General features: G+C 48.5%; 44 protein-coding genes. 15 read left to right on the forward strand and 29 right to left on the reverse strand.

Going from position 1 to position 57,671, the window contains the following annotated elements; genetic code table 11:
• Positions 1-119: 119 nt before the first annotated feature.
• Positions 120-2,477, forward strand: coding sequence for an Ig-like domain repeat protein (locus AC3WQ3_RS06335; RefSeq protein ID WP_492471758.1), 2,358 nt, complete (start codon positions 120-122; stop codon positions 2,475-2,477).
• A 90-nt stretch (positions 2,478-2,567) separates the two neighbouring features.
• Here AC3WQ3_RS06335 and AC3WQ3_RS06340 read toward each other — a convergent pair whose 3' ends face one another.
• The 3 genes from AC3WQ3_RS06340 to AC3WQ3_RS06350 form a co-directional block, all read right to left on the reverse strand.
• The gene (locus AC3WQ3_RS06340) at positions 2,568-3,476 is read right to left on the reverse strand and encodes an RCC1 domain-containing protein (RefSeq protein ID WP_492471759.1); all 909 of its coding nucleotides are present in this window, start codon (positions 3,474-3,476) and stop codon (positions 2,568-2,570) included.
• Positions 3,477-3,912: 436 nt separating this feature from the next.
• Complete coding sequence (locus tag AC3WQ3_RS06345) at positions 3,913-5,148, reverse strand: MFS transporter (protein ID WP_492471760.1); 1,236 nt, start codon at positions 5,146-5,148, stop codon at positions 3,913-3,915.
• Positions 5,149-5,209: 61 nt separating this feature from the next.
• The gene (locus AC3WQ3_RS06350) at positions 5,210-6,139 is read right to left on the reverse strand and encodes an ADP-ribosylglycohydrolase family protein (protein ID WP_492471761.1); all 930 of its coding nucleotides are present in this window, start codon (positions 6,137-6,139) and stop codon (positions 5,210-5,212) included.
• Between the two features lie 526 nt (positions 6,140-6,665).
• Here AC3WQ3_RS06350 and AC3WQ3_RS06355 point away from each other — a divergent pair.
• On the forward strand, positions 6,666-7,334 hold the full coding sequence (locus AC3WQ3_RS06355) for an HAD family hydrolase (RefSeq protein WP_095289745.1): 669 nt from the start codon (positions 6,666-6,668) through the stop codon (positions 7,332-7,334).
• 39 nt (positions 7,335-7,373) lie between these two features.
• Complete coding sequence (locus tag AC3WQ3_RS06360) at positions 7,374-8,546, forward strand: mannitol-1-phosphate 5-dehydrogenase (protein WP_336780491.1); 1,173 nt, start codon at positions 7,374-7,376, stop codon at positions 8,544-8,546.
• 100 nt (positions 8,547-8,646) lie between these two features.
• Here AC3WQ3_RS06360 and AC3WQ3_RS06365 read toward each other — a convergent pair whose 3' ends face one another.
• From AC3WQ3_RS06365 to AC3WQ3_RS06375, 3 genes are all read right to left on the reverse strand, one after another.
• Positions 8,647-9,552: a DUF8580 domain-containing lipoprotein gene (locus AC3WQ3_RS06365; RefSeq protein WP_492471762.1), complete on the reverse strand. Its 906-nt coding sequence runs from the start codon at positions 9,550-9,552 to the stop codon at positions 8,647-8,649.
• 131 nt (positions 9,553-9,683) lie between these two features.
• Positions 9,684-10,337 (reverse strand): YkyA family protein, encoded by a 654-nt coding sequence (locus AC3WQ3_RS06370; protein ID WP_492471763.1) that lies wholly within the window; start codon positions 10,335-10,337, stop codon positions 9,684-9,686.
• A gap of 40 nt (positions 10,338-10,377) precedes the next feature.
• Positions 10,378-11,280, reverse strand: a complete 903-nt coding sequence (locus AC3WQ3_RS06375) for a polysaccharide deacetylase family protein (protein WP_492471764.1) — start codon at positions 11,278-11,280, stop codon at positions 10,378-10,380.
• A gap of 222 nt (positions 11,281-11,502) precedes the next feature.
• Between AC3WQ3_RS06375 and AC3WQ3_RS06380 the strand changes: the two genes are divergently transcribed.
• The gene (locus AC3WQ3_RS06380) at positions 11,503-12,447 is read left to right on the forward strand and encodes a DMT family transporter (RefSeq protein WP_492471765.1); all 945 of its coding nucleotides are present in this window, start codon (positions 11,503-11,505) and stop codon (positions 12,445-12,447) included.
• A 97-nt stretch (positions 12,448-12,544) separates the two neighbouring features.
• The gene (locus tag AC3WQ3_RS06385) at positions 12,545-13,381 is read left to right on the forward strand and encodes a sulfurtransferase (RefSeq protein ID WP_492471766.1); all 837 of its coding nucleotides are present in this window, start codon (positions 12,545-12,547) and stop codon (positions 13,379-13,381) included.
• 230 nt (positions 13,382-13,611) lie between these two features.
• Here AC3WQ3_RS06385 and AC3WQ3_RS06390 read toward each other — a convergent pair whose 3' ends face one another.
• Entirely contained in the window at positions 13,612-14,514 is a 903-nt protein-coding gene (locus AC3WQ3_RS06390) for a CPBP family intramembrane glutamic endopeptidase (protein WP_492471767.1), read from the reverse strand.
• Positions 14,515-14,654: 140 nt separating this feature from the next.
• On the opposite strand from AC3WQ3_RS06390, the gene AC3WQ3_RS06395 reads away from it, so the two are divergent.
• A complete protein-coding gene (locus AC3WQ3_RS06395) occupies positions 14,655-15,233 on the forward strand; it encodes a TetR/AcrR family transcriptional regulator (protein ID WP_492471768.1) in 579 nt (192 codons plus the stop codon).
• A gap of 350 nt (positions 15,234-15,583) precedes the next feature.
• Here the strand turns inward: AC3WQ3_RS06395 and AC3WQ3_RS06400 are convergent, their stop codons facing one another.
• The 5 genes from AC3WQ3_RS06400 to AC3WQ3_RS06420 form a co-directional block, all read right to left on the reverse strand.
• The gene (locus AC3WQ3_RS06400) at positions 15,584-17,140 is read right to left on the reverse strand and encodes a glycoside hydrolase family 32 protein (protein ID WP_492471769.1); all 1,557 of its coding nucleotides are present in this window, start codon (positions 17,138-17,140) and stop codon (positions 15,584-15,586) included.
• Between the two features lie 79 nt (positions 17,141-17,219).
• Positions 17,220-18,671 (reverse strand): glycoside hydrolase family 68 protein, encoded by a 1,452-nt coding sequence (locus AC3WQ3_RS06405; protein ID WP_492471770.1) that lies wholly within the window; start codon positions 18,669-18,671, stop codon positions 17,220-17,222.
• A 243-nt stretch (positions 18,672-18,914) separates the two neighbouring features.
• Entirely contained in the window at positions 18,915-19,760 is an 846-nt protein-coding gene (locus tag AC3WQ3_RS06410; RefSeq protein WP_336780478.1) for a PRD domain-containing protein, read from the reverse strand.
• A gap of 9 nt (positions 19,761-19,769) precedes the next feature.
• Entirely contained in the window at positions 19,770-21,317 is a 1,548-nt protein-coding gene (locus AC3WQ3_RS06415) for a PTS transporter subunit EIIC (protein ID WP_336780477.1), read from the reverse strand.
• 353 nt (positions 21,318-21,670) lie between these two features.
• The gene (locus AC3WQ3_RS06420; RefSeq protein WP_492471771.1) at positions 21,671-22,240 is read right to left on the reverse strand and encodes an NAD(P)H-dependent oxidoreductase; all 570 of its coding nucleotides are present in this window, start codon (positions 22,238-22,240) and stop codon (positions 21,671-21,673) included.
• Between the two features lie 198 nt (positions 22,241-22,438).
• On the opposite strand from AC3WQ3_RS06420, the gene AC3WQ3_RS06425 reads away from it, so the two are divergent.
• Both AC3WQ3_RS06425 and AC3WQ3_RS06430 read left to right on the forward strand, forming a co-directional pair.
• The gene (locus AC3WQ3_RS06425; protein ID WP_492471772.1) at positions 22,439-22,801 is read left to right on the forward strand and encodes a winged helix-turn-helix transcriptional regulator; all 363 of its coding nucleotides are present in this window, start codon (positions 22,439-22,441) and stop codon (positions 22,799-22,801) included.
• A 46-nt stretch (positions 22,802-22,847) separates the two neighbouring features.
• On the forward strand, positions 22,848-23,567 hold the full coding sequence (locus tag AC3WQ3_RS06430; RefSeq protein ID WP_492471773.1) for an SDR family NAD(P)-dependent oxidoreductase: 720 nt from the start codon (positions 22,848-22,850) through the stop codon (positions 23,565-23,567).
• A gap of 148 nt (positions 23,568-23,715) precedes the next feature.
• Here AC3WQ3_RS06430 and nagZ read toward each other — a convergent pair whose 3' ends face one another.
• The 7 genes from nagZ to AC3WQ3_RS06465 all read right to left on the reverse strand — a co-directional run bounded on the left by nagZ (position 23,716) and on the right by AC3WQ3_RS06465 (position 34,876).
• Positions 23,716-27,162: a beta-N-acetylhexosaminidase gene (nagZ, locus tag AC3WQ3_RS06435; protein WP_492471774.1), complete on the reverse strand. Its 3,447-nt coding sequence runs from the start codon at positions 27,160-27,162 to the stop codon at positions 23,716-23,718.
• A gap of 10 nt (positions 27,163-27,172) precedes the next feature.
• Entirely contained in the window at positions 27,173-28,336 is a 1,164-nt protein-coding gene (locus AC3WQ3_RS06440; RefSeq protein WP_336780472.1) for an N-acetylglucosamine-6-phosphate deacetylase, read from the reverse strand.
• Positions 28,333-29,115 carry a glucosamine-6-phosphate deaminase gene (locus tag AC3WQ3_RS06445; protein ID WP_492471775.1) on the reverse strand — a complete coding sequence of 261 codons (783 nt, stop codon included), beginning with the start codon at positions 29,113-29,115 and terminating at the stop codon, positions 28,333-28,335. Before AC3WQ3_RS06445 ends, AC3WQ3_RS06440 begins: the two co-directional genes overlap by 4 nt.
• Before the next feature lie 5 nt (positions 29,116-29,120).
• Positions 29,121-31,430, reverse strand: coding sequence for an Ig-like domain-containing protein (locus AC3WQ3_RS06450; protein ID WP_492471776.1), 2,310 nt, complete (start codon positions 31,428-31,430; stop codon positions 29,121-29,123).
• A gap of 62 nt (positions 31,431-31,492) precedes the next feature.
• Positions 31,493-33,049, reverse strand: coding sequence for an extracellular solute-binding protein (locus AC3WQ3_RS06455; protein ID WP_492471777.1), 1,557 nt, complete (start codon positions 33,047-33,049; stop codon positions 31,493-31,495).
• Positions 33,050-33,094: 45 nt separating this feature from the next.
• Complete coding sequence (locus AC3WQ3_RS06460; RefSeq protein ID WP_492471778.1) at positions 33,095-33,931, reverse strand: carbohydrate ABC transporter permease; 837 nt, start codon at positions 33,929-33,931, stop codon at positions 33,095-33,097.
• A 48-nt stretch (positions 33,932-33,979) separates the two neighbouring features.
• Complete coding sequence (locus AC3WQ3_RS06465) at positions 33,980-34,876, reverse strand: ABC transporter permease (protein ID WP_246058467.1); 897 nt, start codon at positions 34,874-34,876, stop codon at positions 33,980-33,982.
• A 342-nt stretch (positions 34,877-35,218) separates the two neighbouring features.
• Here AC3WQ3_RS06465 and AC3WQ3_RS06470 point away from each other — a divergent pair, with 342 nt between their 5' ends.
• Positions 35,219-37,504 carry a helix-turn-helix transcriptional regulator gene (locus AC3WQ3_RS06470; protein WP_492471779.1) on the forward strand — a complete coding sequence of 762 codons (2,286 nt, stop codon included), beginning with the start codon at positions 35,219-35,221 and terminating at the stop codon, positions 37,502-37,504.
• Between the two features lie 76 nt (positions 37,505-37,580).
• Here AC3WQ3_RS06470 and AC3WQ3_RS06475 read toward each other — a convergent pair whose 3' ends face one another.
• Positions 37,581-38,606 carry a leucine-rich repeat domain-containing protein gene (locus tag AC3WQ3_RS06475; protein ID WP_492471780.1) on the reverse strand — a complete coding sequence of 342 codons (1,026 nt, stop codon included), beginning with the start codon at positions 38,604-38,606 and terminating at the stop codon, positions 37,581-37,583.
• Positions 38,607-38,772: 166 nt separating this feature from the next.
• Between AC3WQ3_RS06475 and AC3WQ3_RS06480 the strand changes: the two genes are divergently transcribed.
• On the forward strand, positions 38,773-39,945 hold the full coding sequence (locus AC3WQ3_RS06480) for an aminotransferase class I/II-fold pyridoxal phosphate-dependent enzyme (protein WP_154896243.1): 1,173 nt from the start codon (positions 38,773-38,775) through the stop codon (positions 39,943-39,945).
• 278 nt (positions 39,946-40,223) lie between these two features.
• On the forward strand, positions 40,224-42,296 hold the full coding sequence (locus AC3WQ3_RS06485) for a methyl-accepting chemotaxis protein (protein WP_492471781.1): 2,073 nt from the start codon (positions 40,224-40,226) through the stop codon (positions 42,294-42,296).
• Between the two features lie 100 nt (positions 42,297-42,396).
• Here the strand turns inward: AC3WQ3_RS06485 and AC3WQ3_RS06490 are convergent, their stop codons facing one another.
• From AC3WQ3_RS06490 to AC3WQ3_RS06500, 3 genes are all read right to left on the reverse strand, one after another.
• Complete coding sequence (locus AC3WQ3_RS06490) at positions 42,397-44,448, reverse strand: iron ABC transporter permease (protein WP_492471782.1); 2,052 nt, start codon at positions 44,446-44,448, stop codon at positions 42,397-42,399.
• Positions 44,445-45,461: an ABC transporter substrate-binding protein gene (locus AC3WQ3_RS06495; RefSeq protein ID WP_095359600.1), complete on the reverse strand. Its 1,017-nt coding sequence runs from the start codon at positions 45,459-45,461 to the stop codon at positions 44,445-44,447. The genes AC3WQ3_RS06490 and AC3WQ3_RS06495 overlap by 4 nt, the downstream gene beginning before the upstream one ends.
• A gap of 289 nt (positions 45,462-45,750) precedes the next feature.
• Positions 45,751-46,293, reverse strand: coding sequence for a CueP family metal-binding protein (locus tag AC3WQ3_RS06500; protein WP_154896240.1), 543 nt, complete (start codon positions 46,291-46,293; stop codon positions 45,751-45,753).
• A gap of 165 nt (positions 46,294-46,458) precedes the next feature.
• On the opposite strand from AC3WQ3_RS06500, the gene AC3WQ3_RS06505 reads away from it, so the two are divergent.
• A complete protein-coding gene (locus AC3WQ3_RS06505; RefSeq protein ID WP_492471783.1) occupies positions 46,459-47,103 on the forward strand; it encodes a TetR/AcrR family transcriptional regulator in 645 nt (214 codons plus the stop codon).
• A 68-nt stretch (positions 47,104-47,171) separates the two neighbouring features.
• Here the strand turns inward: AC3WQ3_RS06505 and AC3WQ3_RS06510 are convergent, their stop codons facing one another.
• Entirely contained in the window at positions 47,172-47,942 is a 771-nt protein-coding gene (locus tag AC3WQ3_RS06510) for a glucose 1-dehydrogenase (RefSeq protein ID WP_154896238.1), read from the reverse strand.
• Positions 47,943-48,149: 207 nt separating this feature from the next.
• Positions 48,150-48,791 (reverse strand): hypothetical protein, encoded by a 642-nt coding sequence (locus AC3WQ3_RS06515; RefSeq protein ID WP_492471784.1) that lies wholly within the window; start codon positions 48,789-48,791, stop codon positions 48,150-48,152.
• 155 nt (positions 48,792-48,946) lie between these two features.
• Here AC3WQ3_RS06515 and uppS point away from each other — a divergent pair, with 155 nt between their 5' ends.
• The gene (uppS, locus tag AC3WQ3_RS06520) at positions 48,947-49,693 is read left to right on the forward strand and encodes an undecaprenyl pyrophosphate synthase (RefSeq protein ID WP_492471785.1); all 747 of its coding nucleotides are present in this window, start codon (positions 48,947-48,949) and stop codon (positions 49,691-49,693) included.
• 61 nt (positions 49,694-49,754) lie between these two features.
• Here uppS and AC3WQ3_RS06525 read toward each other — a convergent pair whose 3' ends face one another.
• The 4 genes from AC3WQ3_RS06525 to hcp all read right to left on the reverse strand — a co-directional run bounded on the left by AC3WQ3_RS06525 (position 49,755) and on the right by hcp (position 53,992).
• Complete coding sequence (locus tag AC3WQ3_RS06525; protein ID WP_186812111.1) at positions 49,755-49,892, reverse strand: hypothetical protein; 138 nt, start codon at positions 49,890-49,892, stop codon at positions 49,755-49,757.
• Positions 49,893-50,163: 271 nt separating this feature from the next.
• Positions 50,164-50,847, reverse strand: coding sequence for a collagen-like domain-containing protein (locus AC3WQ3_RS06530; RefSeq protein WP_336780455.1), 684 nt, complete (start codon positions 50,845-50,847; stop codon positions 50,164-50,166).
• A gap of 295 nt (positions 50,848-51,142) precedes the next feature.
• Positions 51,143-52,471: a PTS transporter subunit EIIC gene (locus AC3WQ3_RS06535; protein ID WP_492471787.1), complete on the reverse strand. Its 1,329-nt coding sequence runs from the start codon at positions 52,469-52,471 to the stop codon at positions 51,143-51,145.
• Positions 52,472-52,699: 228 nt separating this feature from the next.
• Positions 52,700-53,992 carry a hydroxylamine reductase gene (gene hcp / locus AC3WQ3_RS06540; RefSeq protein ID WP_492471788.1) on the reverse strand — a complete coding sequence of 431 codons (1,293 nt, stop codon included), beginning with the start codon at positions 53,990-53,992 and terminating at the stop codon, positions 52,700-52,702.
• A 246-nt stretch (positions 53,993-54,238) separates the two neighbouring features.
• On the opposite strand from hcp, the gene AC3WQ3_RS06545 reads away from it, so the two are divergent.
• Positions 54,239-54,610, forward strand: a complete 372-nt coding sequence (locus AC3WQ3_RS06545) for a hypothetical protein (RefSeq protein WP_095359607.1) — start codon at positions 54,239-54,241, stop codon at positions 54,608-54,610.
• Positions 54,611-54,814: 204 nt separating this feature from the next.
• Entirely contained in the window at positions 54,815-57,466 is a 2,652-nt protein-coding gene (locus AC3WQ3_RS06550) for a cation-translocating P-type ATPase (protein ID WP_492471789.1), read from the forward strand.
• Positions 57,467-57,671: the final 205 nt, after the last annotated feature.

Raw genomic sequence — 57,671 nt, forward strand, 5'->3', positions numbered from 1 at the left:
ACAAATTAAGACGATAATATCTATGTTTCTTACTTGATCATGTTTTTATTTCATACATGTAGAAACGATAAATTACTTCGAAGGGGAAGTCATGTAAAATGTTCTCAACGCTCAAAAAAATGGTAAGTACTCTGCTTGTAACCGTACTGACGGTTACTTCTGCCTCTGCTGTTTACGCAGAAGCAGGCACAAATTCTCCAGGGGACAGTGCATCGCTTGTAAGCACCTCGATTACGATTCAAAGCACACGCAATCCATCCTCAGAAACCGACCCAGTAACGTTCGTAGCCTCGGTCTTTAGGGATCGCTCTTCTACTGTTCAGGAGGACCCAACAGGTACGGTAACAATTAAGGACGGGGACACCGTAATTGGCACTGCAAGTGTAGTGAATGATTCCATACCTAGCAGAGCACTGATTTCGGTAAGAAGTCTTGATGCTGGAGAACATGAGATCACAGCTGAGTATAGTGGCAACAGCACATTCAGCGGCAGTACTTCCAGTCCAATTATACAAACGGTATCCACTACGGTGACACCTCCTTCGGAACATCCGACGGTCACGGAGGTTACTTACCTCAATTCCCCTCGGTCAGGGGAACCGTTTACGCTTGATATAAGTACAAAAACAGACCCGCAATTCTCCCGAGATATCGCTGGAACAGTCATCCTTATGGACGGTGACAAGGAATTAGCTGCGCTTCCGATGTTTCCTAAAGGGGTTTTCAATGGTCATGCCAGAACGTCATATACGATAAGCAACCTAAGTGTTGGAGAACACCACATTACAGCTAAATATTATGGTGATACCAGATACGGTATTGCTGATAGTGTCTCAGATATAGTGCTCCAAGTGGCAGAAGGAAATGGTATCAATACGCCAACCCCTACACCACCAAATGGAGGAGGCACAACTCCTCCGGAGGGAAGTGAAAACCTGTTTAATACAACCGTTTCGATTGAAAGCACACGCAACCCGGCTTCAGAAGGAGAGCCGATTGCGTTTATGGCTAGAGTCAGCAGAAACTATAAGGATACGTACGACATGCCGACAGGCACGGTTACCTTCAAGGATGGAGATATCGTGCTTGGTACTGCTGAGATCGGAACAGACGTAACCAAACCGGATCTGGCATTTTATTCGGTAAGAAGCTTAAGTGCTGGAGAGCATCAAATTACCGCGGAGTACAATGGAAACCGCATCTTCAATGGCAGCACTTCAGCTCCGCTAACCCAAACGATAACAACTGAAGCAGCTTCTGCAACAGAACACCCGACGGTGACGAAGGTTACCAGTTATCTGAACCCGTCCAAGTATGGAAACGCGGTAACCTTTTACGTAAGAACAGAGACAAAACCACAAATATCCCGTGATATTGCAGGATCTGTAATCCTCATGGATGGCGACACGGAATTAGCTACCCTTGCCATGTGGCCGGACGGTGTTGCGAATGGTGTGGCCAAAGCCTATTTCACAACAAGTGATCTAAGTGTCGGAGATCACCCGATCACGGCTAAATATTACGGCGATGCCAGACACAGTGTAGCTGACAGCACCTCTGAGGTGATGGTGCAAGTTGTCCAAGGAAGCGGTGGTAGTACAACACCGTCCAATCCACCTACGGTACCAGGTGGCGACACAACTCCATCCAGTCCAACGACAGGTTCGAGTTCAGGTTCAGGTTCGACCCCAACCTCTCCTGTTAATTCTAAACCGGAAGAACCAGCTGTACCTGGAACAACAACAGAGCAGCCAAGCACGCCGGAAAAATCCGAGGATTACCAGGATCCCAACGATATTTTCAGAAGCCGGGTGGTGAACGCAGATAGCAACGTAATTGCCGGTGTTCAATCCAGAATCGCTGAGATCCTCAGCAAAGGGGATGAATTCGTAACCTTACAGTTTGGTGATGTTCAACACCATTGGGCGATACCGTCTATCGAAAAATTGACCAAGCTGCGCGTAATCAAGGGTTACCCTACTGGCGGGTTCGAGCCAGATGAACAGATTACCCGTGCAGAATTTGCAGCCATGATCAATCGTGCGTTTGTGGATATGGCATCACGTGAAGTGAGCCTGAATGAAGAGGATTTCGCAGCATACCGTGATATTAACAATCGCTGGTCTACCAATGACCTCAAAAGACTTGTAGCCGTTGGCGTATTAAACGGATACGAGGACGGTTCGATTCGTCCGGATAAAACCATTTCCCGTCAGGAAATGGCTCTGATCATCACACGTGTATTAAATTCGCTTATCCTTAATATTGATACAACCAATGTACAATTTGCTGATTTAAATGGAGCATTTGGTGCAGATGCCATCCGAAAAGCTGCTGCTCTGGGAATCTTCGAAGGTAAAAATGAGCGTTCCTTTGACCCGAACGGCGGAGCAACGCGCGCAGAAGCAATTGAAACCATTTTGAAGACTTATCGTTTAAGTCCAGCCATCAAAGAGTCATTGGAAAATTTGAAGTAAGGAAGCCGGTTTAGACATCATTTCCAATATCTATTTTTAACTGCCTTATAACATCTCAAAAACCGCTAACGAAAGATACGTTAGCGGTTTTTACTTCGTTAAACGATTCCCCGGCATTCGAATGCCGCGCCATCCACTTACATCACATTGTCCATATGTATTATCACCGACAGCAACCAACGTACCGTCTGATTTAAGTCCCACGGTATGGGCACAACCTGCGCCAATGGCGATGATATCATGCCAGTCACTTACATTACACTGACCATACGTATTCCAGCCTACAGCTGTAACCGTACCGTCTGCTTTCAGGCCAATCGTATGATTACTTCCCACCGCTATTGCCACCATCCCATGCCAGCTGCCTACATCACATTGACCATGTTTATTACTACCCACAGCCATTACTGTGCCGTCTGATTGCAGACCAGCCGAATGGAGATAACCCGCAGCGACCATTACAACATTACGCCAGCCAGTGACTTCACATTGGCGATATCGGTTATTCCCTACAGCCAGCACTGTTCCGTCAGCTTTCAGGCCGAGGGTATGCCAGTCTCCTGCAGTTACTGCCACGATATCATTCCAATGACTTACCTGACATTGACCTTCTTGATGCCGACCGACGGCGACCACCATACCATCCGACTGAAGACCGATGGTGTGGCGCCAACCTGCCGCAATGGCTACAATATCGTACCAGTCGGTTACCTCGCACTGGCGGTCCTTATTCCAACCCACAGCTGACACGGTGCCATCCAATTTCAGTGCTATAGTGTGGACATTGCCTGTATTTTTCGCCATATGTACATTACCTGCTGCGACCGCAATGATATCCTGCCAGCCGCTTACTTCACATTGGCCCATTTTATTATCACCCACAGCCATCACCAGACCGTCAGATGTAAGGCCAACGGTATGACGGCGCCCCGCTGCTATCGGATCTTGGGACCACTTTTTCACCTGCAACCTTGCCTTATTCAGGGAACCATGTTCCATGCTGAAGTACCTCCCTTGAAGCGAAGTTTCTTGTGATAGTCCATTTCTTTACTTAACTTTCCTGAACTACTCCTCTTTTTGTCTGAAACACATCTTACCAATAAGAAGCCCTGTGCCCGAGGAACAAATCAAATATCCAAAGAACAAAAAAACCAAGAAAACATCATGAAGATCTTCAGGAATCTGAAGTACACCTTCAAACCAAGCCAAACGAAAAGGATACAGAAGTGCTACCCAGATGATCAGCAAGACAAGAATAAAATTAATGATTTTCCTCACTGTAATGATCCTTTCAAGCCTGTATGGTGTCCGTTATGTTATACCAATAATACTTCAATCAGGATGGTTTGTCTTTTTCTAGTTAAAACTGCAAAGAAGCCTCCACTCCACATTACGCGAAGCAGAGGCCGTATCCTTCCATTCTTCCTGCCTAGACTCAGCTGAGCGGCGCAGGCTCCACAACGTCCGGGATTTCCGGCAAACGCTGTTTGCGTTCCATCCCCAGACTGATCACAAGCCCAAGCAAACCCAGAGTCGCAATGACTGCTGCGTACAATGGTACGGAAATAAGTCCCGTATGCGTAATCGCAAACCCGCCAATATAGGCTCCACCTGCATTCCCCAGGTTAAACGCGGAGTGGCTCGATGTGGTCGCAAGCAGCGGTGCTTCGCGAGTCATATTCATGATTCGAATCTGCAGACCCGGCATAATCCCGAACGCCGCAACACCCCAGCAGAAGATTGTAATGACCGCCAAATATGGATTCTCCAGCGTCAAAGTGAGTGCAGCCAAAAGTACAGCCAGCACGCCGAAGTTGACCATGAGGGACGGCATCAGTTTCCAGTCGGCCAGGCGTCCACCCAGCATGTTCCCGAGCGTCACACCAACCCCGAACAGTACCAGTATCCACGTTACACTCTGCTCCGCAAAACCGCTGATATCCACTAACATGGGTGTAATATACGTAAATACCGCGAAGAGGCTTCCACAGCCCATGGCACCAATGAGCAATATTAATAGTACCTGCGGACGAACAAGATTACGGAACTGCTGTCCCAGGTTCGCCGGCTCCCCTTGCGAAATAGCCGGAATGAAACGAATGATGCCGATCAATGAGATGATGCCCAAAATGGTGATGGCTCCAAACGAGGATCTCCATCCAAGCTGTTGGCCGATAAACGTACCGAAGGGTACCCCAATGATATTCGCAATTGTAAGCCCTGCAAGCACAACGGACACCGCACCCGCCCTTCTCTCAGGTGCAACGAGACGAGTAGCCATGAGCGACCCTACACCAAGAAACGTGCCGTGTGCAAATGCCGTCAAAATGCGTGCCGAAATTAGCAAGCCATACGTTGGTGCAATGACGGATAGTGCGTTACCGATGATAAAAATGCACATCAGCAGGATCAGCAGTTTTTTCTGCGGTATTTTATGGGTAAACACGGTCAGAATGGGTGCGCCAACCGCGACACCCAGGGCATAGCCCGTAATCAACTGCCCTGCTTGAGGAATGCTCACATGCAGATCAGCAGCCACATTCGGCAGCAATCCCATAATGATAAATTCAGTCATCCCAATAGCGAATGCTCCTACCGTCAGGCATAGAAGGGATAACGGAAATGCCCCTCCTTTTCCCGATTTTGAAGCACGTCGTTCTGTCTTGTTCATATGATGTTCTCTTCTCCTGTCCATCTTCTGTCTCTTTTTTTGGTTATTCCTTGTTACGATTTCAGGACGACATTTGGGCTGCTTTTAGCCACATCGCCTCGTTTAAGGACTCGAACGTTTCCAGCATCGCAAGCTTGTTCTGCCACTGTGCCGGGATGCCGCTCCGACCATAATAAGCACCAGCTATCTGTCCGTACACCGCACCGGTTGTATCTGCATCATCACCGAGATTAACAGCTAAGAGCGCACCTTCTTCAAATGTGGAAGATTTATGGAACGCCCACAATGCGGCCTCCAACGAACGGACGACATAGCCGCTCCCCTGAATTTCAGGTGGCTCCTTATCGCAGTAAGATCCACGCACAATCTCTTCAATGGCTGGGGTAAAAGAAGCCTCACTCCTCCACTGACGGCATGTCTCCGGCAGCAGCATGGTACGCTTGTCCGCTCCACGCAGTCCAGCAACCAGTATAGCCGCCAGCACCTCGCAAGCTTCCACGCTTTCCGTGGCTGCATGGGTAGTGCGGGAGCTCAACTTCGCATAATGCACAGCATCCTGCGGATGGCCCGCATACACCATAGCGACTGGCGCAAGCCGCATAATTGATCCGTTACCAGCCGTCATTGGATCGACAGATCCGCTGTAAGGCTCTCCGGTCTTCCTGAACCTTTCCAGCGCATTTCGCGTAGCCCCGCCGATATCAAAGCATGTTCCGGTACTGCTCATGTAGCCGACCTCATACCAATTCGTGTATCTGCGCATCTGATCCGCCGGATCAAAATGTTCTTTTCTCACCAGACTTTCGGCCAGACATAGCGCCATTGACGTGTCATCCGTCCACTGTCCGGGAGCCAGGCCAAACACACCGCCCCCCACAATATCAGTTACAGGCTCAAATGTGCCTGGGCTGCTAAACTCCACTGTCGTTCCCAGTGCATCTCCTGCCGCTAGTCCAAGTAAGCATCCATTGAACCGATCCTTATCCAGCATCGCCGGTCCCTCCTCCGCATTCTTATTTCCAACATATCTCTTCCATTCTCCCACAGGGGCTGTTCTGTCGTAAAGAATTTTAAAAAGATGCAGCATGGCTTCTTCGAATCGTACAAATGTCCACGGGCTCTCTTCTATTATAAATGTGTCGAAAAAGGGGGAACGATTGTTATCTCTCCGTATCGCAAAAAAAAGTTTATTTTTTTACAACGGAGAAAACCGTTTTTTCAGTATACCGCTTACATGCATAGGTCATAAGACTTTGCCTCGTTCACCTTTTTCTGAAAACACGTCATTTATGTGCAAATTTTCAATGTAAACAATCATGACGCGCTTGACCCCTCACTTTGTCCCATGTTACGGTTTTATTAGCTTCAACGCATCATTTTTTCCAAATTTATATTACTGGACATGTAACTGCGTTAACTAATCTACCGCAAACAAAAGTAATACAGGAAAAATTTGATTTTCATTTTCTTTTCTGGCTACATCCCAAAACAAATTCTGAAACAGGAGGAACAAATTTATGATTAAGGCACTGGTTTTTGATTTCGATGGAACGATTATTGATACGGAGACAGCATGGTATATCGCTTTTCGTGATGCCTACAAGGAACACGGCGTGAACTTGACCCTGGAGATGTATTCGCAATGCATCGGTACCAGTCTGAAAACATTCAATCCCTATGAGTACCTCATCACAGATTTGAATCTTCCGATCGATCGGGAAGCGTTCAGGGAATCGGTTCAGCTGCAGCATGCTGCATTAATGAACAAGGAGCAGGTAAGACCAGGCATCCAGAATTACCTCGAAGCAGCACGCGAGGCTGGATTAAAATTGGCCGTTGCCTCAAGCTCCAAACGGGAGTGGGTCGAACAGCACCTGGAACAACTGAAACTGAAGGATTACTTCGAAGTGATTCGAACAGCCGACGATGTGGCCCATGTGAAGCCTGACCCGGAATTATATAACCAAGCCCTGGAAGCGCTTGGAGTAACTGCAGACGAAGCCGTAGCGATTGAGGATTCACCTAACGGCGCACGTGCAGCTGCTGCAGCTGGTATTCACTGTGTTGTAATCTCGAATACCATAACAGGAACACTGGATTTCGATATGCCTCACCAACGGCTGTCATGCCTGACAGACCTTGAATTTAACGATTTGATTTCGAAACCCCTCGTCACCACCGTTTAGGTCTGCACGAATTTCAAATTTTAAAGGGGGAGTTCACACATGAAAGCTGTACATTTTGGAGCGGGCAATATAGGCCGCGGTTTTATCGGTCATATGTTGTCCGCTTCCGATTATGAAGTCTGCTTTGTCGCACGTAACCCGAAGAAGATCTCCATGCTGCAACAAAGGAAAGAGTATCCCATTACACTCGCTAATGCAGATCAGCACACCACCATGGTCAGCAACGTCACGGCCATTCATGTGGGCGAACAAGATCGCCTGGCTGAGCAGATTGCATCGGCTGATCTCATTACGACAGCGGTCGGTGTATCTGCACTTGAGGATATCGCCGAACCCATCGCCAAAGGCATATATCTCCGCATGAAAAACAATAACCAGGCTCCTCTCCATATCATCGCATGCGAGAATGCCATCGGAGGCAGTACACGCCTGAAGAAACGGGTATATCCGTTTCTGGATGAACAGACCCGTACCAAAGCCGACCGCTATATCTCGTTCCCCAATGCAGCAGTAGACCGGATTGTTCCGGCGCAAGACCACAAGGATCCGCTGCAGGTCACCGTTGAACCTTTTTATGAATGGGTCGTTCACCGTCCGGCACTGCTGGATGGATTTAAGGAGATTGAAGGCGTACACTACGTCGACTCTCTGGAGCCTTACATTGAACGCAAGATGTTTACCGTGAATACAGGCCACTGTGTGGCTGCATACTTCGGATATCTCGAAGGATTCAAGACGATCAGGCAAGTCATGAGTAACGCAGCACTACGTGCCAAGGTTAAACAGGTTATGGAGGAAACGGGAGCCATGCTTGTGAAAAAACACGGATTTAATCCTCAAAAACACAGCCAATATATCCATACCATTCTCGATCGCTTTGCCAACCCCAACCTGACAGATCAGGTTACCCGGGTCGGTCGTTCACCCCTTCGCAAGCTATCGCCTTATGACCGGCTTGTTCGCCCAGCGATGCAGGCCAGCGAATTCGGATTAGAAATTCCCCATCTTACTTCCGCTATGGCTGCCGCAATGCTCTTCGATCACGAGCAGGACGAGGAAGCCATGAAGCTCCAACACATGATTCGTGAAGATGGCGTCTCCGCCTTCATTCGTGAACGCATGGGAATTCCCGACGAACACCTTATTCATCAGCATGTTGTCGCCCGATACGAGGAACTCAAAGGGCACAAGGGATTGACCATTTTAACCTGACACCTCAGGTAAGACGGTTGGTTATGCACAACTGAATAGAGACGGCAAAAAAGCCGGGAGGAACCCATGCCCAAGCATTGTTCCTTCCGGCTCTTTCATGTTATTTTGTCATGTTTGCTTCATTCATAATGGAATTCAGGGATACATACGCCATCGGCAGGAATCCCTCAGATGGTTCACCCACAGGTGCATCAATGTGGAAAATGAAGCCATTGTCGTCCAGTTCTTTTACAATGAAATACTCCGACTTTTTATCGTTTTGAGACATCATATATAGTCTTGCATCCTTCATTGGGCCATTGCTGAGCTCTTCCTTGCTCAGTTCCTTGACCTCTCCGGTTTCGCTCAGCTCTTCCTTGGCATCCATCTTCAGCGCATCCAAATTGAAGTCTGAAGGAAGCTTCTCGATCACCACTTTGTAGTCAGGATCAATCTTCATTGTCAATTCGTCGTCCTCTGCATCAAAGGCCATGGGTTCAAACACATAAAGCGAGTACCCCTCACCTTGAGCAAGTTCAGCTGGACGTTTCTCCGTCATGCCTTCCACCGTTACTTCCAGCTTTGTTGTTTTGGGACGATCTGATGTCACGTTATCGCCAGCATTGGAACCGTTCGGTTCATCCGCTTCGATCTTCACGATTTCCGTGAGCACCAGCTGCTTGGTTGTATTGTCGCCGGTCTCAATCGTTCTCTCTACATATTTAAATTGTACTGAATCTTCATCATCAATGTCATCGAAGGATTTCTGCACATTCTCTTCCACCTGGAAAGCCATCGGAACCTCCTTGACACGGATCTCTACCGTGTGAGGATCTGCCCAGCCAGTCAAAATGCCTTCCGCTTCGATCACCGCACTGTCATTTGGCTGCTGCTCCGGTGCAGGCGTCTGTTCCCCTGTATTATTGGTTGGTGGCTGCGCTGCAGGACTGCTGTTACCACAGGCCACAAGTGAGAACCCCATGAGTAAAACGAGTAAAGATGCACTAATATTCATTGTATTTCGCATATGAACACCTCCGTTAGCTTATACGCAATGATGCTTGTCCATGTTGCTTCATTCTGCATACTAGTACTTACACGGCTGGTCGCTAGCTCAATCAGATAGATAAATAGAAGAAGCGGAAGTCGAGCACATCTCTAACTCGCTCGTTCCATTTGAACAAGCTTGGCGTTGGCCCCGTTAAACGCTTTTGTCTGCTTGTTGAATTGCTTTCTGATCTCGGCAAGCTGTGCATATTGGATGTTGCGTTCCCGGATTGCGCGCTTAATTTTCACCAGATTCGGCTCCACACTGCCCCTCATTAAGGAATAGAGCCGTTCATCGGCATCCAGACTTTGCTGATACGAGGTTACAAATTCCTCAAATGTCTGGGCTCTTACTTCATACTGGTCCAGAACGGTTTGTGCCTGGGTCAGCGTCTCTTCTTTTTCAAAAGACAAGCGTCCCAGGGACTCCCGTACAGCTGGAGTTTGCTCCCGCGTCTGATTCATCAAGGTTTCCGCCTGCTCCAGCAGTTTTCTCCGCTCGGCTATATGCTCTTCTGCCTGATCCAGCAGTGACTCTAGGTCACTGTTTTTGTTTTTCCCCTTATTCAAAATCGACGTGTACAATTGCATTTCCTCCCGTTCATGACGGGCAAGCTCCTTCAGATTCTGAGCCATCTCCTGATCATTCCGGATCAATTCGTTCACCTGGTTCGCAGCCGGCTCCTGCGGCTGGCCGCAGGCACTGGTGAGCACCGCCAGCGTCAGGCCAACGGCAGCCAGTGCCGATTTTTTCCACGTACGCACTCGTTCGTCTCCTCTCTGCATTTGTATTATCGTCTCTAAGTTACAAGCGGGTATCTCCGCTAAAATTGGCAGTCCAATGTGCATTCGGGTCATAAACCTCGAACTCATAACCCCGATCTTCAAGCAATTTCAGAATTCGCGGCAAAGCCTGCACCGTCTGCTCCCGCTCATGCATCAGGATCACTTCCTTGTCCCGGTGCACACTTTTTTTGACACGCGCCACAATTTTGTCCGGCTGACCCGGAAGGTTCCAATCCAGAGAGTCTGTTGTCCAATCCCACATTTTGAAACCAGCAGCGGCAATGTCGCCCCTGAAGGATTCACCGATCTGCGGACTGCTGCCGTAAGGAGCGCGAATCAGATGCGGCGTAAAGCCAATCAGATCCTGAACCATCTTCTGCTCCTTCTTGAATTCCTTCACAAAATTCGCGGAGCTTCCGTTTTTGTACAGAGTGTTATAGTTATGTGTCATACTGTGGAGCCCCGGATAGCTGCCCTCTTGGACCAGTCGCTCTACTGCCGACTTATGCTGATTCAACTGACGACCAATCATGAAAAAGGTTGCCTTCGCCTCATGCTCTTTCAAAATATCCAGCAGTTGTTCCGTATATTCACTTGGTCCATCATCAAACGTTATGTATGCCAGTTTGCGAACCTGTCCCTGAAATCGTGCAGGCTCTTCTTTCACATCCGGAGTCATTTCAATCATGCCCAGCTTGGTTGGCTGTTCGATGGCAGCTACCGGGGGCGGGGCTACATAGCCCTTAATCCAGTGGGTCATTCCAATTAATGCATATGTTAAACCGGTAATGATCAGTGCAAGCAGCATCAGGGCTGCACTCAATCTTCCATACCGGATTCGTCTTCGTTTGTGTGTCTTCGTTCGACTGGTTCTGCTCGCAATGCCGCTGTTTTCTCCTGCTGTCTGTTGTTGAACTCTCACTTTCCATGCCACTTCCTTAATTTCCCGATTATTGGTATATTATATCGTTTCATGTCTCTATATAGAAGATTAATAGAAAAGCGGCATGGGTGAATGACAGAATAGTTACAAGCCCGGTTACAATCTGCTTATCTATTTTCCTTTCATCGCTTTTCGAACAGCTGGGTTCTCCTGTATAATGAATTGATTTACGCCATTTGACTTCAAGAAGGAGCTACATCCATGACAAGCTTGTTTCGTGCCGGCAGATCCATTGAACTTCTGTTCGTTGTCGGCATTATTGCCATCTCGTTTTCTTCCATTTTCGTGCGCTGGTCCAGTGCAGATGTGGCTGTTATCGCCATGTATCGGCTGTTTCTCACCAATGTGCTGATGCTTCCGTTTGTCTGGAAATACCGACATGAGATGATGCGCCTGAACTTTAGGCAGTGGGGGCTGCTGCTCGCATCGGGTGTGATGCTGGCACTTCATTTCCTGCTGTGGATGGGATCACTCAGACTTACGAGTGTGGCCAGCTCCACGGTCATTCTCGCACTTGAGCCCATATTAATTCTCGCCGGTTCCGTCTGGCTGTTCAAAGCCAAGATTAACCGCATGATGATTATCGGCATGGGCATCGCCCTGCTTGGGTCCGTAGCGATCGGAGCTGGAGATTTTCAGTTAGCCGGTACGGCACTGCAAGGGGATTTTCTATCTCTTCTGGGAACGATTGCGGTAGCCATCCATATGCTGCTTGGACAATTTCTGCGTTCCGGACTAAGTGCCTTCTCTTATAATTTCTGGGTATTTTTCGTCGCTGCCTGTACGTTGGCGGTATATAATTTGGCCATGGGACATCCGTTCGGGGGTTATGCCGCCTCGGAGTGGGGGATTTTCCTGCTGCTCGCCATCGTGCCGACGATCTTTGGACACTATCTGTTTAACTGGCTGCTTCAGTATATGAATGCCACAACGGTATCCATGGGCGTGCTTGGTGAACCCGTATTCTCCTCACTGCTGGCCTGGATGCTGCTTGGTGAATCTCTCAGTGCCATGCAGATGATTGCCGGCGTCGTCATTATCTTTGGGGTATGGATCTTCATTCGGTATGGCAAAACCAAACCGGAACCCATTCCCGCTGACGCGCCTGTAGGTGGAAAAGGACCTGCTGAACCTACGGCAGTGTAATTCTACCGCAGCATATGCCATGCAAAAAGAACGATTGGAGTCTGATACAACAGACTTCAATCGGAATCCAATACTCTTCATAAGGCGGTGTATTTTCATGAAAAACATTGTATCCATGCGCTGGCTGCTCGCCAGAATGTACGAACCCGATGTGGTCATTGCCGACTGCAGATTCCTGCTCGGCCAACCGGATGCAGGACGACAAGCTTACGAGGCTGGACATATTCCAGGTGCCGTTTATCTTGATCTCGAACAGGATCTATCCTCTCCTGTGTCAGCCCATGGCGGACGTCATCCGCTCCCTGACCCGGCAGAACTGGTAAAGCGTCTTTCGAAAGCGGGAATCGGCTCAAACGCTCGTATTGTTGCCTACGATGATCAGGGAGGCATGAATGCCTCAAGATTATGGTGGCTGCTTCGGTATCTGGGCCATGAACAGGTATACGTGATGGACGAGGGCTTCTCTGCCTGGCAGAACGCCAAGTTCCCGGTAACCACCGATGTGCCCGTGCGGATTCCGTCCACGTTCGAAGCGAACGTGCAGCCGCACATGCTCGCCAGCGTGCAGGACGCACAGCACGCTTCGGCGAATAGCTCAGCCGTGCTGATCGACTCTCGTGATGCCCGCCGCTATGCAGGGCTGGAAGAACCGATCGATGCCAAGGCCGGACATATTCCGGGTGCACAGAATTATTTTTGGAAGGATGTACTGAATGCAGAAGGCCGGTGGTCTGACGTGAGTACATTGGAGGAACGTTTTGGGAAGCTGGCGAAGCACGAGCCCATCATCGTATACTGCGGCTCAGGCGTCTCGGCCTGCCCGAATGTAATTGCGCTGGAGGAAGCCGGATATACCAATGTGAAGCTGTATTCCGGAAGCTGGAGTGACTGGATTAGTTATGAGGAGAATTCGGTGGAAACTGGGGACGAGTAGGTACGGAGCACGGGTCTACAGTATCTCAAAGACGAATACACCGCCATACAGGCTGATGCCCGAGGCGGTGTATTTACAGTACCTAAGCGTCAACAGAATATCAACATGTAGAGGGTAAAGCCCCATTCACTTTAAAATAAATATCACTAGGCTGAAGGCAGACACTGTCGAGCTTGAACGACTGAATGAAGTCATCTTTGCACAGGCAGACTTATTCTGTTCCTTTTCCCTCAGTGAAATAAAATCTGCAACAGAACATGAGGGGAAGCATTTATGAGTCCGTGAACCAAGATAATCACCCATACTCTACGATAGCGGGCCCATAAATAACCAAGAAACAGACCCGTAACCCCATGATTTGCAATCACTGTTGCCACATCAATATCCCACTGACCAAATCCTTGAATGGCAACATGCCAGATGGACCATAGTATTGAAACTAGTAGTATGGCAGGCCATCTTCCAAGCAATGCCTCCAACCGGGTTTGCAGCCATACCCGATAAAAAACTTCCTCCAATACGCTATTGATCATAAAACCAATGAACACCAAGAGAAATAATTCTGTCAAATCAGTTGCTTCGATTACTCCTTCTGGTTGTGCAATCGGGGAATAGAACTTTAGATAACCCCAGACCACAATAATGATTAGTGGTGCAATGGCGTTTCTTCGAGAGCGAGGCTTTGCCGAGATAATTTCTTGCTGCGCGCCAGTCGTTTTGCTATAAATCAGCAAGAAAATCAGCGGAATGAAAAACAGTGTCGTCAACTTGAACGCTAAATAATATAGCTCGAAATGTAATCCTTGTGGGTCTATCGTTACAAGAGCAGCCGTAAATAAAACACCCGATATCAATAACACAATCGATTGAACAAACAAGTGATGTCTCTCCATTTGTTGGAAAGGCAGATGATTTTGACTTTTATAAGGAATCAGACGGATCAGCAAAATACCAAGGAATGCCGGCAACCAACTATGCCATATTGGAATCACTCCCTCATGGTCGGCCGTGTACCTTATACTCAAGTTTCCGGTCCACACTAACCACAGTACAGCAGCAAACATAATTATCATGCACAATAACCCAATTGCCTTTCCCCATGCCGGAAGCATTACTTTGAATTGCTGGTTCATTCTCTTTGCACTCCTTTGAGTTACATGCGGCATTTGCCCCATTCTTTTTTTAATTCAGTTGAGTTAAATAAACTCTAGCACATTCCATATTAATCGTCTATTTAATTCAGTTGAGTTAAAAAATATGATATTCTGTGTGTATGCCAAAAATCGTGGACCATGAGAAAATGAAGAATATTATCGCTGAAGCAACTTGGAAAATCATTAGCGAGAAAGGCATTCATCAGGCAACGTCAAGAACGATTGCGAAGGAAGCCGGATTATCACAAGGAGCTTTAAGACATTACTTTTCTAAACAAGAAAGCCTATTAGCGTTTGCGATGGAGTTAGTTAAGGAAAAGGTTCTTATTCGGTTAAGAAATCTGAATGCAAGAGAACTGTCGGCTCAAGAAAGAATTGTTGAATACTTGCTTGAGCTAGTCCCGACTGATGAACAAACATTATTGGAAATGGAGGTTTGGTTTGCATTTGTAGCCTATGGAAAAACGCAAAAAGGGTTCGATACCAATTATGAGGACCTTCAAAACGCAATCAAGGATTGCATTATATACTTGAAAAATGAAGGTCTTCTGAGCACAACCGATGAAGAGAAGGAACAAGAAAAACTGTATGCCTTTATGAATGGAATGGCTCTCAATTTGTATCTAGAGCCGGATAAGATAAATCGAACACGAAGCAAAGAAATGATACAAGACTACATCAATTGGATCATACATTAAAGGGAAGATTGACGTATAAATCGGGGAGTTACGTCTGCTGGCCAGAGCCAAGCAGAATACACTTTCCGTGCCTGTGCCTATTCAGTTGTGCATGGATTGATATTCTCTTGGGGTCCAGAGCTGCCTGCTATGTAACCAATTGCAGAATCCAATCTAAAGCTGGAGCGACTGAATTATTTATGAAGAGCATTCGGTGGCTACGGGGGAAAAATAAATGAAAGAAGCCCACATCTAACAATGCGGGCTTTTCGTCTTCCAACTTGATGGCAATGGAGGAGAGGCTAGCCTTCATCCGAATTGACTAATAATTAGACGTATTAATATAGAAACAGTTCGACCCATACCACCAATTATTCGAAATATTTTATCTGCAGGTTGCTAAATACTGCCGTCCCCCCTTCAGCATACAGTGTGATTCCGCGGTCATTCCATTTTGGAAAAATGATATTGGATAACACCAAAGAACCATCATCAACGAAGACCTCGATACTGGTCTTGTCTACCAGAATCTTGAGATGAACCTTGTTCTTCTCCGGAGCGAATGCCGCTTGACTCTCCAAATCTCGGCCACTCCTGTCAGGATTCCCGGTATAGGTCCGGTTCACATAGACATAGCCACCTTCTACATTGACGCCTGTATCCACATGTCGGCTCTGGTCCTTGGATTCACGGAGCCTTAATCCAATATTATTGATCTTGGTCCACGATATATCAGTCTCAAGCTGATACGAATCTCCTGACACATGAAGTGTATGAGATCCCTTCACTGTAATCGGTTTAAAGGCAGTCTCCGAGACCACTGCCTGTTCCAGAGATTCAATCGGTCTTGAGATCAGTCGATACTGACCCGTTTTCGATGTAATCAGTTTAATTTCACGAACAATCGAATCCATGCCGTTGTAACCTTCCTTCAGTGTCGGCGTATTGTTGGCATAGCTCCAGTTATTCATCCAGGCGAATGCATAACGGTGACCGGTTTTGTCAGGGCTTGCCCCATCTTCAAATGTGACTCCCCCATACCAGTCGAAGCCATAGTCCAGCCATTGTGGTTCATGAAGGTCGGAAACAAATTCTTTGCCATTAAAGCTTCCGGTCCAGTAAGCGTAGGTATTGGGTTGTCCTGATGATCTGCCGTTGGCGCTTACGCCGAGCACCCATTTGTAGGTTCCGTTATCTGCCCGCATCACAAATAGATCAGGACATTCCACCAACCCCACGTTTTCCGTGAAGAAGCCGCCGGTATATCGCCAATTTTTCAAATTAACCGACTCATAGAACCCAATCTTTGTCCCTTCAGCCAGAGCCATAACCCATTTTTCGGAGGGCTCATCCCAGATGATTTTAGGGTCCCTAAAATCCTTTTGTCCCGGATTCTTAATCACCGGTCGATCTCCATAAGGATTAAACGTTTTCCCTTGATTGGTGCTATACCATAAATATTGTTCCTGCTGTCCGCTGCTGGCAGAGGGCTGAGTCATGATCGCAACAAGTGCTCCCTTGCCGAAGCCGGCTGTACCTGACTCATCCACAACCAATGAGCCAGACCATGGATCACCGTTTCGGTTTGTGTATTTGGGTATTGCCACGCCTTCATCCTTCCAATGAACCAGATCGACCGATGTGGCGTGCCGCCATTCCGTACCATTGCCTGTGGGATAATCACCATTATAAAGATAATAATAGTGGTACTTCCCGTCCAGATATATCGGTCTTTGAGGATCATTCTTCCACTTGTCTGGCGTTGTAAAATGAAAGCTGGCTCGCTGGCTCGCGCCAGATGAGGCTGCTCCCGTATTCACTGTAGGCCATAGGTTGTTGGTCAGGATCGGAATAACAGTGAAGGCAAGCGTGATCACACCACAGACAGCAGACCCAATGATTATTTTCCTTCTGATTTTGTTATTCATAACAGATACCTCATTTGTAAAAAAAGAAAATGCCAATAGTTATCGACATTTTCTTTCTTTTAGATTCTGCGGAATTGGTTTATTCCACTGTCAATTGTCCTTGTGCCAGAATGCTGTCCTTCACTACGGATGTTTTGGAGCCTTTGATATTCACCAGGAAACTTGGTGCGAAGGTAGAATGATGATCTTCAAACATTCCTCGGTTGGTCATATAACTAGTGATCACTACGTTGTTACCTTGAACCTGCGGAATAGCAAAATGTGCGTAAGTCCAGGTAACATCTTTAGGGTCCAGATCTTGATGCAGTACAAGCCCAGTACCATTCAATGGCTTATATGGTCCTGTCAGAGAACCAGATACATATCCCAACATGTAGATATCTTCAGAATCAACACCATCCACAACCATTTTGGATCCTCTTGTATCCGTGAACAAATACCATTTTCCATTCAATTTAAAGATATTTGCCCGTTCAATTTCATCTGTTACCGTATTGGATGCAATCAGCGGCTTCATCACTTGTTTTAAGGTATAGTCGTCATTCAGTTCAATGATCCCCAAAGCACCATTGGCTAAGGAAGCTAACTTTTTATTAGGGCTTTGCAGCAATTTCTCCCTCTCGGCCTGGAAGAACTTCTCGCTTCCTTCGTAGAAGGCTCTGTTATTGAATGCATCCTCGCCCTGGTAGCCCGTCTCTGTTCCAGTATTGGCTTCGAAAACAAGGTATTTGTGACCATTATCTTCAACGTAATGAGGATCTCTCAGCGTATGATTGTCAGAATAATCCCCACCGCTGAAAGCCTGCTCCACGGTTTGATACATTTTTCCGTCACCATCAAAGATCGACTTGAAATCTTCAACACCGTCCACCTTGAGCGTGTTCTCTGCAAGTTCAGAGACATTGATTTGAGCAGTCGTCAGGGTTTGCTTGCCATAAAATCCGTTGGCCGGGTCCCAGCCATGACGATTGGTATAGAAAAGACGAATATGACCATCCGTAGTCAGCGTAGAAGAGCCAGACCATTCCTCTTCCTGGTCGTTCAGAATTGGATCGTTCGGAACGTCCTTGTCGGTGTTTTTGAACACTCTGCCTGCATTTTTCCAGGCATCAATGGATGTGTCTCCTGCTTTTTTGTAGAACATATAGATGAATGTGTCTGACCCCCGATCCGGGTCACCCGCCAGACCAAAAACGATTTGATAACCATGATAGTCAGCTACTGTACCATCCGCATTTTGCAGGGGCCAGGTATCCCACACATCCATGTCGATGACGTTACCCTTTTCATCATATCCTTTTGCAGAAGGAAGATTTTGGATGGTAGATGCGTCAAACTGAGGAACCTTGAATCGTGCTTTGATTTGTTCCGCAGGGATTTTCAGGGCGTCTGTGCGTGAAATATGCGAGAAACCATAACTCTCTTTGTAGTCTGTACTTTCTTTTGCAAAAGCCGAAACTCCCCCACCTGCCAATAGTGTTGTTGCAAACGTTACTGCCGTCACTCTTCTCACAATCTTCTGGAAATTCATTAGATGTATCCCTCTCTCTTGTCATTTTTTTCCCGGAAAACAGAAAAAGACCTAAAAATCGTTAGGGTATGGTGGATACACCGATCCCAACGGACTTTTAGGTCTTGCCTGCTTACCAGTAACAATCCCGACATATTCAACTGTCGATAACTATTCTATATGGTCGGATCAAAACTTGACTATAGATCGAAACTCCCGATTCGGATCAAGGACCAGGGACTCAGTTTATCAAGCACCAGAGAATCAATCCGAGGATGGATGAAGTCGATGATCTATCCGGTTGATTTCCATGGCGATCACAACCAGTTGGCTTTCGGTAAAAGCATATCCATAATCCTCTTCAACCATTTCACCGATCTCGCGGGCCTGTGTATATGCTTCAGTAAAATTCATCTTTGCCATCGCTACAAGCTCCGGATTCAGTTCATTGCGGAGTTTGCCTGATTCATCCGTTTGCAGCATATTCTCAATCTGGGTCAAAAGTCGCTCATAGTTCGCAGACCTTCGATCCAGTACACCGGCAACTTGTCCTACACCTTCCGCGATATCCCTGATCATGGCCGTCTTTTCCGGAGCCTTGTGGCGCATGCCCGCATTCTTCCAGGCCGTATGGATATGCATGGCGATATAACCAACCTCATCTTCCGGGATGACCACCTGCAAGTTCTCGTAGATCAAACGCTTGGCATGAAGCCCAAGCTGGAACTCTCTTGGATAGAGGATACGAATCTCCTCAAGCAGTGTATTCCGAATTTCGATTCCCTTGCCAATCCGCTCCAAGGCAAACGAAAGATGGTCTGCAAGAGCGATATGAATGTGCTCCTGAAACGTAACACCCAATGCTTTCTCGGCGAAAGTGATGATCTGCTGGGTGACTGCGATTTCTTCTTCAGGAAGGCTCCCCAGTATTTCCTGAAGGTGGTTGTACTGCTTCGGATCAGTCATCACAAACACTTTTTCAACAAGGCTTGGGTCTACAATATCATTTTTTCCTTTTTGGAAAACAACACCCGGCCCCATGACAATTTTCTCTTCTCCATGATCGTTAACCACAGCGGCGTTATTGTTGAGTATTTTTTTGATCTTCATGTTAATCTCCTATGCCTGTTCGTTAAGTTTATCAGCCTCTGGTCGAACAACGCGATCCACACCGAGCAGCAAGGTAACGCTAAAAGCCGTAGCCAGAGCAAGCACAAAACCAATCAGATAATGAACAAGATTCATCAACCCCGGCTGTACGATAAAAGCGATCATCGGGATTCCGGTTAGCCCAAATGAATTGGCCACAACCTGATGAAAAGCGACATATGCTCCTCCGGCGGCTCCTCCTGCAGCAGCACCTATAAAGGGGCGCCCAAGTTTAAGATTCACACCATAGGTGACTGGCTCGGTGATACCGAACAGCGCCGTGATCGAGGCAGGCAGAGCTATTTTCCTCAATGCTTCATCCCGGGTTCTGGCATACACTGCAAGCCCGGCACCTGCTTGCGCGATATTCGCCATGGACCAGATCGGTAGCAAGAAATTGAAGCCGATATCCGGATTGGAAATCAGTCCAACTTCGACAGCCTGAATCCCGTGATGAAGACCGGTGATCACAATGGAGCTGTATATCCCTCCAAGCAGAAGGCCAAATAGCAAGCTCCCGTAGTTGAAGACGTGTTCCAGAATACTTCCCAGCGAGCGGCCCAGACCCAGGGCAAGGGGTTCAATCACCAGTATCGCAAGGCTGCCCGCGATGCTAAAGCTTAAAAAGGGAACGAGAAGAACAGCTCCGGATGACGGTATCCATCGGCGTAGTCCTTTCTCAATTATCGTTAACATAAACGCCGCAAGAACGGTTGGGATTATGGCTCCCTGATACCCGAATTGCGGTGATAGGGGCAAAACCTGAGCTAATGCCGGATCTCCACCGATGTCGGTGAACGGAAGAATCCCCGGATGAGTCATGACGATCCCAACAGCGGCACCAAGCGCCGGGGTTCCCCCGAACCGTTTGGCCGTGTTGTATCCGAAAAGAACCGCCATCAGCTGGAACGCTGAGCCCGTCAGCAGTGACAGAATTCGGAACCACATTTGGCCTGGATCATCCCAGCCGAATGCTCCCGCAAGTCCCAAGAGACCCAACAGCAGTCCAGCCCCGACGAAGAGCGGAATAATGGGCACAACGATATCAGAAAAAAATTGGAATGCGTCCACCAACCTGTGTAACAGCCCTCGTGAATGAATCTCCTTATCATTGGATGACCTGCTGGCCGTAGACACGGACGGCAGAAGATGAGAATCAGCATGATCTTCTTCGTGTAGCCGTGGTGTGGCAGGTCCTTTTGGGCTGTCTTCTTTTGGGATGGACGAAGCAGCTGACTGAAGCATGACATTCACCTGGCGATTAACCTTCGAGACAAGAGCGGGACCCAAGATAATCTGCAGTTGTCCAGCACGAACGTGCACCCCTTGAATTTCCTGCATACCGTCAAGACGTTCTTGTTCCACCAGATCACTGTTCTGCAAACGGAGTCGAAGTCGTGTCGTGCAATGGGTGCTTTCGATAATATTGTCCGTTCCTCCAGACCATTCAATAAGTTGCATGGCCAATGCCCTTGCGGAACTACGCCCCTTAGTGACACTCCGGTCATCCTGCTGCATGGATGCTCCTCCCTGTTTCTTAGCATTAAAAGGACATCGAAGGATCGATGTCTATCATTGAAAGTTGATCTTCTACAAAAATAACAATTCCGTCATTTATGGCAATATTACTATTGTGACCACTTCACTTTCCAAAATCAATGGTCAGTAAATACCACTACTCTGAGGACAATGGCTCATCTTGGCTTTGCAGTCAGTTCTAACAGATCGTCCCTTTTCTCCAGAATTCGAATACCCTCTAATGGAATCAATAGATTATATCTCAATAAAATCCCGATAGTTACGGGGAAAAGCAAGCAAAAAGAACCCGCGTCGGAAGCAGGCTCTTTGTTTTGTAGCAATTAACGGCCATCTCAGGCATTTTCTGTTCGAACCGATAGATTTCCAACTTCATTCTGAACCTTACTGATATAACGATAATAATCTCGAGCACTTTGGTTTATCTCTTCATCAGTCGCTTGAAATGATGCACCGAAAACTGCAAAATACGGCAATGCTATTGCGCCCACATGATTGATACTGGCTTTGAAAGGTGCAATCACTTCATCTACCGTAAAAGAGACGGAACCTTCCGGCGAGTAATTTTCTTTTTTATCCCCAATCGACATGGCGAGGCTCAGCTTTTTCCCGTGCAGTTTATTGCCCGATGATCCATACGCCCACCCGTAGGTAAAAACATCATCAAACCACTTTTTGAGCAAAGGCGGATAGCTGTACCAATATAGCGGAAACTGCAGAATAATATGATCATATGCTTCGAGCAGCTTCTGCTCTCGGGAAACATCGATATCCCAATCAGGATATGCTTGGTAGATCTCATGGATGGTAATATCAGTTGCATGCTGCTCAAGCTCTTCTTTCCATCGCCGATTTACTCTTGAGACGTCGATATTCGGATGTGCCAGGATCACGAGTGTTTTCATTGTTGTACTTCCTTTCTTGGTTCAGGCTAACCCTTTTGTTTGAATAACGCCATTATCATATAGGCCTGACAAAAAGAAAATACACACAATAAAGTAAGATGGTTACTTCGAGGTGTGTATGGACTTCATCAGCAAAAGTGTGAGAAAATGAACAGTTATACCGCATTAACAAGATGTAACCTGAACGAGGTGACTGTCATGAAACAATATAATCTGGGAATCGAAGCAACACTCGAGATTATCGGCGGCAAGTGGAAAGCGCTAATTATATGCTTATTAATGTCAGGTGTGAAAAGGACAGGCGAGCTGCAGCGCAGTATCGACGGCATTTCACAAAAGGTCCTGATTCAGCAATTACGTGAGCTGGAGAGGGATGGCCTTGTCAGAAGACATGTGTATCAACAGATGCCGCCAAAAGTCGAATACAGTCTTACGGAATATGGAGTTACTGCCAACAAGATCGTGGATGTGATGTGTGCATGGGGACGAGATAATATAGCATTAAGACAGCAGCAGGGAGAAGAAATTATGCTTTTGGAAAATAAAGAATCTGTTACTTGATCCGCTATCCTGATTCAGTAAATTGAAAAAGAAGGAGAACTTTGACATGAAAAACTATCTCGTATTTGGTGCAAGCAAAGGACTCGGAGATGCTTTCGTCAGAGGGGTTCCCGAGCATGGAGACAAGGTCTGGGTCATCTCTCGCAGCAGGCCTGACAGTTTGAACCTGAATGACGGCGTAGAACGCATATGGATACAGGCAGATCTGTCTGATCTCCATGCAGCCCAAGTGGTCACAGGCGCACTCCAGAACGAAACATTGGATGTTCTCATTTACAATGTGGGCATTTGGGAAAAGGAAGGATTTGAGGAACACTACTCGTTTGATCAAGACGCTCCAGCGGATATCTCGAATCTGATACATGTAAATATCACATCGGCGATTGTAAGCATTCAGGCATTACTGCCCCATCTCCGGCAATCGACAGCTGGCAAAATCATTCTGATTGGCTCCACTGCCGGTCTGAATAATTCAAATAATACTCAGGTTTCATTTGTAGCTTCCAAATTTGCCATTCGAGGAATTACGGAAGCCTTGCGGGAACACACGAGACACGATGGCATTGCCGTTACGTGCATCAACCCCGGAGAGCTTGCAGCTGCAATCCCTTATGAAGAGGGAAGTGAACGTGCACTTGCTGAATATAATGGCACACGTATCCCCCTCCAGGATATGGTCTCCATCGTCAAATGCATCGTGAACCTGTCCAAGGCAGCCTGCGTAAAAGAAATCAATATCCCGGCGATAACTGATACGAACGCATAATGAGAGTCTTATTGCGAGTCCGGCTTGAATATATGAAGAACCCTTATATAGGCTAAATGAATAACAGATTGATTCAATACAGTAAGAAGCCCGTTTAGCAACGGGCTTTTTACCTTTCCATGACGAAATTCAATTTTACGCTGACAAGTCACTTCGAAGTGGTCCTCGTCAGCATCTCCACCAGTGCCCGCAGCGAATAATCGGAGGTGGAACACAGCTGTATGCTCCCGGCCTGCTGCGGTAGAGTGGCGTCATCATACGGATTACGCAGCACCAGATTTAGCAAGGGCTTAACCGAAGCCAGTGCCTCGGCAAGCGCCAATTGACCTGTGAACAGATGAGCATTAAGGGTACCCTGGATAACGACATCCGCAGCCGCAGCCTGCTGCACAAGTGATGTAATCTCCTCCGCATCAGGCTTCATAGCACAGTTGCGTGTCACCACGGTCAATCCTGTATCCTTCAAAAGTGATGCCAGCCTGATCTCTGCTGCACCACTGTTATCCGCCTGGGTCAGCTGCTCCTGCTGCGGCAGTATCAGCAAATAGTTCAACGAAGTCTTGAGCGGAAGAAGTCGCTGTGGGTCTCGGGTGACTTTCACGGTTTTACGAGCCAGATTCAGTGCCTCCTCATCCCAATTCTCCCTAGGAATGGGCTGGGCAGACGCTTGGTATTGTTGAAATTTACCGTATAGCTGCCGGATACGATGAACGGACTCCTCAATTCGTGCCTCGTCGATCCGCCCATCCTGCACGGCTGCCAGAATACCCGCAATAACCCGGCTCTGATACTCAGGAGTGTGACACATGAGAATCATATCGTTCCCCGCCTGGACGGCCAGTACGCCTACTTCATCCGGACTGAAATGGTTGCGTATGGCTCCCATCTCGATATCATCGGTGCAGATTACACCTTCAAAACCCAGCTTGTTACGCAGCAGCTCTGAGGCAAAAAAAGAACTGAGCGAAGCCGGAAGACCGCCGGATTCCGGAATGTTCGGAAACACCAAATGGCCCATCATGACCGAATCCGCTCCGGCATCGATTGCCTCGACGAAGGGGAGCAGCGGTCCCTCCATCAATTGGTCCAGCGTTAGCTCGCACGCGGGCAGAACCACATGCGAATCCCCGCTTACTTGTCCGTGACCTGGAAAGTGCTTTGCCGTCACGGCCACACCTGCTTCATGCATTCCCTCAATATAGGCACGACCGAATTGGGCTACCAGCCGCGGGTCCTCTCCGAAGGAGCGAACACCCACGACCGGATTATCAATATTGGTGTTTACATCCAGTACAGGTGCCCAGTTCATCGGAATCCCGAGCGCGTTCAACTCACTGCCGATGAATTTACCGAGCAGATAGGCGGTTTCCGGGTCCTCGCTTAATCCGACTGCCCGGTTACCCGGGATATAGGGGAAAAAGGTTTTGAACTTGGACAGGGTGCCTCCTTCTTCATCTACCGAAATATAATAAGGCAAAGCGCTTCCAGACTCTCCAGCTATGTCCTTAACTTCTCCGAGCAACGCAACCGTCTGCTGCTCACTCTCCACATTATGGGGAAAGATGCCGATCCCCCCAAACCGCTGCTGCGACATTCTCCCCCGAAATTCCGGCTCAGCGCAGATCGATGGCGTACCAACCACACACATCATGGCTATTTTATCTTTCAGACTCATCGCCTTCGGTTCAGATTCCGTATAGGTCGCATCCAGCCCCAACTCATGATAGAGTGTGCGCTCCAGATAATCATGCAGATAGAACCTCGACTTCACAAAATGCTCTGCCATATCGGACGGCTGGTAACGCTCGAGCGCAGCCCTCATGCGGGGAAGAACCTTCTCGCGTCCACGACGGTTTCTCGTGTAGTTATTCTGCATCGAGCGCCATTCCGCATCATCTCCAGGATACAGCTCCCAGCGGTAGGCATACTTGTGGATTGCTCTGGAACGGTCTGTAGCCACCTCATAATCATGCATAATGGCAATCAGTTCCGCTTCTTCCTTATGATTCCGAACCTCGTTCAGCAGCTTCCAGATCACCTCATAATAATCCTCCAACTGATAATTGCCGATGCGAGTATGTCCGGTTACCGGATCGATGCCATGAAACAATTCCAGGAATCGGTCGATGAAGGTGGAGGCATCCACCTTACGATTCCACGTTAAGTCCGCATGCAGCAGCATCGGGTACCAGGTGGTTTCAAAAATACCATACGGAACACCGAGGCTGAACGGCCCCGTCCAGTTGGTGGCAACGATACAGTCAAGTTCCAGCTTGCCGGCTGTCTTGGCCCACTGAAGCAAATTGTCCGTCCGGTTTGATAATACCGGATAATTCTGATGCTCCGCCCAGTCAAAGCTGCGAACAGCCGGAGCCCCCATGACTTCGATGCCTAGCGATCTGAATTTGTCCGTATGCGAAGTAACCTCTGCTTCAATATTGCGTCCGTTATAAATCCAGATCATGGCTGCACTTCGCTGATCCAGTTTGGCCAGTTCCTCTGGCGGACATTTGTCCAGCATGTCATGCCAGAATATCGGCTGTTTCCCCCGCTCTGCTGTAAAGGCGATCAGCCGGTTCAAAAAAGCGATAAAGGCCCGTTCCCTCACGCCGCCAAATTCGACCTGGCAGCGATCGCATTCGCATAAGCTGTAGACCTCGTCACAGCCAAGATGGATATATCGCGATTCCGGGTGGGCGTCAATCATCTCTGCAAGCAGCGTGGCAATCAACCCGAAGGACTCCGGGTGCGACGGGCAGATTTCCCCGGTGGACTGTTCTGTTTCGCGAAGGTGCCGCCAGGCTTCGTGGCGCAACACATACTCCAGATGTCCGAAGCACTGTTGAAGCGGAATAATCTCGATAAAATGTTCATGCGCCGTACGCTTCAGTTCTTCAAGCTGCGAAAGGCTCAATGCATGCTTCGAGTGTGCGAACTCTGGATGCGTACGGAATGGAAATTTATCCTCATATTCAATGAGAACTGCGTTGGTCTTATATTTAGCAAATTCCCCCAAATATTCGATCAAACGTTCCGGCTTCGAGAACGTCTGGCGCAAATCCAGGTTCATTGCCCGCACAGCCGTATCCGGCCAGTCTGATATGGACACGGCCGGGATGTCTCCATCCGGTCCACGAAGTTGAGCCAATGTCTGCAATCCGTAAAACAAACCCGCTGCATCCAGCGCACAGACCTCAGCTCTTCCGGCCTTTACCTCTAACGTGTAACCTTGCGACCTCCCATCAAAACAAGCCCATTTTTCTTCCCTTTTTGCAGTGACTGAAGTGGCAGCATGAGGAGGTAGCTGGCTCTTCTCCTGTTCTTCCAGGACTTTATCAACAGTCTGATCATTCATCTCAGGCCCATGCTCTCTCTGCTGTGGTTCTTGGTCCGATAAATGTTCTGCAATAAGCCAGTAGCCCTTATCAATCCTTGAGGTTGTATGTTTAAGGCCCGGAAATGCCCGGCGGCAATGGATCTGGAGCCGAGGATCCTCCTGCTCCATACAAAGGCTTATCCTTGCCTTGCCATCCAGCCTTAAGGGGCCTTCCTGAATTTCTGTCATTTGCTTCGGTTGCGGTATCAAGCTCAGCATCGCTCTCCTCCTATTCGTTACCCTGTGGCTGCAGCCGCCCGTTCTTCCAGCATTGCATTATGCTCAACTTCCCACCGTTCATGTTGAAGCTAACCAGATCGGCCGGTGCTCCTGTCTCAAGTCCTGCGGCCTGTTGCAGCCCCAAGAGCTCCGCAGGATGCGCAGAAGCACAATCCCAGGCGGTGGCGAGCCCGGTTAGCCCCGTTCTCACAAGATAGCCCACCTGTTCCGGCAGCATCATCGCCGAGCCCGCCAGGAGCTGAGGTTGGTCGGCAAGGTGCAGCCGACCCTCATCCGTTAATACCACTTCACCCCCGATATGCGGGCGGTAAGAACCGGGTGGCATGCCGCTCAGTGAAACGGCATCGCTGACCAGAATGGCTCGTTCCCCCTTCATACGGAGAATCACTCTCAGCACGGACGGCGGAAGATGATGGCCATCTGCGATCATGCAGCCATACAGCTCATCTGCCGCGAGCTGCTCCCACAGATAATTGGGATGGCGAGGAAGCGTCAGATGCGCACCGTTGCCGAGATGGGTGGACATGACAGCCCCTGCCTGGACGGCTTCCCGGATCTGCTCAGGTGCAGCTGCCGTATGCCCAATCGAGACAAGAATACCTGATTCGCAGCATCGGGCAATAAATGAAGCGGCATTCGGCCACTCCGGTGAAAGGGTCACAATACGGATCAACCCTTCGGCGGCCTCCTGCCAGCGGCACAAGGCATCCCAATCCGGAGGAACGATATGCTGCCGTGGATGTGCGCCGCGCGGGCCGTCCTCCGGTGACAGAAACGGGCCTTCCAGATGAATGCCAGCAACGCTCGCGGCGACTTCGGGCTTCAGCCGAACAGCTTCTGCAATAGCAGATGCTGATTCAGCAAGCTGATCCAAACTGTTCGTGATGAGTGTCGGGCAGTAGCTTGTGACTCCCTGGCTCGACAGCAGCATGGTCAGCTTCAGCACCGTATCGGGGAACAGCGGAGCCGCATTCAGATCCAGACCCCAGCCGCCGTTCACCTGCAAATCAACCAGACCAGGGGCAAGCCAGGGAAGATGTTCCGCGGAAGACGTCACGGCAAGCTCGGTAACAGCAGCAATGCGTCCCTCTCTGACTCTGACCTCAATGGGGAGCCCCGTCCGGTAGTGTCTCCCAACCATAGTCACGCTCACAGGCCGAAGGCTTCCCGGTCCGTAAACATCGTAATACCGGGATGTGTACGCAGGATGGTAGCCGGACATGCCGTGCTTATCGGATCATGTAAAGCTGCCTTGAGCGCCTGACGTTTCAACGCCCCTGGAACAATGGCGAACAGTCTCTTCCCTGCCATCAGCGCCGGCACCGTCAGAGTCAAAGCCTGTTCAGGTACATCATCCAGCCGGGCAAAACAGCCATCGTTTACCTGCTGATGTCGGCAGGCTTCATCAAGCTTCACCTTTTTCACAAGCAGTGGGTCATTGAAATCAGCAACGGGCGGGTCATTGAAGGCAATATGCCCATTCTCTCCGATCCCAAGACAGATGATATCGATGGGCGCAGCACGGAGCAGCTCTCCATATCTCTGGCACTCCTGCTTCGCATCGCCCAGTCCGTTCAGCAGTGCCACCCGCCCCGGCTGAATCCGGCTGAACAGCCGTTCCGTCAAATACTGGCCGAAGCGCTGCGGAGCCTCATCCGGCAAGCCAATGTATTCATCCATATGAAAGGCACAGACCCGTGACCAGTCAATGTCCTTCTCCTGCACCAGCCCATCATACAATTCGTTCTGCGAAGGTGCCGCAGCGAAGATCATGCGGACCTGATGCTCTGGATCCTGCAGCAGCTGTCTTAATCGATCTCCAACCGCGGCTGCCGCGGCTCTCCCCATCTGATTCCGATCGGCATAGATCTGTACAGACATCTGCTCTACAACCTGAGTCTCCAGCGGCTGTATCAAGCCATTTACATTCATGCTCCTCATCCTCCTTCAGAAGGCTCCTCGCCCGATGCTTTATGTCCCGCATTCTGCATCAGCAGTGCCGCATGCGGCAGATCATGCCCTGCTGCATAGTAATAACCGCCATAAACGATTCTGCGCGGTTCAAAACCAACCTGCCTCCCCGGGACCACCGCTTCCGAGCCAAGCGTTATACTTCCATCTGCTCCAGTGATCCCGCTGGTATACCGTCCTGCCGAATAAGTGAATCTCCCCTCCACTTTCACACCCGGCAGCACCTCGCCAGTATCGTAATCTCTGACCTTCAGGGTAACGGATACTGCCGTTCCGTTATAGATCAGATTCATATCCGAGACAACCAGAGGCTTTAGTGAGGTACTTCCCGTTGTGATTGACACTTCATCGGTGAGCGGGCCGATATTGCCCTGCAAGTCGCGGGCCGCAATCCGGTAGTAGTACGTCGTATCCGGCAGCAATCCCTTATCCTGGTAGCTCAGTCCACGGGCGAGTCCGGCGATATCCGAAGCAGCAGGCGTGAATCCTTGATCAGTGCTCCGATAAATTACATAGCGCTCCACTTCCATGTTATCCGAAGCTATTCCATATTTCAGTTGTATGGTCTGATAATCAGTCGTCTCAACAGACGGCATCCCTGCAAGGGCTGAAGGGGCCTCCTGATCATCCGGCGCGGTCCAAAATATGCCGTCCGTTCCCCAATAAGAAGGCAATGCACGGTAGGAATCATAGTGATGGACGGCAATACCGCCGAAGGCGCTGCTCTGCCCGTAAGCTGTATAGACCTTATCCAGTTCGGCCTCCATATGGCTGCGGCCTTCCTCCCAGAACGTGATCGTCTCCGGATCGCCGCTGTTCGCGATATCCAGCGTCTCCACACCAATAACCACGGAATTCGGCTTGCCGATCTGGTCTGCATATGCGAGTTCTCCGGCAGCCCCGGCAATAATGCCGGCGGAGCCATCCGCCGTATCCCGGTAATCCATGATGGAGATGTAGTCGGAGATATCCTGAACATGCTCGGAGAGCCACTTGCTGGAGCCATTCCAGACAATATTCGCACCCTGATCCGACGTGTCATACCACTTGGGCACAGCTGGGCCGAACGGCAGCCGGATACCCGCCATATCCCGGCGATCAATCATTTTTTGCAAAACATCCAGATATTCCTGCTGCAGGAATCGGCTAGGATCTCTAAAGTCGGGGGAAATGTAAGGTTCAATATCCACATTGATGCCGTCAAATTTCTCCGGATCTGCCGCTGCAAGATTGTAATTGATAACCTGTTCCATTTCCCTCACTGCATGAGAATGATACTTCTCGTAAGCGCCCATGTAGGCCGGAGAGGTGCCTCCGGCAATTAATGCATGCACCTGCACATTTTTGCTATGAGCCCAGCTCAGGAATGAGCGCAGCTCGGCCTCCTGCTCTTCCAGTGCGTTGTACCCCGCATATTTGCCCACTGCGAGATACAGCGTCTGAACAGGCTCTTGACCGAATGTCTGTGTATCCGTAATGAACGATTCCAGCACCTGGCGCGAACCGGGATTCAGAAGAAGCTTGTAGCTTTCCGGTTCCCAGATCCACATGGCGCGGTCCTGATCAGGCAAAGGCAAGGCTGGTTCGTGCGTCCCGTTTCCAATCTGCGCATACACGGTTGGGCTGTAGCCGTACCGCTGGGGTGCACTGCTCGCTCGTGCTTCCAGACTGACTGTACGATCGCCCATTCCCGCTGTGTCCCACACGAATACATACACCGAGCCTTGCTGCACGGCCTGCTGCCACGCCCCTCGATTCACCCTCACCTCTACCAGCGAGACCGGAATCGGTGAGACAGCTTCAATCGTGACCTCTACCGGGCCGCTTAAAGGATCACCTTCGGACGGTCCAGTAATCTTGACCACAGGAACAGCCCCTGCCGGATTATCAACGGTAAGAATGGCGGGAACGCTCCATACCCCGTAGCGGGTAGATGTATCCAGCCCGCGGACGACCAGTTCCACTGACCCGTTATAGCCCGAGGTATCCAGCATATAAGACCACGTGCCGCTGTCATCCCCATCCGGATCATTCATCAGTACCTCGTATTGGGACGTTCCGTTCACATACAGCCGAATGTCATACAGGTCGGTATAACTGCCTCCGATCTCTACCATCCCTCCGTCCGACACATATCCACCTCCGGGTACGTCCAGCGAGATGGAACCGGCTGCTCCCGCCTTACCAGGGAAGAGCATTCCAACGAATACCATACCTATCAACAAAACTATGGCCAGCCTGAATCCGGAGTACACACGCAGGTGCTGCTTTTTCATAAGCGAAGCCTCCTTTTGCCATTCTGTACTAATGGTCTAGGATCCCTGTGCCGTACAGTCGCTCATTTCGCGCTCAACTGAATATTGAGAACCCGGTCATACGCTTCCTTATAAGTGCTCAGCAGCTGATCTACGCCAAGATTGTTCATTTCCTCTACATACTTCTCCCAATCCGTCAGACTGCGGGAGCCGGTCACGAATTTGGCAAAGCTCTCATCGCGGTGCTTTTTAATCGCCTGCCCAGTAATGGATATAATTTCATTTTCACCCTCGGTAAAAGCAGGTCTCGGCTGCATGGAGGAAGGATCATATTTCACTGCTTCTTCATAGGCATGCTTCAGATCATCCGAGAACAGCGACAAATGGGCATTAAAATCAATCCAGGTATAGGTTCCGCTCGTCTGAAGCCCCGTCTGCTTGCGCATTTCAATGACATCGTTATACTCCGGCTTGAATTTGATCGTATCCCCTTCCTTAACATAGGTCTCGCCCTCTACTCCCCAACTGCTGAACGTACGCCCTTCCTCGGAATAGAAAAAGTCCATGTACTTCATGACATCATCGATGTTTTTGGAGGTGGAGGCGACCGTCAAACCACCCTCCATATAATGAAAGTAGGGATTAAGCTGCTTGCCCCCGGCAATGCCGGCCGGTGGTGCCATGAACTGCATGTCGAACTCGGGATTCTCCGCCTGCATGGCATTATTAAAGAAATCAATCCGGCTAATATAATCAATTGTCACGAATGATTTGCCTGTAGAGACCATATCCTGCCACTGCTTGGTTTGCAGTGATAGGAAATCAGGCGGAACCAGACCTTCATCGTAAAAGCTTTTCCACATCCCTACCATGGATTTATAATTGTCTTCGGTCGGTCCATAACGCCATTCTTTCTGATCAAAATCATAGTAGGCGCCTTCTCCGGTTCCATAATTCACCGTCATATTTGCATTCATCTCATCCGGGATCTGCCCGTAGCGAATGGAGAGCGGGTAACTGTCCGGATATTTCTCCTTCAGCTTCTTCAGGGCAGCATGCAGCTCTTCGTAGGTCGTCGGAACCTGAATGCCTTCCTTATCGAAAACGTCCTTTCGATACATCCAAATCATGCGGTTCGTCTCACCGAAGCCCTGATTGGGGAACATATACATCTTGCCGTCGGCGGAGAGGGCAGCCTTCGCTTCCTCGGGATATTGTTTCATCCATGCCTGCAGATTCGGCATGTTGTCCATGTGCTCCATCAAGTCCACCAGCGCTCCCTGCTGCCCAAACTTGTTCGATTCCTTGCGATTCGGCATATACATCAGATCAGGCAACGATTTGGAGGCAATCGCCAGGTTCAGGCTCTCATCCAGCTTGCCGGAAGGTGTCTGCACTTCAAGCGTGACGCCAGTCTTCTCCTTCAACCAGCCCCAAACGGGCCAGCTTTTGGAATAAGGGAATGTGGCATTGTTATCCAGCAGCGCCGTAAAGGTTTTTCCCGTTCCCTTGGAGTCCGTAACGCCGTTCTCCCCCTGAGCATCCGTCGGCGTGCCGGAACCATTGCCGCCTCCACTGCATCCCGCTACCATCGTTACAGCAATCAACAGCGGAAGTATTGCCGATTTCCATTTGCCCATGCGCTTCTCTCCCTTAATCTGAATTTGCGGTGGTTTTCTTGCCGATTAGCCTTTGACTGCTCCAACCATGGCTCCCTTTACAAAATACTTCTGTACAAACGGATAAATGATCAGAATTGGCAGGGTGGACACCATGATGGTCGCATACTTGAGTGATTCCTCCACGACCATATTATCTCCACCAATGGATGTGACGTCTCCTGAGCTTGCACTGCCGGCCAGCACCAGATTACGCAGCAGCACCTGAAGCGGAAACAAATCGGGAGATCTTAGATAGAGCAGCGGGAAGATAAAGTTATTCCACATGCCCACGGCATAGAACAGGGCAATGGTGGCGAAGGACGCCTTGGACAGCGGCACGACAATACGAATGAAGATGCCGATATCGTTCAGGCCGTCCATGCGGCCCGATTCCTCCAGCTCTTTGGGAATGCCCGAGAAGAATGTTCGCATCAGGATCAGATTCCATGTACTGACTGCTCCTGGAAGAACCATGCCCCAGACGGTATCCACGAGATTCAGGGAGCGGACCACCAGGAAGGTGGGAATCATTCCCCCGCTGAAAAACATCGTAATGACAATTAGCACGGTGAAGCTGTTGCGCAGCGCCATGTCTTTCCTGGACAATGCATACGCTCCGGTTGAAGTGACCACCAGCGAGATCAGCGTACCGAGCACAGTATAGATAATCGTATTTCGGTAAGCCGTCCAGATTTGCGGATCTCCCAGCACCAGCTTATACATGCTCAGGTTGAAGCCCTTGGGCCAGAAGGAAATATTGTTTTGGATGACGTTTACGTTGCTGCTGAGGGAAACAGCCAGCATATGAAGGAACGGATAGAGTGTGACCACCACAACAAGCAGCAGGACTAACGATGCCACGAGATTAAAACAGGAGAACCGGAGGGATTTCACATTCACACCTCTTTTCTACCATAGACTGGTTTCACTTAATCGACGGCTGAGCAAGTTGGCCGTATAGATGAAGATCAGGCTGATGACTCCCATGAACAGGTCAATGGAGGCACCATAACTGAAGTTTCCCTGGACCATCCCCACCCTGTAGACATAGGTGCTGATAATATCCGCAGTATCATAGATCGCCGGATTCTGCATCAGGAAGACTTTCTCAAAACCAATCTCAAGCACCTTGCCGATATTCAAAATCAACGTGATGACGATCGCAGGAGATATGCCGGGCAGCGTGACATGCCAGATTTTGCGCAATCGGCTTGCTCCGTCCATATCAGCTGCCTCATACAGCTGCGGGTCAATGGCTGTCAGTGCGGCCAAATAAATAATGGTCTCCCAGCCGATATGCTGCCAGATCTCCGACAGGACATAGATCCCCCGAAATAGCCCGGGTTCATTCATGAAATTGATCGGTCCCACGCCAATCCATCCGAGCAGATTATTTATCAGTCCTCCGGTGGGGGAGAGGAACATAATGACCATACTTGCCACAATCACATTCGAGATAAAATGCGGCAGATAACTGACTGTCTGCACAAAACGCTTGAACGCCGCCTTACGCACTTCATTGAGCAAAATGGCAAGCAGGATCGGGGCCGGGAAGCCAAAAAACAACTTATACATCCCCAGCAGGAACGTATTTTTCATGAGCGGCCAAAAATCAGGATTCTCCAGAAACATCCGGTAGTATTTGAGCCCTACCCAATCACTGGCCCAAATTCCCTTAAACAGATTGTAATCCTTGAAGGTGATGACCAGTCCGAACATCGGTGCATAGCGGAAGATCAGATAATACAGGAGGCATGGCAGGAAGAGCAGCCATAGCGCCTTGTTTTTGTTCCAGATCCGGGTCATCCGTGCCTTCCGCCGTGACGAATGAATTAATTTTCTTCGCAGTTTGTCTTGCATTAAGCCAGCATCAGCCATCGGCATGCCCCCTCTTGCTACATGATTGCAGCTCAACTAGATATGAGATGTGAGCTAACTTCCCCTGTACAACAGGGGTTTGTAACCGAATTATAGCTGGGTTTCAATGGTAAGCGCTATCTACATGTTATATAACATTTCGCCTATACTGCTATTTTCCAAATATCCGCGTATAAATCAGTAAATGTGCATATTGTTTGTGTCAGCTTTATGCCGCTATGATAGGATTAGACCAATGATCTGCGGCTGTATCCAAGGGGGAATGTCATAATGAAGGGACTGCATACAAGCCAATTCGCGCTGAATGGCCTGTTCGTCAAGCTAATGCTGAGCTTCATCAGTGTCATCCTGATTTTGGCTTCATTTAACCTGTTCTCCCATCTGTACCTGAGCAACAAGGTTTATCAGGAGATGGTGAGACAAAATGAATTGGGCCTTGCGCAGACCGTCGAAGGTTATGAGAATCACTTTCGGCTGACCCAGAACATGATTCTGGCCCTCACTCAATCGGATACCTGGACAGCCAATTTGGGCATTTTGAGCCACCTTAAGGAGAATCGCCGTTACGATATTCCCGCTGAAGTAAAGTCGGACCTCTCTAGCCTGTACGCCAATCCTTTTTTGCATATCGACAATTTCATTCTTTATTTCAAGCAAGAGGACTATGTACTGGAGAAGGAAGGACTTAGCAGCGCAGCCGACATGTTCGGGAAATATTATTTCAGCGAAGCGTACTCGCCGGACTACTGGAAAAGCCAAACGATGAACAACCAGTTCCTGAAAGTGATGCCCGCAGCAGCTTTTACGGAAAATACCGTTCATTCTTCCCGCTCCCTTGGACAGCTGATGCCTGTCATGATGAAAGCCATTCCTTATGAGGATGTATACGGCATTGTGATGCTGAATCCGCAGCGCATGCAGGATACGTATGGAGATGGCAGCCATGATCCGTTCTACATCTTGGATAGTGAGGGGCGTCTGCTGTTCTCTACCTCAGAAGAGGAAATGCATATTCCTCCGCTTCCTGCAGAGGAAAGCAGACATGAACGCATTGGGGATCAGTATTACTTCTATGAAAAAGGCAAGCAAACCGGGTTCACCTATGTGAAGGTCACCCAGGCCTCTGTGATTGCCGCGGAAATGCGCGGCATGCAGCTGCTGCTTACGGTACTGCTCGGCGCTGCCATTGTGATCAGCGTACTCTCCTCCCTCCTGTTTAGCCTGAGGTTAAACCAGCCGCTGCAGCACCTTATTGCCGCTCTTGACCGAAATCCCGGAAGCGGGGCAGACAAGTTGAGCAGAGTGAAGGAATTCGCCATGATTGGTGACCGTCTCAGTTCCATACTGGAGAACAACCGATTCATTCAAAGCGATCTCGCGCAGAAGAACTCTCTGGTGCGGCAGTTCGCTTATACACATAAAGTCAAGAATATCCCGCTCAGCTCCCATCTGGCAGATCTTGAGGAGGTTCGGCAGCCTGAACATCCCTATGTCGCCATTTTATTCAAGGTTGGCTTCAAGGACACGCCAGATGAATTGGAACAGCATACCCTATTATTATGGAAATTAATTCAGAGCCTGTTCACCAGCAATCAAAATAACAGCGTTGCACTTCAGCCTGAACAGGATCAATTACTCCTGCTTCTATTCGATCCTGGCCCGCAGAGCGGTATCCTGCAGGCGCTCGATACGCTGAAGGAGCTGCTTGCTGCTGAAGAATGCATGTACCTGACCATCGCGCTAAGCCCGGTATATTCTGGGGATATTCCGTTTACCGATGCGTACCGGAATCTGTCCACTCTGCTCAAGGAGCGCAGACTAAACGGAGAAACCCAGGTTATTGTAGAGCCTCGAGCTTCCTCATCCACTTCGTTTCATGTCAAGGTGACCTATGGGGAAGAACTGCATGACCTGCTGCAATCAGGCAACGAGGAAGCTGTTTTTGCCTGGCTGGATCGCCAGTTGGAGCAACTGAGGCACAAGGACGCAGCCGCAGAGGATTTTCGCACATTTGCTCTCGGTGCGATGGAGCAGATCGGTAAGACGGTGATGAAACTGAACCTGACGCACATTGAAGGCGGGCTTGTCTCCTCTCCATCTGGTGACCCTTTCACCGGATTTTATTCCATACAGCATTACAGGACATGGCTTCAGTCGCAGATTCAACCGATCCTCTCGGCGATCAGCAGCCAATTGGAAACGAAAGATCCCGTTATCAGCTTTGTGCTCGATTATCTGAACCATCATTATGGGGAGGATATTAATCTGAATCTTGTTGCCGACAAGCTGAATCTCACGCCGGGGTATCTCTCCAGTGTTTTCAAGGAAAAGACCAACATCAACTTCAGCGAGTATCTCAATAATCTCCGGGTTGAGCGGGCCAAGGAACTGTTAGTGAATGTGGATCTGCGAATTCAGGATATCGCCGTGCAGGTCGGTTATCAGAACGTAAACTCGTTCATCCGCATGTTCAAGCGTCGATACGGGATGACCCCCGGAGAGTATCGCAAGCGTCATGCAGGCGATGAGCCATTCATCTCCTCGAATCATGGTTAGACAGGTATGACTGGCAGAGCCATCTTAAGTTTCATATAAGTAAACACCCGCTCGGAGAGCGGGCGTTTGCTTATTATCACATGAGAATTTTGGACAGGTGCACAAGAGCCGTGGAGGAAATACGTTGTTCTTCAGGAATGTTCTCATAGAGAAGATGTTCTTTTCCCGCATCAATCATATGTTTGCGCATGGCTGTAATCCGGCCTTTGCCGTGATCGATGAAGCGAAAATCCACCTGCCCCAGACTTGGCATTTCGCTCAAACGCTCAAAAGCTTCCGCCTTTATTCCCTTATGTATTTCTTTCAGTTCCAGCACCTCTAATCGCTCCGCAGTCCACAGGTTGTCGATTTCCCGTAGTGATTTCATAAAATCCAATTCCAGCTGTCGCAGGTTCTTCATGCCCGAAAAGTCGCACAACCGCTCGACTTTGGGAAGTGACAGGTGCAAAAAGTCCAGATGATGTAATGCACTCAGTTCATCAATATGGGCCAGATTCCGTACAGATGACAATCTCAGCATGCGAATGTTTGAGTCAGCGAGCACATCCAGGGGTCCATTCAAGACACCATGATCGATGGCCAAATATTCAATAAACGGCAGGTCCACAACAAAGTTCAGCGTCTCGATGCTGCAGTTTAACACCAATGTAGTCAGCCGAATACAATCCTCAATCGGAGCCAGATCATCAAATTCCCCGCTAAGAGAAAGGTACTGCAGCTGTTTGTAATTTCGGATGAACTCCAGATTTTGCGTTTTGGCTGCTCGTATATTCAGAAATTCCATTCCTTGCAGCGCACCAAGTACACTCAAATCCTGTTTCTGTTTCAGATCCAATTCCAGAGCCTTAACATATTTCAATCCCGCAAGTATCTTCAAAAACTCTTCCGTGTAACGTCCCTTCTCCTCCACATTCGTAATCTTCAGGATCAGATCAGGCCGTTTGGAAAATACCCGCTCGTCCAATTCTGCTACATCTTCCAGCATATCTGCTCCGACTACAAAAGAAATGGTAGCGCGATTCCGCAGCTGCTTCACCGCATGATCCATTTTCGCTGCATTCCAGGGAACGCCGCTCATCGACGCAGTCCAAGGTTCACTCATTTCAGATCCCCTCCATCCGGTTTTCCTGCAATTGTAAATGAATAAAGCCGATTTGAGAAGTACGATATCGGTCTGCACAAGTAGAGTTCGTCAGCGTCTCTTCTCATTTGCTTCTTGCCCATCTATTATAGATATAAGTGTTTGAACAGACTGGAGGAACCACAGCATGCAATTTGCCAAACGAATGAACCACTTTAATGAAGGCATCTTTACTCGATTATCTGAAATCAAGCGACAACGTCTGGAACAGGGATTGGGCGTCATCGATCTGAGCGTCGGCGCACCCAACACCCCGCCAGCGCAACATATTATTCAGGCTTTATGTGAGGCAGCCGCAGACGTGCAAAATTACACTTACGCCATCAGTGACCAGAGCGAACTGTTGAAGGCTGTCAGCGAGTGGTACGAGCGCAGATACCAGGTTGATCTGGACCCCAAGACTGAAATATGCTCCTTGCTCGGTTCACAGGAAGGACTCGCCCATATTTCGCTTTCCATTGTAGATGAAGGAGATCTGGTGCTTGTACCAGACCCTTGTTATCCCGTCTTCGCCGATGGACCCTTATTGGCCGGAGCAGAACTATATTACATGTCTCAAAAAGAAGAACACAATTATGTCATCCAGCTTGAGGATATCCCTGAGGCCATAGCGCAGAGAGCCAAATTCATGCTGGTATCCTACCCTAACAATCCAACAACAGCCATGGCACCAGAGCAGTTCTATCTGGACCTGATCGCGTTTGCCAAAAAACATGATATCATCGTCCTCCATGACAATGCATACAGTGAGCTCGTGTTCGATGGGAAATCATGCGGGAGCTTTCTGGCCTTCCCTGGTGCCATGGATGTCGGCGTTGAATTCAATTCCCTATCCAAAACGTACGGACTCGCCGGGGCTCGAATCGGATTTTGCATGGGCAATGCAGCTGTAGTATCCATGTTGAAAAAGCTGAAATCCAACATGGATTACGGTATGTTCCTCCCGATTCAGAAGGCAGCCATTGCCGCCATTACCGGGGATCAGAGTGACGTAGACCGGGTCCGGGCCATCTATGAGGAACGTCGGGATATTCTGTGCCAAGGCTTCAGCAGACTCGGATGGGAAATAACGAAGCCCGATGCCACCATGTTTATCTGGACGCGGATTCCGGCTCATTATGACAGTTCGGAGCAATTCGCCATGGATCTGGTCAGCCGGGCAGGCGTCATCGTGACACCTGGAAGTGCATTTGGCCCTTCCGGTGAAGGATATGTCCGGCTCGCGCTGGTCCAGGATCGGGACCAATTGGAGCAGGTACTTCAATCCGTGAAAGACAGCGGCATACTCATAACGAATTAATCATTAGCAAAGAGCGCCCGTTCCTTATTCAGTGAAGGGGTGCTCTTTTTTTTGCTCTCATGCCTAAGCAAGTTCATTATCCTCCGCCTTACATAGCCTGCATCATCCAATCCGGCTGGATAGCATGGAGACGCTTCTCAGTATCCATGCCCAAGCTAAAGGAGAGCATAATTCGTAGTACCTTAACTTTCCCCCTCCCTCTATCGAAACAAAATCGAAATACCGAAATAAAAGGTAAGAGCAGCACGCTCAATATCCGATCTTGGGGAGATGGCAGCATGGCACAGTTATTTAGAAAAAGAGGGACCCGGACATCAAGCATCGCCAATACACTGTCTATCATGTTGTTGGCCATCATTGTTGTCGTCTTTTCCATCCTGGGAACATTTATGTTTACCAGCACTCGAAGCATCCTTGTTAAACAGCAGGAATTGATGCTGCAAACGAAAACGCAGGCCATTGTAGCCCAGTTCGATGCTTTATTTAAGGAAAAAGGATCTCTTGTTAAGCAAATGTCCACCAATAATTTATTCAGGCAGTATATTCAAACCACCGAATCTGCTTCTACCGCTACAACATCACCCTATGCTGCCGAAACCCAGGGTACACTTGCAGCCATAGTGAAGGAAGAACCTTCTTTTGTGGATGCTTGGATTGCGGGCATTGATGGAAAAGGCTTCTGGCTCCAACACGATGGTGCAGCGTCCGACTCTGAATTTGTGATTCAGGATCGTCCGTATTATAAACCAGCTGTTGAAGCCGATGGCTTATATTTCTCCGAACCCTATGCCGATATTGCTTCAGGTAATATCCTAATGGGCATATTCTATCCGATTAAGGATGACAACAACGAGTTGATCGGTTTCGCGGCGGCAGATATTGCATTCAAGGATATTCCATCCCTTATGGAGAGCTACTCCCTTGGAAGCACAGGCTATTCCATTCTGGCCTCCAAGACCGGTGATATTTTATATCATCCTGACCAAGCCAAGGTGCTCAAGGAAAAGATTAACGAAAGTCCGGGAGATTTGGGTGAGATCGGCAAGAAAATGATGGCCGGTGAATCCGGAATCCAACTGATAGATGACAACGGAGAAGGCCGTTATGTCGGGTATGCCACCAGCGCAGATACCGGATGGTCTGTAGGGTTGACCATTTCGGAGCATGAAGTGCTCGAAGAATTACAAGCCTTTACGTGGATCACCATTATAGGTTTTGCTGTAGCCGCCATCGTGCTTGTATTCATCAGTTATATCACCCTGCGATATCTGCTGAGATCCATCCCGAAACTGCTGCAAAAAATCAAACTTGTGGAACAGGGAGATCTAACCGTCCAGTTTGATACAACATCCCGCAATGAGATTGGTCAAATCTCACAAGGTATGCTCAACATGGTGCAAAAAATTCAGAGCATGATTCAGATGGTAGGGGCAACTGCACAAGTTTTAGGCCAATCCTCCAAGGATCTGCAATCCATTTCCGCTCGGACGGCCGTAACGATGAATGATACGGCAACAGCAATTAACGAAATTGCCAATGCAACCAATTATCAGTCCATTGAATCCGAGAACATTTTGCAAAAAACCGGATCATTATCAGGTCAAATCGACGATATATCAAGTGATGTCAAAACGATGGAGACCAAAGTTCAAGCTTCCGCAGAACAAAGCGAACGAGGATTGGAAGTGTTGAATCAGTTATCCAAATGGGCAGAGGAGAACCACCATTCAACCCAGGCCATGTCAGCCATTATCCATGATATTGATCTAAGCCGTCATGAAATCTCCGGTATCGTGGATACCGTCCATCAGATCGCAACCCAAACCAACCTGCTGGCACTCAACGCTTCCATCGAAGCTGCACGTGCAGGAGAACAGGGACGAGGTTTTGCCGTAGTCGCAGGAGAAGTTCGCAAACTGGCTGAGCAGACTGCGATGGCAACAGAGGAAATTAGCAAAAAGGTTCGTCAAATCGAAGATAAAACGAAGACATCCGTAGAACACACGGCTCACGGCCTCCTGATTGCAGAGGAAAATGCCAAGTCCGTCGAAGGTACCAAGCAGGTGTTCTACAGCATCAATAAAGATCTGGAGGAATTGAGATTACGCATGCTGCAGATCAGCAATAACACCTCCAGTGTTCATAAACACAAGGATGAGATTGTCCAGGCACTCGAAATTATCTCTTCCACCACCGAAGAAAATTCAGCCTCTACCGAAGAGGTTAGTGCGAGCACACAGGAACAACTGGACAGTATCGAACAGGTTGCGGAATTATCCCAGCAATTGAGTCAGTTGTCGAACAAGCTTGAGGAAGAATTAAATCAGTTCCAGGTTGATCAGAAATCATAGTGTGCACATGATCGCAATGAACAATAAATAAACAACAAAAGCCCGCTGCGTGAGCGGGCTTTCTAACGTCCAAATCCTATTTTGCGTTTGAATATACGCTTTACTTCATCGGTCTGTGCCAGTTAGAACGGTACATCAGGTAAAGGAAGTACGGTGTTCCAATCAAGGCAATCAGGATTCCTGATGGTATCTCTGTTGGCGCCATGACTGTTCTGCCGATCGTATCAGCGAGCACCAGCATCACTGCACCCGCGAGTGCGGATAAAAACATGGACCGTCTTAACTTATGTCCTGTCAGCAGCCGCACCATATGCGGGGCAATCAGACCGATGAACCCGACGGTTCCTACACAAGCAACAGCACCTGCTGCCAGCAGTACCCCCGTCGTCATGGCGAGCAATCTTGTTCGGCGTACGCCCAGTCCAAGTCCGGATGCACTGTTGTCGTCGAATACCAACAGTTCGAATCGACGAGCGAGCCACCAGGCCAGCGGAACCAGAATAACCAAAAATAAACCGATAACCTTCACCTGATCCCATGTACGGGCATAGGTACTACCTGTCAGCCAGATATATCCGCTGCTGCCGTATACAGCGCCACGAACAATCAGAATCTGAATTCCCGCTCCAGCAATGGCCGACATGGCGATCCCCAGCAGCACAACCGCAGACGGGTTAAGCCCTTTCTTCCAGGAGAGGGAGAATACAACCACTGCCGCAATAGCTGCACCGATGATGGCTGCGATGGGCAGCAGATATATTGGAAGACCCGGCCATAAAATAATGACCATCATGGCTCCGAGCCCTGCCCCGGAGGACACACCGACGATGGAAGCATCCGCCAGCGGATTACGCACGGCCATCTGAATGAGCACACCACTGATTGCCAGTGCAGCTCCAGCACCTGCAGCAACAAGCGTACGCGGAATCCGAAGCTGAATCACCGCCGAGAACAGTCCATCCGATCGGAATAAACTTGGCAGCAGATCAGCCAGCGGAATTCGCAGGCCGCCAAACATGGTACTAAGCAATATAAGCGCTATAGTTACGACCGAGAACAATACTGCCATTGGCCCAAACGCAAAGCGGCGTGAAGGTGCACCTGTGCTCATGGAAGAGGACATCCCCGAACCGTTTGATGCTTTCATGCGTGTAAGTACCAGCCAGATCAGCCACGGTGCACCAATAATCGCCATGACAGCCCCTGTCGGCAGCTCCATGCTGGAGTTATGTATCATCTTGGCCAGTACGTCTGCGCCAACCAGGAGAGCTGCTCCCCAGATAAACACACCGGGCAGCAGTAACCGGTTGGAGCGCACTCCGCTCAATCGGACCAGGTGGGGTGCTACCAGTCCCACGAAACCAATCGGTCCGATGACACTGACAATCACGGCAGCCAGCAAAACCGCGATAATCAGTCCACCCGAACGAGCCAGCCCAACCCTTTGACCCAAAGAGGACGCCGTTGATTCATCCAGCTCCAGCATATCCCACTGTCTGGACAAAATGAGCGCGAGGATGGTGATGCCAACGACCCAAGGCCAAGCATAAGCGACACCGCTCCAGTCATTCTGGACGAGTGTTCCGGATCCCCATAGGAATAATCCCTGTGTTTCCATAGAGAAGAAAATATGCAGTGCGCTTGTAAAGGAACCGAGCACCATGGACACGATCATACCGGATAACGCAAGTCGAACCGGACTTGATCTTCGTCCCCCGCCCATGAAATAAGCTGCAAATGCCGCAAGCAGACCGCCAAGAGCTGCGAACAGAAAAGGCGACTGACTGAGCACACCCGGAAAGAGAATAGCTCCCAGCACGACGATAAAGTAGGCACCTGCATTAATGCCCAGCGTGTCTGACGCTGCCAGCGGATTACGGGTGATCGTCTGCAGCAGTGCTCCGGCAACAGCCAGCGCACCGCCTGCGATAATACCGATAACCGTACGCGGCATACGCAAATCCCAGATCATATTGTGCTCCAACGTGTTCTGTTTGCCTGTAAGAGCATCCCAGACCGTACTCAATGGAATGGAAGCCTCTCCATAACAAAGACTTACAAAAAAAAGCACGATGAGAGCGGTTAGACCGCCCCCATATATGCTTATTGCGCGCCAGTTCATAGCTGGCCTAGTTCCCTGAACTGAACTCATTTGGTAATCGCCTCAACAACTCCGTCAACCAAAACTTTGGAGGAAATGGGTCCACCAAATGTCCATGTTGTGCTATCCAATTGATATAGGCGGTTTTCCTTCACAAAATTCAGTCCGTTCCAAACCGAGTTATCTTTCATTGCTGTGCCAAAAACGTCATCGTCCGGCTGTGTAATATAGATGAAGTTACTGTCCTGTACATCAGATAAGGATTCAATTCCCACTGTAGAGAAACCATAGCCTTCAAGCTTTTCAGGCTGCCAGTCATTTACCAAACCGATTTTGTCCAATGTACCAATAACGACCGAGTTATCCGTGAACATACGCAGACTAGCTGCATTTTGATACGTGAATGCTTGGGTCAGAGCAAAGTGGAAATCTTCTTTGCCTGCAGCAGCCAGTTTTTCTTTGGCTTCTACATAGTGTTGATCAAGTTCATCCAGTACTTGCTTCGCTTTGTCCTCTTTGCCAAGAGCAATAGCAATGTTATTAAAGATATCTGTCATCTTGTCGTAGTTATAGCCATCGCCATCGTAAGGGTCGAATTCCATCGTTGGTGCAATCGCATTAAGCTGATCGTAGACCGCATTATTGTTATCTGCATTGGCAATGATGAGGTCTGGTTTCAATGCAGCAATAGCTTCCAGATTCGGCTCACTACGTGTTCCAATATCTGTCACGCTGTCATCCAGGGCTGCTTCGGAAGTGACATAGACTTTGTAGTTGGCGTTGTCGGCATTACCTACTGGCTGAACGCCCAGTGCAACCACATCTTCCGTATATGTCCATTCCAGAGTAACCACGCGCTCTGCCGGCTTGTCCAGCGTCAGTTCTCCGCGTTTATGTTTAACGGTAACCGGGCCAGAAGCCGCTTCCGTCTGCGTGTTGTCAGAAGCATTACCTTCACCTGCATCCGCAGCTGATCCATTCGAGCTGGTGCTTGCAGAACCGCAACCTGCTAATGTAAGAGCAAAAACCAACAATAATAGTAGTCCGTTCAAGCTTTTTTTCATGTACTGTAATCTCCCCTGTTTATATGTATTAACTCTGATAATAATTATCATTATCACATTTTGGATTATGCGACAGAAATCACATTTTGTCAATAAAAAAGCGATAACGCGCTGACTACAGATTCTGCTATTGTGCCTATTTATGGGGATAAAAAGAAACAGAGCCCCTGGTCATCCATGGACTCTTCTCAACCAGCATCATGACATGCCAGATTTGCAGTATGTTTCATCTACCGTGCGCGCCTTCCATCGTATATAATCGCGCCCCAATTCTAACGGAATGCAAATGTTAGTTCAGTTCCATTGTAGTAATGCAGGTATTGTCCTGTTCATATGTGGAAAGCTGGGATTCCGCGACCTTCCCGTCATGTACAATACGGACCAAGTATGTTCTGTTCCTCGGTACCCACAGATCCATAAAGCCATTCTTCCCGGTTTTTATCGGTTCTTCTTTCATAAACGTATTACCTTCTGAGTCATGAATCGTGACCAGGAACTCTTTGTTCTTCATTTCCCCCTGACAACCCGTCAGGCTATGAATGGCACATGGGTGAGTCTGCTCGACGTAAGGCGCAATCGAAAGGAAAAACTCCTCTTCAGGCAGATTATAGGTTTTCGTTTGATCATCCTTGCCGGTAACGACCAACTGGGTAGCATTAATGGAGGCCGATTTTGTTTCGACTTTACCCGTACTGATATCGTATACCAATTCCTTAACATTGGTTGATTCAGGAGGGCCTGCTTCTTTTTTTAGCATATTATCAGCGATAAGGTATATTCCTAAGCCAACGACTGTAATGAATAAGGCTGCAATAAGTATTCCTTTTCTCAACTGGAGTTCATCTCCTCGTCCGTTTTGGTTTATTATAATGGAGAATGCCGCGCCATGGGCTATGTACACCATCAAAGTCACCATATTTTCACATATTTGTCTTGTAGCATAAAAAAATCAGCAGCATATTAGAAGTATTATTGATAAGCATAGGAAGGTGTGTATATGCATAAATCTGCTTCCGAATCAGACACAGATCGAAGAATTTACAAATCCAAACAGGCGCTAAAGGCTTCCTTGCTGGAATGGATGTCACGCAAACCGCTGGAGAGCATTACCATCACCGATATTGTCAAATCGGCTGATTTGAATCGCAGTACGTTTTACAAACATTACGTTTACAAAGAAGACTTGCTGCGCGAGATTTTGACCGATGTGATCAATGACCTGATAGCCGCCTACCGAGCTCCTTATGAGCATTACCATGATTTTGAAATCAAGGATTTGAACGCATCGGCCATCAAAATCTTCGACCATGTTCTTGTCAATGCCAGCTTTTATACCTTGCTTGTTCATTCCCATATGCCTATGGGATTTCGGGATACTCTCTATGAAACGCTCATTACCCTGTACCTGCAGGACTTAACGGATATGTCTCCGGATCCCAGGATCGACAAGGAACTCCTTGCCTGCTATCAGGCTAATGCCGTTTTGGGTCTGATTACAGGCTGGGTACAGAGCAACTTTAAATACAGTTCCACTTACATGGCAGAGCAGCTATTGGAATTTACTCGTATGAATCGCTCGAATGAAGTTTATCGCTCGAATCTGGCCCCGGTCCATCGTCACAAACCAGGCTTGTCCATATAAAAAGAGGTACCAGCTCTCATTCAACATGAGAGTGGTACCTCCGAATAGCTGCCCTATTATCATATTGTCTAGTTACTAATCCAGCCGCCATCGACAGGAAGCTCAACGCCTGTAATAAATTTCGATTCATCTGAAGCCAGGAACAGATAGGCATAGGCGATATCCATGGATTCTCCGGCATGCGGAGGCAAAGGCGCGAGATTTTTGTAATTCTCACCCATCTCCACTTGAGACTTGATGCCTGCTTTTTCCACCATGCCGGTAAATACAGCACCTGGATGTACAGAGTTAACCCGTATGTTGTCTTTCGCAAACCACTGTGCACCATGTTTGGTCAGTGAACGTACGGAGCCTTTGGAAGCACTATAGGCTGCACCCTGCGCGTCTGCAATTCCGCCAATAATTGCAGCGATGGACGATGTATTAACAATGGAGCCTTGTCCATTCTGTTGCATGTAAGGAATAACGGCTTTCATGCCCAGCCATACCCCTGTGCCATTTATGGACATGACCTTCTCCCAATCTTCCAGCTCGGCCTCCAAAATCCCCTTGGCTATGTGAATTCCAGCATTGTTGACCAAAATATCTATTTTTCCGTATTTTGCTACTGTTTCTTTCACAACTGCGTTCCACGACTCGGGACTTGACACATCCAGCTTAAGCGCGATGGCCTCTCCACCACTTGCCACAATGTGCTGCACCTGCTCTTCCAGAGCTTCAATAGCCACATCAGTAGCGACAACCTTAGCCCCTTCTCTGGCAAACAATTGAGCCCCTGCCAATCCCATGCCGCTCGCTGCACCTGTTATAATTGCAACTTTTCCAGTTAATCTGCCCATTTCATATCATCCTTTCCTATTTGAAGATGACCGCCTAATGAAGGCACCCAATTCGTTGACCCCTTTAGTATACGGACGAAATGAAAGCTCTTTCAATCAGCAAATAGGCAGGCTTTTGTGGGATAACCAATAGATAGATAGGGATCTGTTTACTTCAAGAATGATAATCTACAATATGGACGAGATATGTTGTTTTGACTTCCGAATCTATGAATATTGCCAGCATCCTGCGAGGGGGTCGATCATTTTCCCGTCATCGAACTTGGCGAACAAATATAGGGCCCCATAACCAAAGACGTACTCCTCAACCATTCCATCCGCATAACCATCTTCGTCAATCTGGATGAAAAAGTCGTATCCATCATGATGCAGAGCTGTTAAGTAACTGTCCTCTTGCTGAATGAATCTCGGTGTGCCTCCAATTCTGACCAAACATGGCTCATCTGCTGCAGCCCCATCTTCAATCCATGTCCACTCGGTTAGACTGTGTTTATGCAGCACAGTATTCGTGTAGGTCTCCAGCGCACTTTCAGTGGAGGCGGGATGCTGGATCACTTGAATGTCGCATGTTGGATAAATATTGTGCTCAAGGTATTTCTCATAATCCGCTGGTACAAATACAGAAATCATCTCCTGACCTGGAACAGGCTCCATAGCGTCTGTATCAGGAAGAGTCACACTGAGATAAAACAGATAATTTTGCTCACGCAGAAAAGAGAATTCGGGGTTATCATCAAAGTAAGCAGGTGCATTCCCCCCGATCCAACTCAGCGATGAATGATCTGTAGGATGTGGATACATAACGAGCGAATGTGTTCTATTATCAAAAAGATCAGTCCATGCGGACATACGGGCACGTTCCTTTCTTACGATTTTCGTTTGAACTTCCAATCCATTCCTATATAATAATTATAAATTCTGGAAACCGTGGTGGACAACAGATTTATTACTCATTAGACCAGACAGAATTGTTCTCCGAGCAGACCATGTAGGAGGAATATACATTGAAATGGCTCCGTGTACATAAGGAAGATCATGATATCAGGAATAAGATAGACTGGAACGGTGACCTTCCTAAGCATATCGCCATTATGATGGATGGAAATGGGCGCTGGGCCACGCGCAGAGGACTTCCCCGAAGTGCTGGACATTATGCTGGCATGCAGACGATGCGCGAAACGATAAGCATGTGCCACCAAATCGGGATCTCCTCTCTCACCCTTTATGCATTCTCTACGGAAAATTGGAAAAGGCCTAAAGAGGAAGTAGATTATATCATTAGCCTGGTCGTCGAATTTGTACAGGATACGACCGTTCAGGAACTCAATCAACATGGTATTAAGGTGGATTTCATCGGTGATATATCCAAATTTCCTCTTGAAACACAAGAGGCGATGCGCAAGGTGGTTGAACTAACCCGGGCCAATCGTGGAATGACCGTTTACTTCGCCATGAACTATGGCGGGAAAAGTGATATCGTCCAAGCTATTAAATTATGTATTGAAGAAAACAAAAACGTGCGGGACATCTCTGAACAGGACCTTGAGAAGTTTCTGTATACCGGACAATATCCAGCACCAGATCTATTGATTCGGACTAGCGGGGAGAAACGGCTGAGCAACTTCTTATTATGGCAGGTTGCCTACGCCGAGCTGTGGTTTACGGATGTCATGTGGCCGGACTTTAACGAGCAATTGTTATACGAAGCCATGCTTGATTATCAACAGCGCAAGATGCGAGCGTTGGAATAATTCGAGGTTCCATTCAAATCTTCAGGGAGCTGCTTGTTCTTTTGCACATTTTTAGCAATGTTCACCGTAACACTCCAAACTTCGCACCATATACTGTGGTAACTCTCTCACTTGCAGAAGCCAGTCTCGAAGTACTCCATCCATGATTTCCGAATTTGTCCCAGTTGATCTCTTCCAGACATAACTGCTTCAAACCCATTAAGCTTGTCCCCCATAACCCGATTACAGGATCAGAGGTTCATTACAAGATTCCTTCGATAAACTATTCGCCCATTCAGGCTCTACTTCCCCTAATTCTAAGGTCTCGGTTTCGGAACTAAAAAGAGCAGCGGTGATGTCTTTTAGCTACATCATCCCGCCGCTCCCGCATTCCAAGCCGTCCATACCATCTCAATAAATAGACTTATGGACTGGATAAAAGGCATAAACTTTAATTTTTATGCTGACATAGACTATATTGTGAATCGAGATTAAGGAGTCAATTTCAGAATAGTCACCGTGGTATTCAGATTGTTATGCAACTGTACAGGAGTTGCATTCGCATTTACCAGTTGGATCGTTGTCGGAACTGTTGTGACCGTAACGATGACTTCAGCAGATATGGGGCCTCCACCATTACCCGTGAAAGGCACGGGGGTTATAGGCGTTCCGTTTACTGTGAGGTTGAAATCGGCATCGCCCTGATTATGAATGGAGAAAGAGATAAAGTAACTTCCTGTTTCATTGATGGTTATCGTTGAAGATGGCGGCACGAAGGTAAAGGCACCACCCACGTTAGCCAAAACACCAGTCAACGTAATTGGCGAGTTTCCTGGAACGGTGTCCGTACCTGTACCGGGATCAGCTCGGAAAACACTCAGGAAATCAGAAATTCCAGCCCCCGTTGGACCGGCAGGACCTGTTGCTCCAGTTGCACCTGCTGGGCCGACAGGGCCAGCTGGACCCACTGGGCCAACCGGGCCTGCTGGGCCCACTGCTCCGACCGCACCAGCCGGACCCACAGGTCCTTGTATACCAGGAATTCCTTGCAATCCGACTGGCCCTGGTATCCCTTGAGCACCAGTGGCCCCTTTGGGACCTATTGGTCCTAGTGGACCAGGAATCCCTGGTACGCCTTGCGGTGCATTAACTATAACCTTAGGTTTAACCTTCAAAACCTTAACCTTCACACCGCAATGTACGTGTTTTTTGAATTTACGTCTACAAATCCGTTTCCCATGACGATTGATCAATGAATTCACCTCCGTGATATTTCTCCACATACTATGTGCAGTAATCACTGGGGGCGTAGACAACTAACTATAATTCAGAAAATTACAGGGCCCATTATGAGGAAAGTTGTCTATCTCATGGAGCAATATTTAGACTTTAAGCTTCTATTACATATCGAAAGGGCCTCTTACAAAACAGCCAAGAATACAATGCAAAGCATATTAAATTTTTTATACGTTACACATGTTTAGTGTGGGATGCTCTACCCGCAAACCAGTATGTGAGTGCACCTGACACGGCGAAGGCTAAGAGCAGACCAATGCAGGTATGCAGCAAGTTCAGCGTACCATCTTCCATGAATGCCGGAATTTGAAGCAGGCCTGCTGATTCGCTTAAAGCAAAGGATTTTACCGATACAATACCGAAGTAGAGTCCGCCGATAGCACTACCAATAAGCGCTGCATAAAAAGAAGCCCTCCTTCTCATATTGACGCCATAGATTGCAGGCTCCGGAACACCCAAAAGAGCCGTTCCGGTTGCCCAGAATGCGAGTTTTCTGAACTCGGTCTGTCTGCTGCGCAGTCCCGCAGCCAGTGCTGCCCCCGCCTGAGCAGTAAATGCAACAAACATCGCAGGAATGATCACGGAAAATCCGTTGGTCATCAGCTCATTCAGCATCAAGGGAACGAGCCAATAATGCAATCCGGCAAACAGCATTAATGCAAATGCCGCTCCCAGCAGCATCGCAGCCACGACCGGTGCATCCGTGAGCAAGGAATCGACGGCAGCGGGCATTCGCTTATCAATCCACGAACCTAGTGGGCCCAGCACCTTAGGACTGAATCGTTCAACGGCTCTTTCTACATAAGATGCAGCAGAGATCGTCAGAATCACCCAGAGCGTCGCCGAGAAAAAGGCTGCCTCCGAAACCATAGGCACACCCATAAAATGGACTTCCTCTTGACCTGACAGTAAATAACTCATTTGCGGGTAAAACATCAATCCGCCGATAGCTGCTGCAACGTAGATATTACTCTTTAACTGCCGGGCAGTACTGATAGCTGCCAATACAGGCAGCAAATAAAAGGCGCTATCCCCAATGGATTTCAATATCATAAATGTCTGGCTCTGTAGGAAGGATGAGGGTTCCGAAAAACCGTACGTACTAATCAGTGTTATGACTGCAAGCACAATTTTGAAGAGCGCAGCTCCCAGAATGGCAGGCATTATGGGTCTAAACACATCGGATATAAACGGTAATATTGAAAACGATCTGCGGTATGTATGCTTCTCTTTCCGTTCGGGATGATCGCGCATGCTTTCTGGCGTACCCATGTCCCTTAACAGAAGGTGATAATAGGAGAATTCATCTCGAATCGCCAAGCAACATTCTGTACCTGTTATCCGAATTGTTACTTCAAGATCGGTAGCAGCAGGCGCTGACATATCCACTTTACTGTTATCTTCTAGAATAAGTACCGTGGCCTGCTCTTCCCGCGTGACTTGTCTTATGTTTTCCTTTCCACCTGCAAGTTTCAAGATCTCTTCGAATTGCCTGTCATTCATATGTACCTTCTCCTTATGCTGCGGTAAACCCGAGTTTTGTGATGTGCCCTTATCTATATACCCATTTCCATGATCAAACTTCAATAGGATATTCAAACTAATTTTCCTTTCATTTCATGAATAATCAAGCAGGGTACATGGACCTAAATTCACCTAATAATAGAAAAAAAGCCTGCTTCCGCAGGCTCTTTCATAACCTCTTTACAATGTTTTTTGATTTTCCAGCCCTTATGACAACGCCAGCATGGCGTTCATATCTTCCTCTGCCGTTGTGATCAGCTTCAGGCCAAACATGTCAACAAGCACATCCAATACTCCAGCCGAGATGAATTCTGGCGGTTTCGGTCCAATTCGAATGTCCTGAATACCCAGACTGAACAGCCCCAGCAGAATGGCCACCGCTTTTTGCTCAAACCAGGACAGGACAATGCTGACGGGCAGCTCATTGACCGAACAGCCAAAGGCGTCCGCAAGAGCCATTGCAATTTTCACGGTTGAACCGGAGTTGTTGCACTGCCCCAGATCGATATAACGGGGAATTCCTGTATCCCCGACTGTACCGTAATCCACATCATTGAAGCGGAATTTACCGCATGATGTGGTTAAAATCACGGTATCGTTAGGCAGCGAAGTCGCCAGCTCGCGATAATAGTTTCCTCCTTTTCCAGGTGCATCACAGCCAGCAATAACGAAGAAACGACGGATATGACCATCTTTGACTGCCTGAATAATCTCTGGAGCGAGACCAATTACCGTCTCATGATGGTACCCTGTCGTTAGTACCTGCTCCGACTTAACGTCTGCTGCCGGTAAGGAAAGAGCGCGTTCAATTAGAGGAGTGAAATCATCATTAATAATTTTGGCTACACCCTCAAGTCCCGCGACTTCATACGAGAAGAATCGGTCGGCATATGTACCTTTGATAGGCATGACACAGTTTGTGGTCGCAAGTATGGCACCCGGAAACTGTTCAAATAATCTGCGCTGATCGAACCAGGCTTTGCCGATATTGCCTTTTAGATGGGCATATTTCTTAAGTGCCGGGTACCCGTGAGCAGGCAGCATCTCGGAATGTGTATAAATGTTGATGCCTTTCCCTTCGGTCTGGCGAAGAAGCTCTTCCAGCGCATACAGGTTATGTCCGGTCACTACAATGCATTGTCCCTCAATCTGGTTCTGCGAAACGGTGATGGGCTGCGGTATGCCGAATCTCTCGGTGTGCGCACGATCCAGCACGTCCATGATTCGGATTGCCGCGCTCCCTACTTGCATGGCCATATCGAGATGTTCCTGCACATTAAAATTGGAATTGGTCAACGTCATATACAGGGCCTCATGTGTAATTCGATCCACTTCCGGATCATGATATCCTAGCTGCCGAGCATGTGTTGCATAAGCCGCTATGCCTTTCAACGCAAAAATCATGGTATCCTGCAGACTGGCTATCGTTTCATTTTTGCCACAGACCCCAACTACTGTACATCCACCACTCGGTGTCTGCTCACACTGATAACAAAACATATCTGTTCCCTCCAACGTGATTCGATTTCATTCATCACTGGTAACAGCGTAACAAACCCGCAGGGGACCAAGTGTGATGGCGGACACAGTTTATCATTCGACACCTTATAGTTAAGATTAGCAAATATATGAACCTATTGTTTCCCCTCCAAGACTATCATCCAATCTTTCATTAGCTCCTTCGCATACGTTATTACGTAGTCCAAGCTGCCGTAGCAGCAGGTCTATAGAAAAGGAGGAGTTCAAATGGCTAAACCCGTTTCCATTTCTCAAACGTATCCTCGCTTGACGGTGTTCAGTGAAGAAAACTTCAGGGGCCGCCGAAGAGTCTATCGTGGCAACCTCGGCATCTCCGATGTCGATGCCATTCTGACTGGAATTGAGAGCTTGCGATTTTTTTCCACTAATCCAAACGCTACACTCGTGTTGTTTAATCGTTCACGTTTTCGTGACAATTTTGTTGTACTGCGGGGGAATCGCAGCATTCGCGAACTGGATGACTTTTTGCGCAGAGGAGATGTGGAATCCCTCATTGCATCCAATCAGCGCTTAACTCTGGCACAGATTCGCGAGATCAGAAGAACCGGAGAGTTACCTCCCGGTTACCGCTTAATCTGACCTGTCTTTCGCTGTTGCATGTGATATCAATGCAGTGGTGCACGTAACCGTGCATCACTGCAAATAAATAAATTGAACAAGAGGCATATCTTAGCTCCTTATGAAAAATACTGTGAACATAAAAAAGTTGGAAATGAAACGATTCTATATTTTGCCCGTAAGGGTAATACACAGAAGAAACCATTTAATCAAGGAGCTGGTCAATTGCAACATTATAGACACAGTGCTGAGGAGACACTTCAAGATTTGGATAGTTCCCCCAAGGGGCTGACTGCCTCCGAAGCTGCAAAAAGACTTGAGACAGAAGGATATAACGAGTTAAAAGGCAAAAATGCAACACCTGTCTGGAAACTGTTTCTTGAAAATTTCAAAGATCCCATGGTCATCGTGCTGCTCATTGCGGCAGGTGTACAGGTTGTGCTCGGACATCTTATTGAATCACTGATTATCTTCTTGGTTATCCTGCTAAATGCAGTAATTAGTGTTGTACAGACCAAAAAAGCGGAGAGCTCCCTCGATGCCTTAAGGCAAATGTCTGCTCCTGAAGCCAAAGTTATTCGTGATGGTGAGAAAAAGACTATTCCCGCCAGGGAACTCGTTCCCGGCGATATCGTTTTATTGGATGCGGGTGATTATGTGCCGGCAGACGGGCGGATTTTGGAATCCGGTAGTCTGAGAATCAATGAAGGCATGCTGACTGGAGAATCAGAAGCAGCGGAGAAACATGCAGATGCCATTCCGGAGGAGGCTCCCATCGGTGATCGGCGCAACATGGCCTTCAGCGGTTCGCTGGTCGTATACGGCCGGGGCACTCTGGTGATTACCGGAACCGCGTTAAAAACAGAGATCGGCAAGATTGCCGAATTGATTGAAAATGCTGAAGCCAAAGAAACTCCGCTGCAGCGCAAACTGGAAGCCTTCAGCAAAAAACTGGGCTTTTTCATTCTGGGACTGTCCATTCTTATTTTCGCCATCGAGGCAGGACGTGTCTGGTTAACCGAAGGCACGGACAATCTGGGTCCTTCAATTATCAATGCACTGATGTTTGCCGTTGCTGTCGCCGTCGCCGCCATTCCTGAAGCTCTCTCTTCCATCGTGACGATTGTATTGTCGCTGGGAACGAATAAGATGGCCAAGCAGCATGCGATCATTCGCCGGCTGCCTGCCGTGGAAGCGCTCGGTTCAGCCAGCATTATCTGTACAGATAAGACAGGGACGCTTACCCAAAACAAGATGACGGTTGTGGATTATTACATCCCCCATGGCACCAAAGAGGAATTCCCGGACGATCCTGATCAGTGGTCTGAAGAGGAACGACGCTTGTTACATATTGCAGTGCTCTGCAATGATTCGAATATTAACCAGGAGGGCAAGGAGCTGGGTGATCCCACAGAGGTAGCCCTCATTGCCTTCAGTAACCGTGTGAACAAGGACTATAACGAAATTCGGGACCAGTTCCCGCGGGAAGCAGAGCTTCCTTTTGACTCGGATCGGAAACTAATGAGCACAGTGCATACCTTCGAAGGACAGACGGCCTTATTAACCAAAGGTGGTCCGGATGTGCTATTCAGCAGGTGTACTCATGTGTTCATGAACGGAGAGGTTCAGCCGCTTACAGCTGAGATTCGCACACAATTCGAGGAGAAAAACGAAGCTTTCTCCAAACGTGCCTTCCGTGTACTGGCTTATGCTTACAAGAAATTCGATGACAAAAAGCAGGTTACACCTGAAGACGAATATGATCTGACGCTTGTTGGACTGACAGCCATGATTGATCCACCGCGTGAAGCCGTGTACGGCTCCATCGAAGAGTCCATGAAGGCTGGTATCCGCACAATCATGATCACAGGGGACCACAAAACGACAGCCCAGGCCATTGGACGGGATATTGGGCTTGCAGGCCCGGATGATCTCGCCATCACTGGCGCTGAGCTGGACAAAATGTCGGATGAAGAGCTGGATCGCCAGCTTGAACACATTTCAGTCTATGCACGGGTATCCCCTGAAAACAAAATCCGCATTGTGCGTGCATGGCAGCGCAAAGGCAAAATTGCAGCCATGACCGGAGACGGTGTCAATGATGCACCAGCTCTGAAACAAGCGGACATTGGTGTAGCCATGGGCAGCGGTACGGATGTTGCCAAGGATGCGGCTGCCATGATTCTGACGGATGATAACTTTGTATCCATCGTGAACGCAGTGAGTGTCGGGCGTATGGTATTTGATAACATCAAAAAAGCCATTGCTTACCTGTTTGCGGGTAACCTTGGCGCCATTATCGCCATATTGTTTGCACTTATCGTTGGATGGGTGAACCCGTTTACGGCCCTGCAGCTTCTCTTCATCAACCTGGTGAACGACTCCCTGCCTGCCATTGCACTGGGGACGGAAAAGGCCGAACCGGATGTGATGCGGCGCAAACCGCGAGATATTAATGAAGGCATCTTTGCCGGCGGTACGCTTCAAGCCGTGATTACACGTGGTGTATTGATCGGTGCAGCTGTTATTGTGTCCCAGTATGTCGGGCTTGGCATCTCTGAAGAAATGAGCGTGGCGATGGCCTTTACGACCCTGATTCTGGCACGGAGTCTGCAAACATTTGCAGCCCGTTCCAACACACAGACCATCTTCCAGGTGGGCTTCACGACAAATAAATTTGTCCTTGGCTCCATCCTGGTATGTCTCTGTCTCTATGGAATCACCTTGATTCCGGGTGTACGCGGCATCTTCGCCATTCCGGATGCATTTGGTTGGAACGAGTTCCTGATTGCAGGCGGTCTTGCCCTGCTCGCCGTCATTCTGATGGATGTCATCAAGTGGATTCGCAACCGCGGCAAAGCGGTCAGTCCAGCATAAAAAATACTTCAACCCTTCAAGGCGCCCTCAGACGGGCGTCTTTTTTGCTGCCGGAAATCAACTTCTACAACACATGCAATTTCCTATCGTTTTTTGTTTGTTTCGATCTGTTTCACCCCATTTGTCACCGATGCGAAACTCTTCGAATTTTATGACATTATTGCCATATATGCAGATTGGGCGTAAAATGATTTATTGATTTTAA

The sequence above is a fragment of the Paenibacillus sp. FW104-T2 genome, assembly GCF_058789975.1.

Excerpts from the sequence above, each read along its gene's own strand:
- AC3WQ3_RS06335 (WP_492471758.1), top strand. The coding sequence starts at position 120 with ATGGTAAGTACTCTGCTTGTAACCGTACTGACGGTTACTTCTGCCTCT.
- AC3WQ3_RS06340 (WP_492471759.1), bottom strand. The coding sequence starts at position 3,476 with ATGGAACATGGTTCCCTGAATAAGGCAAGGTTGCAGGTGAAAAAGTGG.
- AC3WQ3_RS06345 (WP_492471760.1), bottom strand. The coding sequence starts at position 5,148 with ATGAACAAGACAGAACGACGTGCTTCAAAATCGGGAAAAGGAGGGGCA.
- AC3WQ3_RS06350 (WP_492471761.1), bottom strand. The coding sequence starts at position 6,139 with ATGCTGGATAAGGATCGGTTCAATGGATGCTTACTTGGACTAGCGGCA.
- AC3WQ3_RS06355 (WP_095289745.1), top strand. The coding sequence starts at position 6,666 with ATGATTAAGGCACTGGTTTTTGATTTCGATGGAACGATTATTGATACG.
- AC3WQ3_RS06360 (WP_336780491.1), top strand. The coding sequence starts at position 7,374 with ATGAAAGCTGTACATTTTGGAGCGGGCAATATAGGCCGCGGTTTTATC.
- AC3WQ3_RS06365 (WP_492471762.1), bottom strand. The coding sequence starts at position 9,552 with ATGCGAAATACAATGAATATTAGTGCATCTTTACTCGTTTTACTCATG.
- AC3WQ3_RS06380 (WP_492471765.1), top strand. The coding sequence starts at position 11,503 with ATGACAAGCTTGTTTCGTGCCGGCAGATCCATTGAACTTCTGTTCGTT.
- AC3WQ3_RS06385 (WP_492471766.1), top strand. The coding sequence starts at position 12,545 with ATGAAAAACATTGTATCCATGCGCTGGCTGCTCGCCAGAATGTACGAA.
- AC3WQ3_RS06390 (WP_492471767.1), bottom strand. The coding sequence starts at position 14,514 with ATGAACCAGCAATTCAAAGTAATGCTTCCGGCATGGGGAAAGGCAATT.
- AC3WQ3_RS06395 (WP_492471768.1), top strand. The coding sequence starts at position 14,655 with ATGCCAAAAATCGTGGACCATGAGAAAATGAAGAATATTATCGCTGAA.
- AC3WQ3_RS06400 (WP_492471769.1), bottom strand. The coding sequence starts at position 17,140 with ATGAATAACAAAATCAGAAGGAAAATAATCATTGGGTCTGCTGTCTGT.
- AC3WQ3_RS06405 (WP_492471770.1), bottom strand. The coding sequence starts at position 18,671 with ATGAATTTCCAGAAGATTGTGAGAAGAGTGACGGCAGTAACGTTTGCA.
- AC3WQ3_RS06410 (WP_336780478.1), bottom strand. The coding sequence starts at position 19,760 with ATGAAGATCAAAAAAATACTCAACAATAACGCCGCTGTGGTTAACGAT.
- AC3WQ3_RS06415 (WP_336780477.1), bottom strand. The coding sequence starts at position 21,317 with ATGCAGCAGGATGACCGGAGTGTCACTAAGGGGCGTAGTTCCGCAAGG.
- AC3WQ3_RS06420 (WP_492471771.1), bottom strand. The coding sequence starts at position 22,240 with ATGAAAACACTCGTGATCCTGGCACATCCGAATATCGACGTCTCAAGA.
- AC3WQ3_RS06425 (WP_492471772.1), top strand. The coding sequence starts at position 22,439 with ATGAAACAATATAATCTGGGAATCGAAGCAACACTCGAGATTATCGGC.
- AC3WQ3_RS06430 (WP_492471773.1), top strand. The coding sequence starts at position 22,848 with ATGAAAAACTATCTCGTATTTGGTGCAAGCAAAGGACTCGGAGATGCT.
- nagZ (WP_492471774.1), bottom strand. The coding sequence starts at position 27,162 with ATGCTGAGCTTGATACCGCAACCGAAGCAAATGACAGAAATTCAGGAA.
- AC3WQ3_RS06445 (WP_492471775.1), bottom strand. The coding sequence starts at position 29,115 with ATGAATGTAAATGGCTTGATACAGCCGCTGGAGACTCAGGTTGTAGAG.
- AC3WQ3_RS06450 (WP_492471776.1), bottom strand. The coding sequence starts at position 31,430 with ATGAAAAAGCAGCACCTGCGTGTGTACTCCGGATTCAGGCTGGCCATA.
- AC3WQ3_RS06455 (WP_492471777.1), bottom strand. The coding sequence starts at position 33,049 with ATGGGCAAATGGAAATCGGCAATACTTCCGCTGTTGATTGCTGTAACG.
- AC3WQ3_RS06465 (WP_246058467.1), bottom strand. The coding sequence starts at position 34,876 with ATGACCCGGATCTGGAACAAAAACAAGGCGCTATGGCTGCTCTTCCTG.
- AC3WQ3_RS06470 (WP_492471779.1), top strand. The coding sequence starts at position 35,219 with ATGAAGGGACTGCATACAAGCCAATTCGCGCTGAATGGCCTGTTCGTC.
- AC3WQ3_RS06475 (WP_492471780.1), bottom strand. The coding sequence starts at position 38,606 with ATGAGTGAACCTTGGACTGCGTCGATGAGCGGCGTTCCCTGGAATGCA.
- AC3WQ3_RS06480 (WP_154896243.1), top strand. The coding sequence starts at position 38,773 with ATGCAATTTGCCAAACGAATGAACCACTTTAATGAAGGCATCTTTACT.
- AC3WQ3_RS06485 (WP_492471781.1), top strand. The coding sequence starts at position 40,224 with ATGGCACAGTTATTTAGAAAAAGAGGGACCCGGACATCAAGCATCGCC.
- AC3WQ3_RS06490 (WP_492471782.1), bottom strand. The coding sequence starts at position 44,448 with ATGAGTTCAGTTCAGGGAACTAGGCCAGCTATGAACTGGCGCGCAATA.
- AC3WQ3_RS06495 (WP_095359600.1), bottom strand. The coding sequence starts at position 45,461 with ATGAAAAAAAGCTTGAACGGACTACTATTATTGTTGGTTTTTGCTCTT.
- AC3WQ3_RS06505 (WP_492471783.1), top strand. The coding sequence starts at position 46,459 with ATGCATAAATCTGCTTCCGAATCAGACACAGATCGAAGAATTTACAAA.
- AC3WQ3_RS06510 (WP_154896238.1), bottom strand. The coding sequence starts at position 47,942 with ATGGGCAGATTAACTGGAAAAGTTGCAATTATAACAGGTGCAGCGAGC.
- AC3WQ3_RS06515 (WP_492471784.1), bottom strand. The coding sequence starts at position 48,791 with ATGTCCGCATGGACTGATCTTTTTGATAATAGAACACATTCGCTCGTT.
- AC3WQ3_RS06525 (WP_186812111.1), bottom strand. The coding sequence starts at position 49,892 with ATGGGTTTGAAGCAGTTATGTCTGGAAGAGATCAACTGGGACAAATTC.
- AC3WQ3_RS06535 (WP_492471787.1), bottom strand. The coding sequence starts at position 52,471 with ATGAATGACAGGCAATTCGAAGAGATCTTGAAACTTGCAGGTGGAAAG.
- hcp (WP_492471788.1), bottom strand. The coding sequence starts at position 53,992 with ATGTTTTGTTATCAGTGTGAGCAGACACCGAGTGGTGGATGTACAGTA.
- AC3WQ3_RS06545 (WP_095359607.1), top strand. The coding sequence starts at position 54,239 with ATGGCTAAACCCGTTTCCATTTCTCAAACGTATCCTCGCTTGACGGTG.